General features: G+C 65.3%; 54 protein-coding genes and 1 tRNA gene (2 of these 55 only partly in view). 34 read left to right on the forward strand and 21 right to left on the reverse strand.

The features are described 5' to 3' along the window. A protein-coding gene (locus tag OSH07_RS04800) for a bifunctional 2-C-methyl-D-erythritol 4-phosphate cytidylyltransferase/2-C-methyl-D-erythritol 2,4-cyclodiphosphate synthase (RefSeq protein ID WP_266337484.1) crosses the window boundary here: on the reverse strand, window positions 1–393 show its 5' portion. It extends 819 nt beyond the left edge of the window; only the first 393 of its 1,212 coding nucleotides appear in the window; it begins with the start codon at window positions 391–393; the stop codon falls past the left edge of the window. A gap of 159 nt (window positions 394–552) precedes the next feature. Between OSH07_RS04800 and dusB the strand changes: the two genes are divergently transcribed. The 8 genes from dusB (at window position 553) to hflX (ending at window position 10,766) form a co-directional block, all read left to right on the forward strand. Beyond that, window positions 553–1,581 carry a tRNA dihydrouridine synthase DusB gene (gene dusB / locus OSH07_RS04805; protein ID WP_266337485.1) on the forward strand — a complete coding sequence of 343 codons (1,029 nt, stop codon included), beginning with the start codon at window positions 553–555 and terminating at the stop codon, window positions 1,579–1,581. 56 nt (window positions 1,582–1,637) lie between these two features. After that, window positions 1,638–2,714, forward strand: a complete 1,077-nt coding sequence (locus OSH07_RS04810) for a two-component system sensor histidine kinase NtrB (RefSeq protein ID WP_266338169.1) — start codon at window positions 1,638–1,640, stop codon at window positions 2,712–2,714. A gap of 1 nt (window position 2,715) precedes the next feature. Continuing rightward, complete coding sequence (gene ntrC, locus OSH07_RS04815; protein ID WP_266337486.1) at window positions 2,716–4,158, forward strand: nitrogen regulation protein NR(I); 1,443 nt, start codon at window positions 2,716–2,718, stop codon at window positions 4,156–4,158. 175 nt (window positions 4,159–4,333) lie between these two features. After that, a complete protein-coding gene (locus OSH07_RS04820) occupies window positions 4,334–6,577 on the forward strand; it encodes a sensor histidine kinase NtrY-like (protein WP_266337487.1) in 2,244 nt (747 codons plus the stop codon). A 14-nt stretch (window positions 6,578–6,591) separates the two neighbouring features. Then, window positions 6,592–7,956, forward strand: a complete 1,365-nt coding sequence (gene ntrX / locus OSH07_RS04825) for a nitrogen assimilation response regulator NtrX (RefSeq protein WP_266337488.1) — start codon at window positions 6,592–6,594, stop codon at window positions 7,954–7,956. 79 nt (window positions 7,957–8,035) lie between these two features. Beyond that, complete coding sequence (locus OSH07_RS04830; protein ID WP_266337489.1) at window positions 8,036–8,911, forward strand: D-amino-acid transaminase; 876 nt, start codon at window positions 8,036–8,038, stop codon at window positions 8,909–8,911. A gap of 148 nt (window positions 8,912–9,059) precedes the next feature. After that, the gene (gene hfq, locus OSH07_RS04835; RefSeq protein ID WP_018181607.1) at window positions 9,060–9,314 is read left to right on the forward strand and encodes an RNA chaperone Hfq; all 255 of its coding nucleotides are present in this window, start codon (window positions 9,060–9,062) and stop codon (window positions 9,312–9,314) included. Further along, complete coding sequence (gene hflX, locus OSH07_RS04840) at window positions 9,315–10,766, forward strand: GTPase HflX (protein ID WP_277614164.1); 1,452 nt, start codon at window positions 9,315–9,317, stop codon at window positions 10,764–10,766. It begins immediately after the preceding gene. A gap of 31 nt (window positions 10,767–10,797) precedes the next feature. Here hflX and mazG read toward each other — a convergent pair whose 3' ends face one another. Further along, window positions 10,798–11,637: a nucleoside triphosphate pyrophosphohydrolase gene (mazG, locus tag OSH07_RS04845; protein WP_266337490.1), complete on the reverse strand. Its 840-nt coding sequence runs from the start codon at window positions 11,635–11,637 to the stop codon at window positions 10,798–10,800. 294 nt (window positions 11,638–11,931) lie between these two features. Here mazG and OSH07_RS04850 point away from each other — a divergent pair, with 294 nt between their 5' ends. The 7 genes from OSH07_RS04850 (at window position 11,932) to OSH07_RS24425 (ending at window position 20,150) form a co-directional block, all read left to right on the forward strand. Beyond that, window positions 11,932–12,141 carry a cold-shock protein gene (locus OSH07_RS04850; RefSeq protein ID WP_266337491.1) on the forward strand — a complete coding sequence of 70 codons (210 nt, stop codon included), beginning with the start codon at window positions 11,932–11,934 and terminating at the stop codon, window positions 12,139–12,141. A 178-nt stretch (window positions 12,142–12,319) separates the two neighbouring features. Continuing rightward, entirely contained in the window at window positions 12,320–12,874 is a 555-nt protein-coding gene (locus tag OSH07_RS04855; protein ID WP_266337492.1) for a thermonuclease family protein, read from the forward strand. 257 nt (window positions 12,875–13,131) lie between these two features. After that, window positions 13,132–13,971, forward strand: a complete 840-nt coding sequence (locus tag OSH07_RS04860) for a response regulator transcription factor (protein WP_266337493.1) — start codon at window positions 13,132–13,134, stop codon at window positions 13,969–13,971. Between the two features lie 124 nt (window positions 13,972–14,095). Continuing rightward, window positions 14,096–16,366: a GumC family protein gene (locus OSH07_RS04865; RefSeq protein WP_266337494.1), complete on the forward strand. Its 2,271-nt coding sequence runs from the start codon at window positions 14,096–14,098 to the stop codon at window positions 16,364–16,366. A 66-nt stretch (window positions 16,367–16,432) separates the two neighbouring features. Further along, window positions 16,433–17,620, forward strand: coding sequence for a polysaccharide biosynthesis/export family protein (locus tag OSH07_RS04870; protein ID WP_266337495.1), 1,188 nt, complete (start codon window positions 16,433–16,435; stop codon window positions 17,618–17,620). Between the two features lie 80 nt (window positions 17,621–17,700). Continuing rightward, window positions 17,701–18,867, forward strand: a complete 1,167-nt coding sequence (locus OSH07_RS04875; RefSeq protein ID WP_266337496.1) for a glycosyltransferase — start codon at window positions 17,701–17,703, stop codon at window positions 18,865–18,867. 62 nt (window positions 18,868–18,929) lie between these two features. Next, on the forward strand, window positions 18,930–20,150 hold the full coding sequence (locus tag OSH07_RS24425) for a glycosyltransferase family 4 protein (protein WP_266337497.1): 1,221 nt from the start codon (window positions 18,930–18,932) through the stop codon (window positions 20,148–20,150). Window positions 20,151–20,176: 26 nt separating this feature from the next. Here the strand turns inward: OSH07_RS24425 and OSH07_RS04885 are convergent, their stop codons facing one another. The 7 genes from OSH07_RS04885 to OSH07_RS04915 all read right to left on the reverse strand — a co-directional run bounded on the left by OSH07_RS04885 (window position 20,177) and on the right by OSH07_RS04915 (window position 27,672). Then, entirely contained in the window at window positions 20,177–21,403 is a 1,227-nt protein-coding gene (locus OSH07_RS04885; RefSeq protein ID WP_266337498.1) for a glycosyltransferase, read from the reverse strand. Next, window positions 21,400–22,668 (reverse strand): hypothetical protein, encoded by a 1,269-nt coding sequence (locus OSH07_RS04890; RefSeq protein WP_266337499.1) that lies wholly within the window; start codon window positions 22,666–22,668, stop codon window positions 21,400–21,402. Before OSH07_RS04890 ends, OSH07_RS04885 begins: the two co-directional genes overlap by 4 nt. Before the next feature lie 37 nt (window positions 22,669–22,705). Beyond that, entirely contained in the window at window positions 22,706–23,614 is a 909-nt protein-coding gene (locus tag OSH07_RS04895; RefSeq protein ID WP_266337500.1) for a glycosyltransferase family 2 protein, read from the reverse strand. Beyond that, window positions 23,611–24,816, reverse strand: coding sequence for a glycosyltransferase family 4 protein (locus OSH07_RS04900; protein ID WP_266337501.1), 1,206 nt, complete (start codon window positions 24,814–24,816; stop codon window positions 23,611–23,613). The genes OSH07_RS04895 and OSH07_RS04900 overlap by 4 nt, the downstream gene beginning before the upstream one ends. Before the next feature lie 104 nt (window positions 24,817–24,920). Then, the gene (locus OSH07_RS04905; RefSeq protein ID WP_266337502.1) at window positions 24,921–25,574 is read right to left on the reverse strand and encodes a PIG-L deacetylase family protein; all 654 of its coding nucleotides are present in this window, start codon (window positions 25,572–25,574) and stop codon (window positions 24,921–24,923) included. Continuing rightward, the gene (locus tag OSH07_RS04910) at window positions 25,571–26,383 is read right to left on the reverse strand and encodes a glucose-1-phosphate cytidylyltransferase (RefSeq protein WP_266337503.1); all 813 of its coding nucleotides are present in this window, start codon (window positions 26,381–26,383) and stop codon (window positions 25,571–25,573) included. Before OSH07_RS04910 ends, OSH07_RS04905 begins: the two co-directional genes overlap by 4 nt. Continuing rightward, the gene (locus tag OSH07_RS04915; RefSeq protein WP_266337504.1) at window positions 26,380–27,672 is read right to left on the reverse strand and encodes a class I SAM-dependent methyltransferase; all 1,293 of its coding nucleotides are present in this window, start codon (window positions 27,670–27,672) and stop codon (window positions 26,380–26,382) included. The genes OSH07_RS04910 and OSH07_RS04915 overlap by 4 nt, the downstream gene beginning before the upstream one ends. 301 nt (window positions 27,673–27,973) lie before the next feature. On the opposite strand from OSH07_RS04915, the gene OSH07_RS04920 reads away from it, so the two are divergent. Beyond that, window positions 27,974–28,999, forward strand: coding sequence for a glycosyltransferase family 2 protein (locus OSH07_RS04920; RefSeq protein ID WP_266337505.1), 1,026 nt, complete (start codon window positions 27,974–27,976; stop codon window positions 28,997–28,999). Next, on the forward strand, window positions 28,999–29,535 hold the full coding sequence (gene rfbC, locus OSH07_RS04925) for a dTDP-4-dehydrorhamnose 3,5-epimerase (RefSeq protein ID WP_266337506.1): 537 nt from the start codon (window positions 28,999–29,001) through the stop codon (window positions 29,533–29,535). Before OSH07_RS04920 ends, rfbC begins: the two co-directional genes overlap by 1 nt. Before the next feature lie 13 nt (window positions 29,536–29,548). Here rfbC and OSH07_RS04930 read toward each other — a convergent pair whose 3' ends face one another. Both OSH07_RS04930 and OSH07_RS04935 read right to left on the reverse strand, forming a co-directional pair. After that, complete coding sequence (locus OSH07_RS04930) at window positions 29,549–30,880, reverse strand: DUF4910 domain-containing protein (RefSeq protein ID WP_266338171.1); 1,332 nt, start codon at window positions 30,878–30,880, stop codon at window positions 29,549–29,551. Then, the gene (locus OSH07_RS04935) at window positions 30,877–31,941 is read right to left on the reverse strand and encodes an NAD-dependent epimerase/dehydratase family protein (protein WP_266337507.1); all 1,065 of its coding nucleotides are present in this window, start codon (window positions 31,939–31,941) and stop codon (window positions 30,877–30,879) included. Before OSH07_RS04935 ends, OSH07_RS04930 begins: the two co-directional genes overlap by 4 nt. A gap of 285 nt (window positions 31,942–32,226) precedes the next feature. Here OSH07_RS04935 and OSH07_RS04940 point away from each other — a divergent pair, with 285 nt between their 5' ends. Next, a complete protein-coding gene (locus OSH07_RS04940) occupies window positions 32,227–33,684 on the forward strand; it encodes a lipopolysaccharide biosynthesis protein (protein WP_266337508.1) in 1,458 nt (485 codons plus the stop codon). A 185-nt stretch (window positions 33,685–33,869) separates the two neighbouring features. On the opposite strand, the gene OSH07_RS04945 is transcribed toward OSH07_RS04940, so the two are convergent. Then, window positions 33,870–34,820: a GDP-L-fucose synthase family protein gene (locus OSH07_RS04945; protein ID WP_266337509.1), complete on the reverse strand. Its 951-nt coding sequence runs from the start codon at window positions 34,818–34,820 to the stop codon at window positions 33,870–33,872. Further along, window positions 34,804–35,877, reverse strand: coding sequence for a GDP-mannose 4,6-dehydratase (gene gmd, locus OSH07_RS04950; protein ID WP_266337511.1), 1,074 nt, complete (start codon window positions 35,875–35,877; stop codon window positions 34,804–34,806). Before gmd ends, OSH07_RS04945 begins: the two co-directional genes overlap by 17 nt. 311 nt (window positions 35,878–36,188) lie before the next feature. Between gmd and OSH07_RS04955 the strand changes: the two genes are divergently transcribed. After that, window positions 36,189–37,412, forward strand: coding sequence for a glycosyltransferase family 4 protein (locus OSH07_RS04955; RefSeq protein WP_266338172.1), 1,224 nt, complete (start codon window positions 36,189–36,191; stop codon window positions 37,410–37,412). On the opposite strand, the gene OSH07_RS04960 is transcribed toward OSH07_RS04955, so the two are convergent. After that, entirely contained in the window at window positions 37,383–38,507 is a 1,125-nt protein-coding gene (locus OSH07_RS04960) for an MraY family glycosyltransferase (protein WP_266337512.1), read from the reverse strand. The two genes, OSH07_RS04955 and OSH07_RS04960, sit on opposite strands and share 30 nt — an antisense overlap. 293 nt (window positions 38,508–38,800) lie before the next feature. Between OSH07_RS04960 and OSH07_RS04965 the strand changes: the two genes are divergently transcribed. Next, entirely contained in the window at window positions 38,801–39,007 is a 207-nt protein-coding gene (locus tag OSH07_RS04965) for a tautomerase family protein (protein WP_266337513.1), read from the forward strand. Here the strand turns inward: OSH07_RS04965 and OSH07_RS04970 are convergent. The 3 genes from OSH07_RS04970 to OSH07_RS04980 all read right to left on the reverse strand — a co-directional run bounded on the left by OSH07_RS04970 (window position 39,004) and on the right by OSH07_RS04980 (window position 41,251). After that, window positions 39,004–39,288 (reverse strand): hypothetical protein, encoded by a 285-nt coding sequence (locus OSH07_RS04970; RefSeq protein ID WP_266337514.1) that lies wholly within the window; start codon window positions 39,286–39,288, stop codon window positions 39,004–39,006. The genes OSH07_RS04965 and OSH07_RS04970 overlap by 4 nt on opposite strands. A 159-nt stretch (window positions 39,289–39,447) precedes the next feature. After that, window positions 39,448–40,305 carry an ATP-binding protein gene (locus OSH07_RS04975; RefSeq protein WP_266337515.1) on the reverse strand — a complete coding sequence of 286 codons (858 nt, stop codon included), beginning with the start codon at window positions 40,303–40,305 and terminating at the stop codon, window positions 39,448–39,450. 13 nt (window positions 40,306–40,318) lie between these two features. Then, the gene (locus OSH07_RS04980; RefSeq protein WP_266337516.1) at window positions 40,319–41,251 is read right to left on the reverse strand and encodes a DMT family transporter; all 933 of its coding nucleotides are present in this window, start codon (window positions 41,249–41,251) and stop codon (window positions 40,319–40,321) included. 96 nt (window positions 41,252–41,347) lie between these two features. On the opposite strand from OSH07_RS04980, the gene OSH07_RS04985 reads away from it, so the two are divergent. Together OSH07_RS04985 and OSH07_RS04990 are read left to right on the forward strand one after the other, a co-directional pair. Continuing rightward, on the forward strand, window positions 41,348–42,121 hold the full coding sequence (locus OSH07_RS04985) for an AraC family transcriptional regulator (protein WP_266337517.1): 774 nt from the start codon (window positions 41,348–41,350) through the stop codon (window positions 42,119–42,121). Window positions 42,122–42,206: 85 nt separating this feature from the next. Beyond that, window positions 42,207–42,737: a dihydrofolate reductase family protein gene (locus OSH07_RS04990; protein WP_266337518.1), complete on the forward strand. Its 531-nt coding sequence runs from the start codon at window positions 42,207–42,209 to the stop codon at window positions 42,735–42,737. On the opposite strand, the gene OSH07_RS04995 is transcribed toward OSH07_RS04990, so the two are convergent. Together OSH07_RS04995 and OSH07_RS05000 are read right to left on the reverse strand one after the other, a co-directional pair. Beyond that, entirely contained in the window at window positions 42,722–43,585 is an 864-nt protein-coding gene (locus OSH07_RS04995; RefSeq protein ID WP_266337519.1) for an alpha/beta fold hydrolase, read from the reverse strand. The genes OSH07_RS04990 and OSH07_RS04995 overlap by 16 nt on opposite strands. Before the next feature lie 201 nt (window positions 43,586–43,786). Continuing rightward, window positions 43,787–44,545 (reverse strand): sulfotransferase domain-containing protein, encoded by a 759-nt coding sequence (locus OSH07_RS05000; protein ID WP_266337520.1) that lies wholly within the window; start codon window positions 44,543–44,545, stop codon window positions 43,787–43,789. 298 nt (window positions 44,546–44,843) lie between these two features. Here OSH07_RS05000 and OSH07_RS05005 point away from each other — a divergent pair, with 298 nt between their 5' ends. From OSH07_RS05005 to arsB, 3 genes are read left to right on the forward strand one after another with little or no spacing between them, the layout of a single operon-like run. Next, window positions 44,844–45,221 (forward strand): ArsR/SmtB family transcription factor, encoded by a 378-nt coding sequence (locus tag OSH07_RS05005; protein ID WP_266337521.1) that lies wholly within the window; start codon window positions 44,844–44,846, stop codon window positions 45,219–45,221. Window positions 45,222–45,230: 9 nt separating this feature from the next. Next, window positions 45,231–45,656, forward strand: coding sequence for an arsenate reductase (glutaredoxin) (gene arsC / locus OSH07_RS05010; RefSeq protein ID WP_266337522.1), 426 nt, complete (start codon window positions 45,231–45,233; stop codon window positions 45,654–45,656). Between the two features lie 9 nt (window positions 45,657–45,665). Beyond that, window positions 45,666–46,721, forward strand: a complete 1,056-nt coding sequence (gene arsB / locus OSH07_RS05015) for an ACR3 family arsenite efflux transporter (protein ID WP_266337523.1) — start codon at window positions 45,666–45,668, stop codon at window positions 46,719–46,721. A 345-nt stretch (window positions 46,722–47,066) separates the two neighbouring features. On the opposite strand, the gene OSH07_RS05025 is transcribed toward arsB, so the two are convergent. Beyond that, entirely contained in the window at window positions 47,067–47,489 is a 423-nt protein-coding gene (locus tag OSH07_RS05025) for a MarR family winged helix-turn-helix transcriptional regulator (RefSeq protein WP_266337524.1), read from the reverse strand. Between the two features lie 87 nt (window positions 47,490–47,576). Between OSH07_RS05025 and OSH07_RS05030 the strand changes: the two genes are divergently transcribed. The 4 genes from OSH07_RS05030 (at window position 47,577) to OSH07_RS05045 (ending at window position 49,964) form a co-directional block, all read left to right on the forward strand. Then, window positions 47,577–47,948 carry a VOC family protein gene (locus OSH07_RS05030; protein ID WP_266337525.1) on the forward strand — a complete coding sequence of 124 codons (372 nt, stop codon included), beginning with the start codon at window positions 47,577–47,579 and terminating at the stop codon, window positions 47,946–47,948. A 22-nt stretch (window positions 47,949–47,970) separates the two neighbouring features. Next, window positions 47,971–48,894 (forward strand): SDR family oxidoreductase, encoded by a 924-nt coding sequence (locus tag OSH07_RS05035; RefSeq protein WP_266337526.1) that lies wholly within the window; start codon window positions 47,971–47,973, stop codon window positions 48,892–48,894. Then, window positions 48,891–49,337 carry an EVE domain-containing protein gene (locus OSH07_RS05040; RefSeq protein WP_266337527.1) on the forward strand — a complete coding sequence of 149 codons (447 nt, stop codon included), beginning with the start codon at window positions 48,891–48,893 and terminating at the stop codon, window positions 49,335–49,337. The genes OSH07_RS05035 and OSH07_RS05040 overlap by 4 nt, the downstream gene beginning before the upstream one ends. A 111-nt stretch (window positions 49,338–49,448) precedes the next feature. Next, window positions 49,449–49,964 (forward strand): chloramphenicol phosphotransferase CPT family protein, encoded by a 516-nt coding sequence (locus tag OSH07_RS05045; protein ID WP_266337528.1) that lies wholly within the window; start codon window positions 49,449–49,451, stop codon window positions 49,962–49,964. 171 nt (window positions 49,965–50,135) lie between these two features. Here OSH07_RS05045 and OSH07_RS05050 read toward each other — a convergent pair. Continuing rightward, window positions 50,136–50,225, reverse strand: a tRNA-Ser gene (locus tag OSH07_RS05050). A gap of 310 nt (window positions 50,226–50,535) precedes the next feature. Here OSH07_RS05050 and OSH07_RS24505 point away from each other — a divergent pair. The 5 genes from OSH07_RS24505 to metG all read left to right on the forward strand — a co-directional run. Continuing rightward, complete coding sequence (locus tag OSH07_RS24505; protein ID WP_420909599.1) at window positions 50,536–51,900, forward strand: septal ring lytic transglycosylase RlpA family protein; 1,365 nt, start codon at window positions 50,536–50,538, stop codon at window positions 51,898–51,900. A gap of 97 nt (window positions 51,901–51,997) precedes the next feature. Next, entirely contained in the window at window positions 51,998–53,188 is a 1,191-nt protein-coding gene (locus OSH07_RS05060) for a D-alanyl-D-alanine carboxypeptidase family protein (protein WP_266337529.1), read from the forward strand. Window positions 53,189–53,199: 11 nt separating this feature from the next. Beyond that, a complete protein-coding gene (gene tmk / locus OSH07_RS05065) occupies window positions 53,200–53,853 on the forward strand; it encodes a dTMP kinase (RefSeq protein WP_266337530.1) in 654 nt (217 codons plus the stop codon). A 4-nt stretch (window positions 53,854–53,857) separates the two neighbouring features. Beyond that, entirely contained in the window at window positions 53,858–54,928 is a 1,071-nt protein-coding gene (locus OSH07_RS05070; RefSeq protein ID WP_266337531.1) for a DNA polymerase III subunit delta', read from the forward strand. Between the two features lie 70 nt (window positions 54,929–54,998). Continuing rightward, window positions 54,999–56,140 carry the 5' portion of a methionine--tRNA ligase gene (metG, locus tag OSH07_RS05075; protein ID WP_266337532.1) on the forward strand. The gene runs 421 nt beyond the window's last position, so only the first 1,142 of its 1,563 coding nucleotides appear in the window; it begins with the start codon at window positions 54,999–55,001; its stop codon lies beyond the right edge, outside the window.

Below are 56,140 nucleotides of genomic sequence, written 5' to 3' on the forward strand. Positions count from 1 at the left end.
AGCGGCGAGACCGTCGATGACGCGGTCGATCAGGGCAGGGGAGGCGAACGGACGAACGGCATCATGGATCAGGACATGCGTGATGCCGCGCTCCGCCAGCGCCTCGAGCCCGCGACGGACCGATTCCTGCCGCGTGGCACCACCGGTTACGAAGGGAAGCAGGCCCGGCTGGCCGCCGACGGCCGCCTCATAGAGCGCCGCATCGTCGGCATGGATGACGACGAGCACCTCGTCGATCCGAGGGTGCGACAAGAAGCGCGCCGTGGTTCGCCCCAGGATCGCCTGGCCGGCCAGCTTGCGATACTGCTTCGGCACCTCTCCGCCGGCGCGCACGCCCCGTCCCGCCGCGACGATCAAAGCCGCAAAGCGCGGAGAGGGGATGGTTTCGGTCATGGGCGAGGGATCCTCGGCTGGGGCCGGACCCCGACCGGTCCGGCTCGACATCGACCGCATGGATCGGAGATTCCACTTCGCAACGCAACAAGTCTCTTGCCGTCACTCGATCTGTGACTAATATGTAGGCATCCGAACCCGTGCCTATTCGATAGTCAATTGTCTGACCTTTCCAATCCGATCTCCCGCCTGGCAGAGCCTCTCGACATTGGCGGCGTCACCATCGCCAATCGCGTGCTGCTCGCGCCTATGTCCGGGGTTTCCGATCGGCCGTTTCGGCGCGTCGCGGCGTCGTTCGGCGCCGGCCTCGTCGTATCCGAGATGGTCGCCAGCGAGGAGCTCGCCAGCGGCAATGCGGAAACCGCCATGCGCGCCGAGGCGACGGGCAACGGTCTGCATGTTGTCCAGCTTGCGGGGCGCGAGGCGCACTGGATGGCGGAGGGCGCGCGCGCTGCCGCAGATGCCGGCGCCGACATCATCGATATCAACATGGGCTGCCCGGCGAAACGGGTCACCACCGGCTATTCCGGTTCGGCGCTGATGCGCGATCTCGACCATGCGCTGACGCTGGTCGAGGCGACGGTCGGCGCCAGCCCTGTCCCCGTAACGCTTAAAATGCGGCTCGGCTGGGATGACAAGACGATCAATGCGCCCGAGCTTGCGCGGCGCGCTGAGGCGGCCGGCGTGTCGATGGTCACCGTGCATGGCCGCACCCGCTGCCAATTCTACAAGGGCACCGCCGACTGGGCGGCGATCGCGGCCGTCAAGGCGGCGGTGTCGATCCCGCTGATCGCCAATGGCGATTGTCTGAGCCCGGAAAGCCTTGGCCCGATGCTCAGCCAATCCGGTGCTGACGGCGTCATGGTCGGCCGCGGCTCTTGTGGCCGTCCCTGGCTGCCCGGGCACCTCGCGAGCTTCGCCGCGACCGGCGTCATGCCCGAGGCGCCGCGCGGCGACGCGCTGATCGAGCTGGTGGTAAGCCATTTCGAGGAGATGATCGCCCTCTATGGGCCGATCCTCGGCGTGCGCAACGCCCGCAAGCATCTGAGTTGGACTTTTGAGGCGCTCGGCAGCGATGTCATCGAGCCGTCGGCCCGCCTCGCCATCCTGACGGAACACCAACCGGAGCGCGTCGTCGCGCTCCTGCGCCGGCACCTTGGCGAGGCCGAAATGAGGAGAGCCGCGTGAACAAGAACTTGGCGCCCATCGACACCAGCATCGCCAGCGGCAATGGCCCTGCATCCATGCTGCTGGACGCGCTGCCCCACCCCATCATCATGATCGACGGCGCCGGCCACGTCGCCGAGGCGAATAGCGCCGCGCAGGATTTCTTCCAGGCATCGATCGCCGTCCTGCGACGTCAGCCGCTGGAGCATTTCGTCCCTTTCGGCAGCCCGCTCCTCGCCCTGATCGAACAGGTCCGCACGCGCGGCGCCGCGGTCAACGAATATCGCGTCGATGTTGGAACGCCGCGTAACGGCGCCGACCGTATCGTCGACATCTATGCCTCGCCGGTTCCTGAGCGACCGAATGCCGTCGTCGTCCTGCTGCAGGAAAAGACGATGGCCGAGAAGATCGACCGGCAATTGACCCATCGCGGTGCCGCCCGCTCGGTCACGGGCCTGGCGGCCATGCTCGCCCACGAGATCAAGAATCCGCTTTCCGGAATTCGCGGCGCCGCGCAGCTGCTTGAATCCTCCGTCGACGACGACGACCGGGCGCTGACCCGCCTGATCTGCGACGAGACCGACCGGATCGTGAAGCTGGTCGATCGCATGGAGGTTTTCTCCGATGAGCGCCCCGTCGAGCGTGCCCCGGTCAACATCCATGTCGTGCTGGAGCATGTGAAGCGGCTGGCACAGTCCGGCTTTGCCCGCAACATCCGCATCATCGAAGAATATGACCCTTCGCTGCCGCCGGTCTACGCCAATCGCGACCAGCTGGTTCAGGTCTTCCTGAACCTCGTGAAGAACGCCGCAGAGGCGATCGGCAATGTCGACGATGGCGAGATCCTGCTCTCGACAGCCTTCAAGCCGGGCATCCGGCTTTCCGTGCCGGGCTCGACCAACCGGGTGACGCTGCCGCTGGAATTCACGGTGCGTGACAACGGGCCGGGTGTTCCTGCCGACATGCTGCCGCATCTGTTCGACCCCTTCGTCACCACCAAGACCAACGGCACGGGCCTTGGTCTGGCGCTTGTCGCCAAGATCATCGGTGACCATGGCGGCGTGATCGAATGTGACTCCCAGCAGAACCGCACCACCTTCCGGGTGCTGATGCCGGCTTTCCCGGGCGCCATGCCCGCAGACAAGGACGATTGATATGGCGAGCGGCACCATCCTCGTGGCCGATGACGATGCGGCCATCCGAACGGTTCTGAACCAGGCCCTGTCGCGGGCGGGCTACGAAGTACGGCTTACCTCGAATGCCGCGACCCTATGGCGCTGGGTCAGCCAGGGGGAGGGAGATCTGGTCATCACCGACGTGGTGATGCCGGACGAGAACGCCTTCGACCTGCTACCCCGCATGAAGCGCGCCCGACCGGAACTGCCGGTCATCGTCATGAGCGCGCAGAACACCTTCATGACGGCGATCCGCGCTTCGGAACGGGGCGCCTATGAATATCTGCCGAAGCCCTTCGACCTGAAGGAGTTGATTTCGATCGTCGGCCGGGCGCTGGCCGAGCCGAAGTTGCGCGGCAAGGACGCGCAACTGGACGACGGCAACGAGAACATCCCGCTCGTCGGCCGCTCGCCGGCCATGCAGGATATCTACCGCGTGCTGGCGCGCCTGATGCAGACGGACCTGACCGTGATGATCGCGGGCGAATCCGGTACGGGCAAGGAACTCGTCGCGCGCGCCCTGCACGATTACGGCAAGCGCCGCACCGGACCGTTCGTCGCCATCAACATGGCCGCCATCCCGCGGGACCTGATCGAAAGCGAACTCTTCGGCCACGAAAAGGGCGCGTTCACCGGCGCGCAGGCGCGCTCAGCCGGCCGCTTCGAGCAGGCCGAGGGTGGCACGCTCTTCCTCGACGAAATCGGTGACATGCCGATGGAGGCGCAGACCCGACTGCTCCGCGTCTTGCAGCAGGGCGAATACACGACGGTTGGCGGCCGCACGCCGATCAAGACCGACGTGCGCATCGTCGCCGCGACCAACAAGGACCTGCGCATCCTGATCAACCAGGGCCTGTTCCGCGAGGACCTGTTCTTCCGCCTGAACGTCGTGCCGATCCGCCTGCCGGCGCTGCGAGAGCGTTCGGAGGATATTCCTGACCTCGTCCGGCACTTCTTCGCCCTGGTGGAGAAGGAAGGCCTGCCGCACAAGCAGATCGAGACCGCCGCTGTCGAGCGCCTGAAGCGCTATCGCTGGCCGGGCAACGTCCGCGAGCTGGAAAACCTGATCCGCCGTCTGGCGGCGCTCTATCCGCAGGACACCATCACCGAGAACATCATCGACGCCGAGCTGGACCAGCCGGCCGCCGTGCTTGCCTCGAACGGGGCCGAGATGGAAGACACGTTGATGAGCTCGGTCGAGCGGCATCTCTCGACCTATTTCCACGGTTTCGGCGACGGATTGCCGCCACCCGGCCTTTATCACCGCATTTTGCGCGACGTCGAATACCCGCTGATCAGCACCGCGCTGGCGGCCACGCGCGGCAACCAGATCAAGGCGGCGGAGCTTCTCGGCGTTAATCGTAACACGCTGCGCAAGAAGATCCGTGATCTCGACGTCCAGGTGATCCGCAACTCGCGCTGACAACCCCGGGATGGCGGGCGGGCTGTTGCTCGCTCGCCACAATGCTGTTGCAATTCGGTCCCAGGGTCCGGTTCATGAAGGGCTCATACGACCGAAATAGAATCAGCCGGGCTTGTCGATTCGACGGGGGCGCGAGGTGATCGCAACCGCCGGACCAACGCGGCCAGCCGCTGAAATGAACGACGTTTCCGAGCGCCGTCGGCGTCGTTTCACGCTGCGCGCAGCGGGCTACATCACCGTCATTCTGGCGCTGACCTGCGCCTGCTTCAGCTTCTTCCTGTTGATGGGGCTGACGCCGATCCAGCCTTCCGAGCAGGTTGTCTTCTGGGCGCTGGCCGTCAACGGCCTGCTGACGGGCCTGCTGGTCATAGAACTCGTGCTGGAAGTGGCGCTGCTGATCCGCGCCCGGCGGCGCGGGCGCGCCGCGGCCAGGCTCCATATCCGTATTGTCGGCCTGTTCAGCATCGTTGCGGTCGTGCCGGCGATCCTCATCGCCGTCGTCGCCTCGATCACCCTCAATCGCGGTCTGGATCACTGGTTCTCCGAGCGCACGCGCGCCATCGTCGCCACTTCGCTGTCGATCGCGCAGGCCTATGCCGAAGAGCACGCCCGGACGCTGAAAGTCGATATTCTCGGGCTCAAGTCGGATTTCGAGCGCGCGCAGACGCTGCTGGAGCAGAATCCGGACAGATTCCAGGCATTCATGAACTCGATCGCGGCGTTGCGCGGCATTCCGGGCGTTTTCCTGGTCAAGCCGGACGGCTCGTTGATCGCGCAGGCGAATTTCCAGTTTTCGACCAACTACCTGCCGCCGCCTATCGACGCGCTGAACCGGGCCGCCAAGGCCGGTTCCGATCCCATCCTGATCGCGCCCGGCGCGACCAACGTCGTCGGCGCCATAGCGCGCCTCGACAACTACACCGACGTCTATCTCTACATCACCCGCGAGATCGACCCGAAGGTCATTCGTTACATCTCGGACACGACCGCGAGCGTGAACGAGTACAAGAGCCTTGAGGCCACCCGTTGGGGCATCCAGATCGCCTTCGGGCTCCTCTATCTTGGATTGGCGCTCGTGGTGCTGCTTTCGGCCGTCTGGCTCGGCATCGGCTTCGCCAATAGGCTCGTCGCGCCGATCCGGCGCCTGATCGATGCCGCCGACGAGATCGGACGCGGCAATCTCGAAGTGCATGTGCCGTTCCGTAGCGCTGACGGCGATCTCGGCGCGCTGGGCGCGACCTTCAATACGATGACGACCGAGCTGCGTAACCAGCGGTACGAGCTAGTCGCCGCCAGCGAGCAGATCGACAGCCGCCGTCGGTTCACCGAGGCGGTTCTGGCCGGCGTTAGCGCCGGCGTGGTCGGCATCGATGCGCAGGGCGTGGTCACGATTGCCAATCGCGGCGCCATGCGGCTTCTCGGACTGCACGACAGCGCGCCGATCGGACAATCGGTGAGCGAGGTGGCGCCGGAGCTGAAGAACGTGGTCCAGGCCTCGCTGAACGAGCCGCATCGCGCGGAGCATCGCGACCAGGTTTCCGTCGTGCGCGACGGCCGCGAGCGGACAGTGAACGTCCGCGTCACGACCGAGGAATCCGACACGGCCGAGCATGGCTACGTTATCACCCTCGACGACATCACCGACCTTGTTTCCGCGCAGCGTAGCGCCGCGTGGGCCGATATCGCCCGTCGCATCGCGCATGAGATCAAGAACCCGCTGACGCCGATCCAGCTTTCGGCCGAGCGCCTCAAGCGCCGCTTCGGCAAGCACATCGTCGAAGGGCGCGAAATCTTCGACCAGTGCACAGACACGATCGTTCGCCAGGTGGGCGATATCGGACGCATGGTGGACGAGTTCTCGTCTTTCGCGCGGATGCCGAAGCCGACCTTCGAAGAGCGCAATCTCGGCGAGGCGGCGCGCGAGGCGGTGTTCCTCATGGAAGTCGCCAATCCGAACATCGCCTTCGAGGTCGATCTTCCGGAGGAACCGCTGATCGGCCGCTTCGATCCGCGTCTGATCTCGCAGGCCTTCACCAACCTGGTGAAGAACGCCACCGAGGCGATCGAAGCACTGCCGCCGGAGCAGGCTGTCGGCGCCAAGATCACGGTCCGGGGCAGGATCGAAGGCGAATCGAACATCGTCGAATTCATCGATACGGGCATCGGCCTGCCGAATGAAAACCGGCATCGCCTGCTCGAGCCGTATATGACGACCCGCGAGAAGGGCACCGGCCTCGGCCTCGCGATCGTCAGCAAGATCATTGAGGAACATGGCGGGCAGCTCGATCTGCTCGATTCGCCCGCCGTCGCCACAGGGGGGCGCGGGGCCATGGTGCGGATCACGCTGCCAAGGCCCCATCATGACGGCGGCGATGGCAGCGCTGCCGCAGATCACCAGACCAATCCCGTAGACGCCTGACGAAGATAGAGATCATGCCGTCCGATATTCTGATCATCGATGATGAAGCTGACATCCGCGGGCTCGTTGCCGGTATCCTCGAGGACGAGGGACATGGCACCCGTACCGCAGGCGATACCGACACCGCGCTGGCCGAAATCGAAAAGCGCCGTCCGACCCTGATCTTCCTCGACATCTGGCTGACCGGCAGCCGGATCGACGGTCTGACCCTGCTCGACATCATCAAGGGCCAGCATCCCGACCTGCCGGTGGTGATGATTTCCGGCCATGGCAACATCGAGACTGCGGTCTCCGCCATCCGGCGCGGCGCCTATGACTACATCGAGAAGCCGTTCAAGGCCGACAGCCTGCTGATGATCGCCGAGCGGGCGCTGGAGGCATCCAAGCTTCGCCGCGAAGTCCGCGACCTCCGCGAGCGGGCCGGCGACGCCGGCCGGCTGATCGGATCCTCGATCGCCATGAGCCATCTGCGCCAGACGATCGAGCGCGTGGCGCCGACCAACAGCCGGATCATGATCTCGGGCCCGTCGGGCTCGGGCAAGGAACTGGTGGCGCGCGCCATCCACGCGTCGTCGCTGCGCATGGATGGTCCGTTCGTGGTGCTGAATGCGGCGGCGATCACGCCCGACCGCATGGAGCATGAGCTGTTCGGTACCGAGAACGGCACCGGGGCCGCCCGCAGCGTCGGCGCGCTCGAGGAAGCGCATGGGGGCACGCTGTATCTCGACGAGATCGCCGACATGCCGCGCGAGACGCAGGGCAAGATCCTGCGCGTGCTGATCGACCAGAGCTTCCAGCGCGTCAACGGCACGGCCAAGGTCAATGTCGACGTCCGCATCATTTCCTCGACCGCGCGGGACCTCGAGCACGAGATTTCGGAAGGCAGCTTCCGCGAGGATCTGTTCCACCGTCTCTCGGTCGTGCCGCTGCGGGTCCCGGCTCTCGCCGAGCGTCGCGACGACGTCCCGGAACTGGTCAATCACTTCATCGAGCAGATCTCCCGCTCGACGGGCCTGCCGATCCGAACCGTCGGCTCGGACGCTCTCGCCGTTCTGCAGGCGCATGACTGGCCTGGCAATATCCGCCAGCTTCGCAACAACATCGAGCGCCTGTTGATTCTGGCGCGTGGTGACGAGAGTCAGGCCATCTCCGCCGACATGCTGCCGCCGGAAGTCGGCGAGATGCTGCCCACCACGCCCAATCGCGGCGGCGAGCACCTGATGTCGCTGCCGCTGCGGGATGCGCGCGAGATCTTCGAGCGCGAATATCTGACGGCACAGGTGAACCGCTTCGGGGGCAACATCTCGCGCACGGCGGAGTTCGTGGGCATGGAGCGCTCGGCGCTGCATCGCAAGTTGAAATCGCTCGGCGTTGGTTGACGCGGCAGCCCTTGCGCTGTCCGATAGCGGCCCCGCTCGCGGGACCGATGCCTGATTCTAACCGCCCTGCAGGAATGCCATGTCGCGCTTCGCCTATGTGAACGGCCTCTATCTCCGTCATGCGGAGGCCGTCGTTCACGTCGAGGATCGCGGCTACCAGTTCGCGGATGGCGTCTATGAAGTCTGCGAAATCCGCAATGGCCGGCTGATAGACGAGGCGCTGCACATGGCGCGGCTGGAGCGCTCGCTCCGGGAGCTTCGCATCACGATGCCCATGAGCCTGCCCGCGCTCGGCGTGGTGATGCGAGAAGTGGTGCGCCGCAACCGGGTGCGCGAAGGCTTGGTCTATCTGCAGGTCACGCGCGGCGTGGCGCCGCGCAACCATCTGTTCCCAGCCGAGGGCACGCCGCCGTCGATCGTGGTCACCGCGAAATCCGCGCCGAGCCGCGCCGGCGACAGCAAGGCGGAGAAGGGCGTTTCTGTCATCAGCGTGCCCGACAATCGCTGGGAGCGGGTTGATATCAAGACCGTGTCGCTGTTGCCGAACGTGCTGGCCAAGCAGGCGGCGAAGGAGGCGGGTGCCTATGAGGCCTGGTTCGTCGATGCCGATGGCATGGTGACCGAGGGCTCTTCGACCAATGCGTGGATCGTGACGGCCGATGGCAAGCTGGTCACGCGTCCGGCCGAGAGCGGGATCCTGCGCGGAATTACCCGCACGGTCCTGTTCGAGGTGGCGAAAGCCGCCGGTTACCGGATCGAGGAGCGGCCGTTCAGCATCGCGGAAGCGCAGGCCGCGCGTGAGGCATTCTTCACGGCGGCAACGGCGGTCGTGATGCCGGTCGTAGAACTCGACGGCAAGCCGATCGCCAATGGCGCGCCCGGCACGATCGCGACGGAATTGCGCCGTCGTTTCCATGAGTTCGCGGCTGTGGCGCCGGCCCGTTCGCACGGTTGAAAACTTGCAACGGGATGCCCACTGCTACAGGGCTGGTTCGATTTCTTGGATGACGCGAAGCGATTATCCGGGCAAAGTGAAGGCAAGGCTGGATCGCATCCGGCCCTCGGGACGATAGTCCCCAACAACGGCAAGCGTGAGAGATAGAATGGCAGAACGCGCACAGAATCTTCAGGACACGTTTCTCAACCACGTCCGGAAGAGCAAGATTCCACTGACGATTTTTCTGGTGAACGGCGTCAAGCTGCAAGGCATCGTAACCTGGTTCGACAATTTCTGCGTGCTGTTGCGTCGGGATGGCCATTCCCAGCTCGTCTACAAGCACGCCATCTCCACCATCATGCCGGGCGCACCCGTCCAGCTCTTCGAGCCGGGCGAAGAGGGCGAACGGCCGGGAGCCTGATTGACCGACCATTCTGATCTGCCGGAAGGCGCCGAAGGGCCCGAGGCAAGCGATACTCATATCGAAACAAAGCGCATTCCCGAGCGCACCCTGGTTCTCGTGCCGGTTCGTCCGGCACGGACGCGGCGTCACGAAGGGGATCCCCGCAGCGCCCCGCGCAGCTCGGCTGCTCGCGTAGAAGAAGCCATCGGCCTCGCTCTGGCGATCGAACTCGACGTCGTCGAGGGCATTGCCGTGCCCCTGCCGATGTACAAGCCGGCGACCCTGTTCGGTTCGGGCAAGGTGATGGAAATCGCGCAGCGTGTGGCGGCCGATCATGTCGGCCTCGTCATCGTCGACCATGCGCTGACGCCGGTGCAGCAGCAGAACCTCGAAAAGGAATGGGGCACCAAGGTTATCGACCGCACGGGCCTTATCCTCGAGATCTTTGGCGAACGGGCGCAGACGCGGGAAGGCACGCTTCAGGTCGAGCTGGCGCATCTGAATTACCAGAAGAGCCGGCTGGTCCGCAGCTGGACCCACCTTGAGCGTCAGCGTGGCGGCTTCGGCTTCCTCGGCGGCCCCGGTGAAACTCAGATCGAGGCCGACCGGCGCGCCCTGCAGGAACGCATCACGCGGATCGAACACGAGCTGGAAACCGTGGTGCGGACCCGCCGTCTGCAGCGCGAGAACCGCCGCAAGATCCCGCATCCGATCGTGGCGCTCGTCGGCTACACCAATGCCGGCAAGTCGACCCTGTTCAACACGCTGACCCAGTCCGAGATTTTCGCCAAGGACCTGTTGTTCGCGACGCTCGACCCGACCCTGCGCCGGCTCAAGCTGCCGCATGGGACCGAGGCGATCCTGTCGGATACGGTGGGTTTCATTTCCGATCTGCCGACCCATCTCGTCGCCGCCTTCCGCGCGACGCTGGAAGAGGTGATCGAGGCGACGCTGATCCTGCATGTGCGCGATATCGCGCATGAAGACAGCGAGGCGCAGGCGCGTGACGTCATGTCCGTGCTGGAGCAGCTTGGCGTCGAGGTCGGCAAGACCGACCGCCTGATCGAAGTCTGGAACAAGATCGACCTGATGCCGCCGGATGCACGACCCGCAGGACGCATCCACACAGAGAAGGGCAAGCCGGCCATCGTGCCGATCTCCGCCCTGACCGGGGAGGGCGTGAGCACGCTGCTGGATCTCGTCGAGCAGCGGCTGAATGAAGACCGTCCGGTCTACTCGCTGTCCCTGAGCGGTAATGCGTTGGGAAGGCTTCATCGGCTCTACGATCTCGGCGAGGTGCTATCGCGCGAGGATCTGGAGGACGGCACCACCGTCGCGCGAATCCGTGTCGCCGAGAAGAACGAGCCGGCCTTTCATCGCGAGTTCCCTGGCGCCAAGCTGGTGCACGAGACCGAGAAGGCCAAGGCGGAGAAAGACCCGCAGCCCTGGGATCCGATCCGGAAGTCATGAGAGGCTGCGCCGCTCTGCCGGCGCGGCCTCTCTACCGCGTCTCGCGCGGACGCGACTTGGCCTCGACCCAGAGCGCCTCCATTTCATCGAGACTGGCTTCGGCGGGGCTGCGGCCCTTCGCGGCCAGGCTCGCCTCGATATGGCGGAAGCGGTGGCGGAATTTCTCGTTGGTGCCGCGAAGCGCCGCATCGGGGTCGACCTCGGCGTGGCGGGCAAGGTTGGCGACAGCGAACAGCAGGTCGCCGATCTCATCCTGAACCCGATCCTTGGAGACCGTCGCACGGTCGAGTTCCTGCTCGATCTCGGCGACCTCTTCCTTGATCTTGTCGAGCACGGCGCGCGGGTCGTTCCAGTCAAACCCGACCGTGCCGGCCTTCTGCTGGATCTTGACGGCACGGGCCAACGTCGTCATGCCGACCGGCACGTCGTCGAGCAGGCTGACCGGCTCGGTGTCGGATTGTCCTGCCTGATGCCGTTTCTCGGCCCGTAGGCGCTTCTCCTCCGCCTTTATCTTCTCCCAGAAGCCCTTGGCGGCCCCGGCGCTGCGCGCATCCTCGCTGCCGAACACATGCGGGTGCCTCCGGATCATCTTCGAGGTGATGGCCATGACGACGTCGCCGAAGGCGAAAGCGCCGACTTCCTCGGCCATGCGGGCATGGTAGACGACCTGCAGCAGCAGATCGCCGAGCTCTTCCTCGAGATCGACAAGATCGTTGCGCTCGATCGCGTCGGCAACCTCGTAGGCTTCCTCGATCGTGTAGGGGGCGATCGACTGAAAATCCTGCACCTTGTCCCAGGAGCATCCCGTCACCGGATCGCGCAGCGCCTCCATGATCTCGATCAGGCGGGCAATGTCACGGGATGGTTGCATGTGAGGGTCCTTGCTCGGGCCACGAGGCGCCGCGAAGCCAGTCCGAAGGCCAAGCTGCAGGCGATCGGAAAAGCTTCAAATTTGTTTCAAAATCACCGCCGGCGGGAGGGCGGTGCATGATCGCATCACGGGTTTGTCGTTTTGTTCGTTTCAGCCTATATGGACTGTATTCGAAAGTTTAGCTCTGCCTTGATATAGCCCACACGGCTCGTCCCAAGACATCGCTGGAACTCGGATCGGCCGCTGCGGCGTCCGCGCGGCCACGGCCACGGCAATGCACAAAGGACAAGAGAAATGGCAACTGGAACCGTCAAGTTTTTCAATACCGAGAAGGGCTATGGCTTCATTCAGCAGGATGGCGGCGGCCCCGACGTCTTCGTACACATCAGCGCCGTCGAGCGTTCTGGCATGCGCGCTCTGGTCGAAGGCCAGAAGCTGAGCTTCGACGTCGAGCCGGATCGTCGTAGCGGCAAGTCGGCCGCCGCGAATCTTCGCAGCGCCTGAGCCAATTCGCTTTGGTTCAAGACGGGTCCGGCGTCATCGCGCCGGACCCGTTTCTTTTTGGGGCGAGCATTCTGACCGGCCAGTCGGAGCGAGATCTCGTCTTGCCCACGCCAGGTAGCGGACAGCGAAGCCCTTCAAGCCAATCGCCGATTGATTCAGCCTCCAGCGGACGCTGTACATGAGACGCGCCCGGAACCGCCGCAGCAAATCGCCGCCCCTGGTCTTCCTGGTCCTGCTGGTGCTGGGCCTCCTTCTGATCGGCTATATCGACCAGACATTGCGCGAGATCCACGCGGCGGATGGCTCGGTCGTCTTGGTTCGCGATGGCGATTCGCTCGCCATCGACCGTGCCGAACTACGCCTCTACGGCATTGACGCGCCGGAGTTGCGCCAGACCTGCGCCGACGCGAAAGACGAGCCCTGGCGCTGCGGCGAGGCCGCCAAGTCAGCCTTGAGCCAGATCGTGTCGCGGGGCGGCCTGCGCTGCTCGCCGCGCGTCCGTGACCGCTTTGGCCGCGAGGTGGCCACCTGTCGCGTCAACGGCCTAGACGACGTCGGCGCCGCTATGCTCCGCGCCGGCTTCGCCGTTGTCTTCGGCACCGCGCCGGATGGCGACTATCAGTCTGCCGAAACGGCAGCCAGGGTCGCCAAGCGCGGCATCTGGCAGGGCGGCTTCATGCCGCCGGCCGAATGGCGGCACCAGCACCCGAGGCCCGACGGCGGCCACGACTGAGCCGGAAAGCGCTTCCTCCCGCATCGACGGAAATCGCCGTTCAAGCAGACCACAGAGACCGTCTGGATGGCACTTGGCCCTTTCAGATTGGCCACCCGACGCCCAGGGGCACTGCCGAGATTTGGCACAACCATACAACCAATGATTCAAGAGAATGCGTTCTTAGGGTTGCATTCGTCTTGTGGTGGTTGTATAGGGTTGCATATACCGCAATGCCGATAAGCCATTTTCATCTGGTCATCCAAATGGAGCCGGGCATGAGGAATAGCGAACCCGTTCAATTGCCGGGGCTGGAAGCATCGCCGTCGGCTCCTCCTTCATCCAGATTGACGATCGCCCTGATCGACCGCAGGGCGCTGGAGCGAGAATGTCTGGCGCGAGGCCTGCTTTCCGGTCAACCCAGCCTCGATATCCTTGACTTCAGCACGGTTGAGGAGTGGATCCGCAAGGGCTCGGATCATGACGGCGTCTCTGCGGTCCTTGTGAGCCTTGGCGGGCAGGGCGTCGATGAGCCGTCGGTGGGAGCCGCGCTTGCGGCCTTGGAGCGCGAGCGGGCCGGGATACCGGTCATCGTGCTCGCCGACCGTGAGGAAGCGAGCCAGGTTCTGATGGCGCTCGATCGCGGCGCCCGGGGATATATCCCGTCCAGCATCGGCCTCCGCGTCGTGATGGAGGTGGTCAATCTGGTCCGGGCAGGAGGCACCTACGTTCCGGCGAGCAGCCTGATTGCCTCGCGCGAGATCATCCTGGCACCGGAGGACTGCGCGCAGGATGACCCGCTCGACGATCTGCTGACCCCGCGCCAGGCGGCTGTCGCCGCGGCGTTGCGACAGGGCAAGGCCAACAAGATCATCGCCTATGAGCTCAAGCTCAGCGAAAGCACGGTCAAGGTTCACATCCGGGCCATCATGCGAAAGCTGCAGGCCCACAACCGAACCGAAGTCGCCTTCAAGCTTAACAGCCTTTCGACGGCCGGACGGGCCACGGCGCGCCTATTCAATCTTCCCGCCAATCGCGAGGGCGGCGGTGCGAACATCCGTCTGCGATCGCTTCTGGATCCCAATCCGGAGCCGTCGCCGGCAAGCGCCTACGGCTAGCCATTCTGTTTCGACATTCGCCCGGCCGCATTCCGAGAACCGCGCCCGCCCATCGAGCGTCAGTCAGGCAGTCTCCACGCCTTCGAGCCGCCTCGGGTGCATCTGCGGATAGTCTTCAGAGGTCATGATGATCGTCCAGAGCACGCCTTCCATGGGGCGGGAACACCTGGCGCTGCGCGATATCGGCGCCCTGCTGCGGCGGCGGGCCGTCTGGCTCGCCCTGCTTGCAACCACCGGCCTCGGCCTTGGCGCAGCGCTATATGCCAGACAGCCCAGGCTATATCGCGCCGAGGCCGTCCTCGCCCTCGACGTGCGCCGCATTCAGGGCATGCCGATCGACCAGGTCGTCACACCATTGCCGCCTGAGAACCCCGTGCTGCGCACCGAACTGGACCGCATCGGCTCCCGCATCATGGCGCGCCGCGTGCTGGCGAAGCTCGCAGAGGAGGGCGTCGATCCGTTCCCTCTCTCTGCGACGGGGCCCGCCGCGAAGCGATTGGACGCGGCCGAGACGCAGGGTTCTGAGACCGGGGGCGTTCCAACCGCACGGCCACGCTCGCAATCTTCCGGTATAAGCGCGGCGGACAAGATGGGCGCAGCGCTAGAAGATCGACTTCGCTCCGGTCTCAAGGTGGTCAATGACGGCCATTCTTACACGATCTACATCGCCTACACCGCCGAGGATCCCGCCGTCGCCGCGCGGGTCGCCAACAGCTATTCGCAGGCCTATCTCGACTATCAGGACGATGTGCAGATGGAGGCGACGCGGCGCGTCAGCGACTGGCTGTCCGATCGTCTCAAGGTGCTCGCAGCGCGCCTGGAGCGTTCGGAGCAGGTCGCAGAACGATTTCGCGCCTCGTCCGGATTGCAGGAGATCGACGGCGTCACCCTCGCGGCGCAGCAACTGAGCGCGCTCAACGCGGAACTGATCGCGGCGCGCGCCGCCCATGCCACGGCCGAGGCGCGCGAAAAGACGGCAGCGCGCCTTGCCGCCGACAGCAACGGTCTCGACAGCTTCAGTGAAGTCCTTGGCTCGCCGATCATTCAGCAGCTGCGCGCCAGCCAGGCCCAGTTCGAGCGCCGCCTGCGTGTGCTGAAGGATACGGGCATCGCACAGAGTCCCGAGATTCCCGCCCTCCAGGCCGAACTGGAGGCGGTGCGCCGGCAGATCGACCAGGAGGTCGACCACATCCTCGCCAGCCTTCGCAACGAGATCGATGCCGCAGCCCGGCGTGTCGCCTCGCTGGAGGAGGAACTTCGCATTGCCCAGGCGAATTACGGTGCTTTGGATCTGGCGCGGGTGAAGCTGGACGCGCTGACTCGCGAGGCAAATGCCGACCGGGCCGTTTATGAGAGCCTGCTCGGTCGCTCGAAGCAGATCGTCGACCAGAACGGGCTGGTGGATCCCGGCGTGCGCCTTATCTCCGAGGCGACGGCGCCGAGCCGGCCGTTCGGTCTCCGTCTCGGCCCCGCCCTGGCGCTGGGCCTGCTCGGTGGCGCTGCCGGCGGGCTCGGCCTGGCATTCATCCTCGAACGACTCGACGATCGCGTGCGCTCGCGACGGGCGATCGAGGCCGCGACGGGCGTCGCGGTCCTGGGCTCGCTGCCTATCCTGCCCTGGCGCGTCCGCCGCAGAACGGCGGGGATCTGGGCACAGCCGCCGGGGCATGCCTTCGCCGAGGCGATCGCCAGCCTGCAATGGATGCTGCGCCTTGCGCCGGCGACCCGCCGCTCGGCCACCTTCGTCGTCACCTCGGCCGTGCCGGGAGAGGGCAAGACCACGGTGGCGCTGGCGCTGGCCCGTTCCGTGGCGCTGGCCGGGAGATCCGTCGTTCTCGTCGATGCGGATCCCTACCGGCAGGGACTGAGCCGGATGGCTTTGCCGCGGCGGCACCGATCCGATCCCATGAATGGACTCGACGCGTATTTCCGGGGGAGCGCGGGGATCGATGACATTCTCACCCGCGACCCGGCGACGCCGCTGCAGGTCGTGCTCGGTCTCGGGCCTGGCGCCGACACGAAGGAGCAGCTTGAAGGCGCGGGAATGAAGCGGCTTGTCGAGCAGTTGCGTGAGCGCTTCGACGTGGTGATCCTCGACGCCCCGCCCGCGCTCACCACCCCCGACGCGGCTCGGATCGGCAGTGTCGTCGATGCCGTCCTCTTTCTCGTCCGTTGGGAGAGCACGCCTCAGGAAGCCGTGCTCGCCGCGCTTCAGAAGCTGGCCCTTTGCGGTGTCCCCGTACCGGCGCTCATCCTCAACCAGGTGGCGCGCCGTGCACATCAAAGCTATGACGCATCGCGGGCAGCGATCCGCGAGAGGCGCCTGACGAAATCGAGCCTTGGCCGCTTCGCCGACATGGCGGATCGGCCCGGCGCGCAGATCCGGGAGGCCTAGATGCGCAGCATACTCCAGATCCTGCGGCGCGGCGGACTGCCTGCCTGGATCGCCGGGATGCTCTTCGTGGCCGATGGCGCGCTGGCGCAGGAGCCCTACAGGCTGGGCGCCGGCGACGTGCTGCAGATCACCGTCTTCGGCCAGCAGGAGCTGAGCGGCCGCTTTGCCATCGGTCCGGATGGCGCCATCCGCTATCCCCGGCTCGGGCGGATCGAGATGACGGAGTTGACGCCGGAAGAGGCGTCACAGCGCCTCACCGATGGGCTAGCCGGACGAATTCCCGCCGACCAGACGGTGACGATCGATGTCGTCAGCCATGCTCCCGTCTTCGTCACGGGCGATATCCAGGCACCCGGCCGCTTCGAATACAGACCCGGGATGATCGTGCTGGAGCTGGTTGCGCTGGGCGGCGGACTGCGCCGGCCAGCCAGCCCTGTGACTGGGGCGGCGCTGCAATTGCTGGCGCTTCGGCAGGATCTGGCCGACGAGAGGCTCACCCGCTGGTCGCAACGGGTCGAGCGAGGGCGCCTCGAGGCCGAGGTGAAGGCCGCGGACTTCGATGACAGAGGACTGGTCGTCTCCGGTGCGCCGCGCGACATGGTGGAGGCAGAATCCACGCTGTTCCGTGTGCGCAAGGATGCGATCGCTGCGCAGGAGGAGGCTTCCGAGGCGCAGCGGCGCACCCTCGACGAAGAGATCAACACCCTGCAACAAAGCCTCAAGCTGCATGACCGCGACCTGGTCCTGATCGCGCAGGATGTTGGCGCCACCCAGCAGCTCGCCGACCAGGGGCTCACGGCCTATTCGCGTCTGCGCGACAGCCAGCGCCAGCAATCCGCCCTGAAGCGCGACAGGCTCGAGGTGATCGGCCTGCTCGCCCGCGCCCGGCAGAACCGGCTGGAGGTCGATCAGCGGGCCGCGGCGCTGACGGAGACGCGGGCCGCGGAGAGCGCGGCGGCGTTGCGCGCCGTCGAGCTGGCCGCCGCCCGGACGGAGCAACGTATCGCCTCGCTCACCGCCAGCGTCGCGGCCGCCAATGACGATCTGGAAACGGGTAGCGTGCGGCGGGTCCCAGACGCGACCTATGCCGTCGTCCGCACGACCCGCAACGGAACGACGCAGATCCGCGTCGGCGAGCAGGATCGCCTGCAGCCGGGCGACATCCTGACCGTGGATCGGCATCTGGACGAGCTGGAAACGGCGCCACGCGCCTCCAGTCGGCCGGCGCTACCGGAATATGTTCCGACACATTGAAGGGGAGAGAGCCGATGTTCAGCAGTTCCATCGCGCGACCAGAACCCCAGCTGACTTCGCCGATCCGGGTCATCCAGGTGATGGCGCATCTGTCGCGAAAATCGGGTGGCGTGTTCGAGGCCGTCGCTGGGCTGGCGCCGGCGCTGCATGCCCGGCCCGGGGTAGAGGTCGGCGTCTACGGGCTCGATCATCCTGCCCTCGATCGCGATCGGCTGAGTGAGCGGGACGTTCCGGCCCGCGCCTTTGCCGTGAGCGGCCCGGCCGCCTTCGGCTATGCGCCGGAACTCGGCCGGGCATTGCGCGCAAGCCCGCCCGACCTGATGCATGTGCACGGGCTCTGGATGTATCCCTCGGTCGCCGGCATGTCTTGGTCGGGACGTCGCATGCCCTATGTCGTAACCCCACACGGCATGCTGGATCCCTGGGCGCTCGCGCATCGGCGATGGAAGAAGCAACTTGCCGGACTGGCCTTCGAGCGGCGGCACCTCCGCGGCGCGGCCTGCCTGCATGCGCTCTGCGCCTCGGAACGCGTAGCGATCCGCGCCGCCGGTCTCGTCAATCCGGTCTGTGTCATCCCGAACGGCGTCGACCTCGCGCGGGAAGATCGGGGAAGCGAGCCGCCGCCCTGGCGCCGCCAAGTGCCGGAGCAGGCCCGAATCCTCCTCTTCCTCGGTCGGCTGGCGCCACAGAAGGGCATTCCGGACCTGCTGCGCGGCCTCGTCTCGGCGAGGGCCGAGGTGAGTTCGGGAGCATCGCAGCGAGAATGGCATCTCGTCATCGCCGGCTGGGGCGAAGACGGCTATCGCGACGAGTTGCAGCGCCTCGTCGGCGAACTGGAACTGAGAGATGCGGTTCATTTCGTCGGGCCGCAATTTGGCGACGCCAAGGCACGGAGTTTCGCTGTCGCTGAAGCCTTCGTGCTGCCTTCGGTCAGCGAGGGCTTGCCGATCGCCGTGCTCGAAGCCTGGGCGGCGAGGCTGCCGGTGGTGATGACGTCGCGATGCAATCTGGAGTCGGGCTTTGAACATGGGGCGGCGTTGCGGATCGAGCCGGAGCCAGGGAACATCGCGGTCGGGCTTCGACAACTATTCGCTCTCTCTGATGATGAGCGCCGGGCGATCGGCGCGCGGGGCGCGGAACTCGTCGCGCAGCGCTTTTCCTGGTCCGGAGCGGCGCGGGACATGGAGGCCGTCTATCGCTGGGTGCTTGGCCGGGGCGAGCGGCCAGACACCGTCGATCTCTCATGAGCCGCCTCGAAGCCGGGCCTTGCCTCTCTCGCGGCCAGCCGCTGCCTGCCCTGGAACCGCGCGTGACGGTTGTCCAGGATGGCTCGCGGCTCCACTATGGTTTGCCGCTGGCGCTGGCGCATAGCGGCATTCTCGATACGGTGCATACGGACTGGTTCGTGTGGCCACGCTCCGCCGAGGCCGTGTTCGCCCGGCTGATGCATCGGTTTGGCGGCGTGACCGGCCGCCGGCTGGCGGCCCGGCGCTGCGCCGGGCTCGACGACAGCCGGGTTGTCGCCGCCGGATGGCCGTCGCTCTGGGAGCGACTTCGAGAGAGTCGGGCAGAACTGCCCGAGGCGATCTTTGCACGTCGTTCGCAAGCGATCACCCGCCAGGTGCTCGCGGATGGCTGGCGAAACGCCAATGTCCTGGCCGGCTTCGTCCGCAATGTCGATCCCGCGCTGGCAGAGGCCGCGCGGCGCGATGAACTCGCCGTCGTGCTCGACCAGATGATCGCACCGATCGCGGTCGAGCTCCGCGAGGAAGAGCACCAGGCCGAGCGCTGGCCGGAATGGTGGTGGCCGCAGCGCCGTGACGGCGCCGACATCATGCGGGATGTCGAGATCCGCAGCTGGGCGGCAGCGAGCCACATCACCTGTGCGTCCGACTATGTGAGCAATGGGCTGATCGCGGAAGGCATCGATCGCGACCGGATTTCGGTCATTCCCTATCCGGTCGATGCGGCGGCGCTGCGCTATCACGACCGGCGCGCTCGGCGCGGCCCCATCGTCGTCGGCTTCGTCGGCGCCGTCTCCCTGCGCAAGGGCGCGCCGGCATTTCTCGAAATCGCAAGAGCGTTCGACCCGGAGGTGGTGAGCTTCGTCATGGTCGGCCCCGCTACGGTCGACCCGGCCCTGATCGAGCGCCGGCGCGGACTAGTCGAGATCGTCGGCGCCGTGCCGCGGGCCGAGGTGCGCGACTGGCTCAACCGCTTTGACCTTTTCCTGTTTCCTTCCGCCTGCGAAGGCTCCGCCGGCGCGGTGCTGGAGGCGATGGCGACTGGCCTTGCCGTCGTCACCACGCCGAACAGCGGCACGCCCGTGCGCGACGGCTTGGAGGGCTTTGTGCTCGGCTGTGATGACATCGACGGCATGATCCGTCGGGTCGAGGAACTGGTCCGGGACGATGACCTGCGGTTCCGTATGGGGCAGGCGGCCCGCCGCCGAGTCGAAAGTCTCACGGTCGAGCGCTATGGCAAGGCCTGGCATGACCTGCTGCGGCGCATCCTCGCCAAGACGGTATAGAATCCGCATGGCAGGAGATGCACGACTCAGCCGTCCGTGCGCTCGCGACGGCAGAGCAGCGCGCCGGCGAGCCAGCGTCCATTGCGGTCCGGCACATGGGGCGAGGCAAGGGCAAGATCCACCAGCGCCCGTAGCTCGCGGCCAAAGCGGTCCGGCGACCAGTCCGCGATCAGGACCTGCCCGGCCTGCGCCATCGCGTGCCGATCGCAGCCGTCAAATGCGATCTTGCACATCTGCTCACCCAGTTCGATCGCGTCGAACGGATTGAAACGATAGCCGTTGAAGCCGGGGCGGACGAGGTCTTCGCTGCAACCGCATCGATCCGAGACCAGCACTGGCAGACCGGCCGCCATCGCCTCGTTGACGACCAGCCCCCATTGCTCCGAAGTGCTCGCGAGGATGAAGGCTCCAGCGAGGCCATAGTAGCGGTGGAGTTCCGCATATTGGCGAAATCCCGGCAAATGGACGCTCGTGCCAAGACCTTCGGCTTCGATCGTCGAGCGCAGGCTCGGCGCCAGCGGACCGCCGCCGAGCAGGACGAGATCCCAGGCCGCTGGCCCCGCTCCAGCGCGATAGTGCCGATAGGCTGCGAGCAGGTTGAACAGGTTTTTCTTGGCGACGAAGCGGCAGGAGGCAAGGAAAAAGGGGCGGTTCAGGCCAAGCTCCGCCCTCACGGCTACCGCATCAGCACGTACGTTGGCGGCGCCGCGAGCAAAGTAGTCATTGTCGACAACGTCGAAGCCCTCCCGAATTCGCCTGTCGTCCATGCCGAGCGCCGTGAGATAGCGCCGATGAGGCACGCCGGCGACAAGCCCGGCGCTGAAGAGCCGTATCACCCGCCGCTTGATCGCCTCGCGCCAGGGTTTTCGGATCTCGTCGATCTCGGCGCTGTCGGACATCAGGATGGCGGGGACGCCGGTTCGCGCGCACCAGAGCAGCGCAGCCAGCGCCGCCGGATGCGACCAGCCGGCTATCGCGACGGCATCCGGAGCCGCGCGTTCCAGCGTCGCGGCGATCTTGCCGACGAGCGAGGGGATGCCCTCGCGCTCGATGTCCGGGGAGACGACGACGCGCGGAAAGGGACCGCTCTCTGCGACATCATCCCATTCATAGGTCCGATCGGTGCCGCTGAATTCGACGCCGATGACAGACATATGGCGCGAGGCCGCGCTTAGCCGGCTCATATGGTAGGGGCCGAAGCGATGGAACAGGATAGCGACGCGGGGAAAGCCGGCCGGGCTGGCATCGGTCATGACGGCACCATCGCGACGGGGGCTTGGGCTCCGAAATCGGCAGGCTGCCGGACGCGGGCGAAGGCAAGTGCGGGCAGCAGGAACAGAGCTATGTGCAGGAAGGCCGAAGGCGGCCATTGCGTGTGATGGGTGATCGACAGCATCGCCGGCGCCAGCATCAGCGGATAGACGACCTGCCAGACCGTGCTGCCGGCCATGGCGGCGTCGTAGATGCGCCTCATTGCAAATCCGATCAGGAAAAACTTGAGCGCGCCAAGATAGGCAAAGGAGGCGAAGGCGTCGGAGAGGCCTGTTTCGGTCGAGCCGACGGGCGGCTCGTAGTCGCGGCCGAGTTGGCCGTCCAGGCTGACGGTCAGCCGTTCCTTGATCTCCACTCCGACCAGTTGCGCCGGTACATAGTTGAACACCAGCGTATTCCAGTGAAACAGGCCGAGATCATAGGCATGCGTGTCGCGGACCTGTCCGATACGGAGAACGGCGTTGCGCACCTCCGGTCCACCCTGTTCCAGCACCTCGGCGAAGTTCTCGACAAGGTCGATCTTCAGAAGGTCGGACCATCCGGCCTCGTCCCGCTCGGTGGTGATGGCGCGATAGTCTCCGGCGCTGTGCAGGGCGAGGGCGCCAAACAGCACGAAGCCTGCCGTCAACAGCCGGGGTGGCGTGCGCCGCTTCTGGAACCACCAGGCCAGCACGACGAGGAAGAAGAACTCGACCGCTTCGCTGCGCCGGCCGAGGATCAGGATTCGCTCGGCGTAGAACAGCGTGTCGAATCCGATGATGGCGAGCGCCGCGAGGCTCATCCGGCGCGCGCCGCAGACAAGGGCGATCGCGAAGCCGTAATTGAGCAGCTTGGCGAAGAACAGATAGACGACCGGCATGCCGGTGAAAATCGAGTATTTGATTTCGGGCGGCAGGTGGGAAACCTTGACGTAGAAATAGCCGCCGATGACGGAGAAAACTGCCGCGGCGACCAAAAGTCGTCGCTCCTCGAATTGCCATGGCGGCCGCGCCGCTCGCGGCAGGGTGACGCGCCAGCCGAAGCCGCAGGCACTCACGCAGAGGATGGTAAAAAGGATCGTGCGGACCATGGCGCCGACGGGCAGGAACGGGTCGTCGACCAGGGCTGGAAACTGCGGCGCGATGAAGCCGAGAAAGGTCGCCCCGGCCAGGAACGGGTATTGATAGACGCCCTCTGGACGACGCAGCCCGGATACGACCAGCGCGACCGATATGGCGACCAGGATCCAGATCAGTGGCATGCCCATGGGCTCGCCTCCCGGACCAGAAAGCGTCTGCCGGCGTTCACAGCGGAAGTCCCCGTTCGCGGCGCCGGATCTCGATCATCTTGGTGACGATCATGGTCTCGTAGGTCATGAGCAGGCCGCAATAGACGAAGCCGGCCCGGCCATCGAGGAAGCCGCCGCGCAGGACATACATGTACAGGAAGCGCAGCAGCGGCCGGCACGGCAGCCGGAAGGAGAGCGTCTTCAGCGCTCTTCGCCGCGCGGCACCGCTTCCGATCAAGGCGGCCAGCCAATCGACGCGCTCCGTCTCGAGGCTTCGGAGCGACTCGCGCGCTTCGTGCCATGAGTAGCGATTGTGCTTGTCGAGCCAGGCGTTCAAACCCTTGTTGAAGGTGTAGTGCAACAAGTGGCCGTCGAGCTTTCCTTCCGGTCCGTCCGCGACGGTTCGAAGATTGATCTCGCGCTCGAAGCGGACGCGGTGCGGCTCGACCAGGCGAACGAACCAGGTCGGATAAAGGCCGCTCCACCGCAGCCAGCGGCCCATGAACATGGTCCGGGAACGGACGTGAAAGGCGACCTCGGTACGGTTCGGCGCGCGCGCGACGGCGAGGATCTCGTCGCGGAGCGCGGGCGGCGTGATCTCGTCGGCGTCGGGCAGATAGACAAGGGGGTGCTTGTAGGCGATTTCCCGCAAGCCATGGCTTCGCTGCGCCGGCTCGCTGTCGAAATGGCGCTGATAGACACGCGCGCCGAACGATTTCGCGATCTCGACGGTCCGGTCCTGGCTGAACGAGTCGAGCACGACGATGTCGTCGCTCCAGCCGACCGAGGCGAGGCAAGCGGCGAGGTTGACCTCCTCATTCAGCGTCAGGATGAGCACCGAGACGTTGTCGTTCGCCGGTCCAGCCGCGCCTGCAGGCTGGACAGGGGACGCCGTTGCTGGGTCTATGGATGTCTGCCGGTTCATGCCGCGCGCTCCCGGATCCCTCGCAGCCAGTTCTTGATCGGCGTCGGCAGATGCGAGCGCAGCCCGCCGCGCAGGCCACGCGGCATCCGCCATTTATCGAGCGCGAGCGGCGCCGCGATGCTGGGCGGCTCGCGGTCGAGGCAAGCGAGCAGCGCTTCATAGTCACGCGCCATTCGATCGATGCTGAAGCGCGCCCGCATCGCGCTCGGCCCGTCGCGCGACATGACTTGCCAGAGCACGGGATCCCCGCGGAGCCGCCGGATCGCCTCTGCTGCCGCCGCGATGTCTCCGACCGGGAAGAGCAGGCCAGTGACGCCATCTTCGACGACCGTGTCGGTCACGCCGCCAATGCGCGAGGCGACGGGCACGCAGCCTGCTGCCATGGCTTCGGCAAGCGTGATCATGAAGCCTTCGAACCGGGACGGGGCGATGAGAACGTCGTGGCTCGCCATCAGCGCCGGCACATCCGTGGGCGAGACCCGGCCCAGAAAGCGGATGCGTTGGCCGAGCGATGTCGAAGCGCGGCGAAGTCGTTCGAGATCCGGGCCGTCGCCGGCGACGGTGAGGCTGACGTCGTCTGGCAGGCGGGCGAGGATTTCCGGCAGCCACAGCACGCCCTTGGCCTGATCCTCGACCCGGCCAAGCGAAAGCAGATTCAGCGGCTGGCTCGCGGCGCGACGTCGCGCCGGCGCAGGCGGCGGAAGTTCGACGGCGTTGTGGATCCTGTGGATGGCGCTGGGGCGAAAGCCATGCCTCTCCATGAGATCATCGCGGATCCGGTCGGAGACGCAGACCGTTGCATGGACATGGTCGCGGATGGCTACGGCCGCAGAATAGGTGGCCGGCGTGATGTTGTGCACGATCATGAGGCGCAATATCGAGCGCGGCAGGTAGCGCGCGAGATTGGTCTGCACGCGATCTGCATGGACATTGACCACGACGCCGTCGAAGCCTTCGCGTACCAGGTGCGAAATCATCGCCTCGGCCTGAACCGGCTCGTCGTCATTCAGCGAGCCGGCTGCGTGCCCCGTCGACCATTCCGACCGCCAGTCGGGATCTTGCAGGACTGCGTGCGCATCCGGTCCGATCCCGAGCCATTCGACGGCAATGCCGGATCCCGAGGCGGCAAGGCCGTCTCGCAGGTGTCGGAAGACGGTGAAGGTGCCGCCAAGATGCGGATAGCCGAAAAAGGCGAGCTTCATCGGTTCCTCCTCGCTGGGTTCTGAACTCCCAAGGGAAATCTGCCGCCGCCGGGCGGCGGGATCGATTGCTGCGTTCGGGCAGGTGCGGCACCCATCCGGTCAGTTCATGCGAGGCAGGCCTTGCGCAGCACGAACGCCTCCGCATAACGGCCGGGGGATCGGCACTCCATGCCGCGCAGGCGCGCCAGGCCGCGAAACGTCTCGGCGTCGAACCAGTCCTTCGGACGCTGCGTGGCGAAATGCGACAGCAGCAACTCGATCTTTCGCGCCAGGATATCCTCGCCGAACGGCGCGTAGAGATTGGGACGGCCGAGATCGCCATCCCATTTCGGGATCTCGTATTCGAGGATCGTGTGGTCGCGAAACGTGTTCCAGGTCAAACGCGAGACGGCGCGGTGGTCCTGGTGCGCGTCGTCGCGGCGATGTGTCAGGATCACGTCCGGAACGGGGCCGGCCTTGAGGTCCTCCATCCAGCGTTTCAGCGTTGCTTCCTGCTGGGGAAAGAAGCCGTCCTCGAACCGGGCGAGTTTCACGTCCTTCAGGCAGGCCTCGGCCAGCAGGGCACGAGCGGATTGTTCCGCCTCGGCAGCCCTAGCGCCGGCAGCGCTGAGCACGCACCACAGCACCTCGAGCCGAACGCCACATTTGAGCCATTGCATCAGCAGCCCGCCGGCGCCGATCTCGATATCGTCGGCATGGGCGCCGAGGCAAAGCACGGAGAGCGTTTCCCCGGGACGCGCAAACGGCAGCGGCTTCATGATCTGGCCAGCGTCACGGGCGAGGGGCCCGCATGGGCGCCGGCGAGCCGCCAGGGCATAGTGCCGGCCTCGACCAGATCCTCCAGCACCTGCCGGTCCTTGAGCGTATCCATCGCGCGCCAGAACCCTTCATGCTTGTAGGCCATCAGCGCATTCGCCTCGATCAGCCGGGCGAAGGGCTCCTGGACCAGTTCCTCGCCCGACCGGATGAAGTCGAAGATCTCCGGCCGGAACAGGAAGAAGCCGCCATTGATCCAGAGATCCGAGCGATCCGCGGTGCGGAAGCCCTTCATCGTTCCATCCGGCGTGATATCCGCGAAGTGGAAGCTGAGATGCGGGCGAACGGCCAGGAAGCAGGCAAGCTTGCCGCTGGAGCGGAACGTTCGGATCATCTCGTCGAGATCGACGTCGCTGAGCCCGTCGCTATAGTTGGCGAGGAAGATCTCCTCGTCGCGGACATGCTCTCGTACCGCCAGCAGCCGTTCGCCGATATTGCGCCAGATGCCGGTGTCGATCAGCGCGATGCGCCAGTCCTGTTCCGGCTCGCCCAAAAGCTCGACCTTCGTGCCATAGGCGGAGACGACGCAATCGGCATAGGCCTGTGGACGGTAGTTCAGGAAGAAGTCCTTGATGACATTGGCCTTGTAGCCGGTGCAGAGGATGAAATCGCTGTGTCCATATTGGCTGTAGTAGTCCATCAGGTGCCAGAGGATCGGCTGGTTGCCGATCGGGATCATCGGCTTCGGGATGCTCTCCGGATATTCGCGGATCCGTGTGCCCAACCCGCCGCAGAACAGGACGACCTTCATGGCATGCACTCCTCTGCATGGATGATGCGCGGCGTCGGGATCGGCACGATGAAGCGGCCGCCCCAACTGGCGATGTGCCGCATCTGGGCCCTGATCTCCGTCTGTAGGTTCCAGGGCAGGAGCAGCAGATAGTCAGGCCGGGCGATGTCGATCGCTGCAACAGGCAGGATCGGTATGTGCATGCCCGGTGTGAAGCGGCCGTGTTTGTGCGGGTTGCGGTCGACGGTGAAATCCAGGAAGTCCGGCCCGATGCCGCAATAGTTGAGCAGCGTGTTGCCCTTGCCGGGGGCGCCATAGCCACAGATGGTTTTGCCGGCGTTGCGCAGCTCGATCAGCAGGGCGAGCAGGTCGCGCTTGGTCCGCTTCACGCGCCCGGCGAAGGCGCTATAGGTAGCCATGTCGTCAAGCCCCGCCTGATGTTCGTCGGCGAGGAGACACGCGACCGAGGGCTCCTGCGGCCAGCGCGACTCTGCCCGGGCGAGATAGACCCGCAGCGAACCGCCATGCGTCGGCAGTGTCTCGACGTCGATGATCTTCAGGTCGTGGCGCGCGGCCAGATTCCGAATGGCGAGAAACGAAAAATACGAGAAGTGCTCGTGATAGATCGTGTCGAACTGCACCTCCGCCATCAGGCGCTGGAGATGCGGAAACTCGAGCGTTACGACGCCCTCCGGCTTCAGGAGGATACGCAGGCCGGCGACGAAATCGTGCAGGTCCGGCACCTGTGCCAGGACGTTGTTGCCGATGATCAGGTCGGCCGCCCGGCCCTCGTTCACCAGCCGATGGGCGAGGGCGGAACCGAAGAACTCGATTCGGGTTTCGATCCCCCTGCGAATGGCTGCCTCGGCGACGTTCGCGGCCGGTTCGATCCCAAGTACGGGAACGCCCAGCGGCTTGAAGTGCTGGAGCAGGTAGCCGTCATTGCTGGCGACTTCGATGACCGAACTCTGCGCGTCGAGCCCCAGGCGCCGGGTGATCGCCGCGCAATAGCGCTCGGCATGGGCGACCCAGCTCTGCGAATAGGAAGAGAAATAGGCGTAGTCGCTGAAGATCTCCGTCGGCCGGACATATTCCGGAACCTGGACCAGAAAGCACTTCGCACAGACGAGGGGACGAAGCGGGAAATAGGGCTCCATGCCATCGCACTCGTCTGCGGACAAAAAGCTCTCGCAAAGCGGCGACATGCCGAGGTCGACGAAGACGTCCCGAAGATCGGAGCCGCAGAGGCGGCAGCGATGACCACGCGCCTCAAGCTCATGCGTGGCGGATACATCGAATCGCGCCGTCATCGTTCTGATCTCCCCTGGATGCGCTTGCGCTCACACCCGCCTTGAACTGAATCGCAGCAGGAAGAGCGTGACCGGAGAGCTCGGAGAACAGAAGATGAACGGAAGTGACAGGCGCCCCTGTCCTTTCGGATGAGGCCCGGCGGGACAAAAGCGAACCTATCGTTCAATCGGGCAGGGCGCTTGGGTGCTTCTACCCTGAAGTCGGACGGCCTCCGCCGTTTGCGCTGGTTTCGTTCTTCTGCCGCGTGCGGATCAATGGTTCGGGAACGTTCGGTTCTATCGGACAGGTGAACGGCCGCACATGACCAGCATCGATGTCGCCATCCCCAACTACCAATATGGCCGCTTCCTGCGCGATTGCGTGGAGAGCGTTCTTGGGCAGGGCGCTCCCCAGCTGCGCGTGCTCATCATCGACAATGCATCCACGGACAACAGCGCAGAAGTGGCGCAGCAACTGGCGTCCGAAGATGAGCGCGTCCGTTTCGTGCGTCACCGCTCCAATCTCGGTCATCAGGCCTCCTTCAACGAGGCGATCGACTGGGCGGAGGCCGAAAGCTTCCTTCTCCTTTGCGCGGATGACATGCTCGCTCCGGGGGCGCTGATGCGCTGCCTGCCGGTTCTTGAGCAAAACCCGGAGGTTCATCTCGCCTTCGGCCGTTCTGCTGCCCTGCGGCCGGCGGGATCGCCTCGCCCTGAAGATCCTGCGCCCGGCCGCTGGTCCCTGTTTCCGGCCCGCAAGCTGCTCGAGCGCTTCTGCCGCACCGGAGCGTGCTGCATCTGCAGTTGCGCCGCTGTCGTGCGAACCGCGAGCATGAAGCGCGTCGGCCACTACCGCCCCACGCTGCAGCATACGGATGATTTCGAATTCTGGATGCGGGTAGCTGCGCTGGAAGGCTCCATTGCCGAAACGCGGTCGACATTGGCGCTATTGCGGGTTCACGGCAACGCCCGGTCTGCGACAATCCGAGCCGACCGCAGCCGCGACATCCTCAATTGCCAGGCTGCATTCGCATCCTTCTTCGCCAATGAAGGCGCAGATCTGCCGGATAGCGCGCGGTTGCGACGCTGGGCGGCGAGGGCGCTGGTTGGCCGGTCCTATTGGTCTGGGCTCAGCCATGCCTGCCGTGGCGAACACGCCAACGCCATCCGTCTTCTGCGATACGCAGTGCGTCGATCGTGGGAAACGGCGTTATTGCCTCCGTTCGATCACCTGTTGCGCATGGAGCAACCGGTTGGCCGTATCGCCGCTGTGCTCGACGAAGCCTGGGGTGGCCCGCGGCCCGAGTCGGAACCGGAAGATCGAATCCGGCAGATGGGAAAGCTCTGATGCGCTTCCTGCCGACGCTGCTTGGCGATGCATACCGGATCGAATCCGACCCGATCGAGGACGAAAGGGGGCGGTTCGAACGAAGCTTCTGCGTCCGGGAATTCGAGGCAGCGGGACTTCATGCGAGCTTTGCCCAGCACAGCCAGTCGTGGTCGGCATCAAAGGGGACGTTGCGCGGCATGCACTTCCAGAATGCGCCGCATGGAGAGATCAAGCTGGTGCGATGCCTGCGCGGCCGGATCTGGGACGTCATCGTCGATCTCCGCGAGACGTCGTCGACCTTTGGACGCTGGCAGGCATTTGAGCTTTCGTCCGACAACCGCGATCAGCTCTATGTGCCGGAAGGGTTTGCTCATGGCTTCCAGACGCTCTGCGACGATGTCGAGGTCGGCTACATGATCTCCACGCCCTACGAGCCGAAAGCCGCTAGCGGCTGTCGGCACGACGATCCGGCATTCGGCATTTCTTGGCCGTTGCCGGTCGCGGCGATCTCGGCCAGGGACAAAGGCTGGCCGGACTATCGTTTCCCAGTCTGATCGCTATCGGGATCTACGGTTCCAGCAGGCCATGCGCTTGCAGGCGACGCGCGACCGACAGCAGTTCAGCGAACGGCATGTCCGCGCGCTCGGCAATATCGAGCAGGGTGTGATTTCCGTCCGCTAGGTTGAGGGTCCACAACATCGCCATGTTGGCGGATTGCATTGCCGGGGCGCCATCGCCGCCGACATAGAGCCCATGCCGGCCGAGTTGCCTTTCACCCTTCAGCAGGGTTCCGACCGGCGTGAAATTGTTCTCGATCACGCAGAGGATGGCCTGGATCATCGAATAGGACGAGGCGAGATGCTCCGGCTGCACGAAATCCAGATTGTCGGCCGAGGTGTGATATTCGGGGAAGGTCCCGAACAGGCTGCGCTGAAACAACCCTACCGGCAGGTTGAAGCCGGGCGAGCAAAACTGGCGCTCGTCATAGCCGTAGGGGCTGAAATCAAGGATTGCCGATCCGGGCGAGGCATGACGGAGGACGTGGCCGGCGGCCCGATCGACGAAGGCGCTGCCGCGCCGGCTTTTCTTGTAGGTCGGCCCGCCGCCATCGCCGACGCATGAGACGACGAGACCGTGCCGGATGCGCTTGGTGTTCGCTTCGTTGCGAGCAAGCCAGGCGAGCGCCCCGATCGTGCCCGGTGCAAAGATGAATCGGTAGCTGTAGCGCGTCCGTTGGCCGGCCAGATGCCTCGCCAGCAAGGTCAGCAGGGCCAGGCCGGAGCAATTGTCGTTGGCGAGCGAGGGATGGCAGATATGGGACGAAAGCAGCACCTCCTCGTCGCTCGCACCGACATGCAGGTATTCGCCATAGGAGAGGCTGCCGTCTTCCAGGCTTGAATCGATCACCGCCTCATAGTCCCCATCCGGTAGCGCCATGAGCTGACGATGCGCCATGCAGAACCCCCAGCTCTCGGCATAGGCCGACTTGCGATAGGGGATTCGGTCCGGCTGGTCGGGGAGGGTGAATATGTGGTCGCGCAGTTCTCTCAGCGGCATGCGCGCATGGATCGGCGCGCTGTGATTCAGGACGTGAAGATTGCATGCCCTGAAGTCGAGCACTTTATCGCCGGACGCGTTGCGGATGAAGGCGTCGCGGACGGTCCATTCGCGAGGGATGGTCCAGTCATAGACCTCCGTGCCGGACGGCACCTCTCGAATGACGAGGTCGATCTCCTGCTTTAGCCGGCGCAGCGTCTCTCGGACGCCTTCGCCAGCTACGGATCGGCAGAAGGGGAAGATGTCCTTCACCAGCTGGTAGATCTTGTCGCCAATGTCGGCTTCGCGCGACGGGGCGCACGGGGCGCTGCCGGCCCCGCCTTCGACGACGGCCGACTTCATGTCACCTGCACCAGCATAGATGGTCGCGCAGGCTCGCGGCGACGCAGGCTGGCGTCGAGCTGTCCTGTCGCCATCAGCTTCCCGATCTGACCGATGCGCTGATAACGTGGCCCGAGGAAGGCTTCCGTGGTGAGCGCGGCGGCACGATAGGCGGCATAGAGCTGTTCGATGCCCTTGGGCGCGTCCCATCGCGGCCGGTATCCTGGCAGCAGCCTGCCGATCTTCTCGAAGGAGACGCGATAGGATCGGGGATCGGGTCCTGCCTCCGGCGCCACGTTCCACTCGCAGCCGGGTACGATCTCGGCGACGATCCGCGCGATGTCGCGGATGCGATAGTTTTCTTCGGTCTGCCCCACATTGAAGGCCTGATTGTGGACGACGTCCTCCGGCGCGGCGAGCCCGGCGAGGAAGGCGCGGCCGATGTCCTCGACATGCACTATGGGCCGCCAGGGGGTGCCGTCCGATTGCAGGTGGATCTCGCCCCGTGTCGCGGCGCCGGCCACGAGATTGTTGAGTACGATGTCGAGCCGGAGGCGCGGCGAGAGGCCATAGGCGGTCGCGGGGCGGAAATAGACGGGGCAGAACGTCTCGTCGGCCAGTCGCGCGATGTCCCGCTCCGCCATGACCTTGGATTTTCCATAGGCGGTGACGGGGCGAAGTTCCGATGTTTCGCTGACCATGTCATCCCCGGCCTGTCCGTAGTTGCTGCAGGATGAGGCGAACAGGAAACGCCGGACACCCGCCGATTTCGCGAGCTCCGCCAGCCGCACGCTGGCGCGGTGGTTGACGTCATAGGTGACGTCCGGATCGAGCTCGCCGAGCGGATCGTTGGACAGGGCCGCGAGGTGGATCACGGCGTCGAAGCCGACCAGCGCCTCGCGCTGGATATCGCGGACATCTCCTTGCGTCGCGACGATGTCGGCGAGCGGGCCACCGGCCGGGAAGGTGCACTCGGCGTAAAGGTCGCTGTCGCAGCCGACCACGGTATGGCCAGCGCGAAGCAGCATGGGAGTCATGACCGAGCCGATATAGCCGCGATGGCCTGTGACCAGAACCTTCATGCCGTGCCCTCCCTGATGCCTGGCCGCGCCTGCGTTGGCGGGCGGTTCGCCGCCGTTCCAATGGCCCGATCAGGCTAGGACGTTGGGCCGGAGGCGCCTTCCTGTCCTTCCGTGCAGGGAGACTAAGGCGTTTGGCCAGGAGCGCTGTGACCGGGGCGATCGCGGCCGGTCTCAGGGTGTAGGGTCGTCGGCCATTCTCGCACCCTTGGGCAAGGGGAGGGCAGCGCAGCGCTCCGCTAGGCTGAGCTCTTGAAGAGGGGCCAGTCCGGCCAAGGAGAAGCGCGCATGCGGGACCTGCGGCAGAAAACGATACGCAGCGGCCTTGCCAAGGCGTTGGGGCAGGGCGTCGGCGCGCTGATGCGGCTGGTCTTCATGGTGGTGCTGGCGCGACTGCTCGATCCCGGCGAGTTCGGTCTCGTGGCGATGGCAACAGCGATCACCGGCCTGCTCGGCATGTTCGCTTCGGCGGGCCTCTCCTCTGCAACGGTTCAGGCCCGCTCGATCACGCGACGCCAGGTCTCGACGCTGTTCTGGGTCAACCTGTTGATCGGCGTCGTCTTCGCCATCTTCTGCTGTCTTCTCGCTCCGGTCCTCGTGCACTTCTATGGCGAGCCGAAGCTCTTCTGGCTGACCATCCTGCTCGCGCCCGGATTTATCTTCAGCGCCGCTGGCGTCCAGCATCTGGCGATCCTGCAGCGCGAGATGCGCTATGCGACGCTCACCATCGTCGAATCCGCGGCGCAACTGCTCGGCCTGATCGCCGGCGTCACGCTCGCGCTCGCCGGGTTCCGGTATTGGGCGCTGGTCGGGGCGGCGATCGTCACGCAGCTCGTCACCGCGTCGGGCCTCTGGGCGGCGACCGGCTGGCTGCCGGGGAGACCCGGCCGCCTGGCCAATATCCTTCCGCTGCTCCGCGTGGGCGGGACGATCACCCTCAACACGCTCGTCACCTATGTCGGCTACAATCTCGAGAAGATCCTGCTCGGCCGCTTCTGGGGCGCCGACGCGCTTGGTAACTACAGTCGCGCCTATCAGCTGATCTCCGTGCCGATCGACAATCTCAATAGCGCCTTTGGCGGCGTCGCCTTCTCGGCTCTGGCGCGGCTGCAGGACGATCCTGTCCGTCTCCGCCACTATTTCGTCCACGGCTACTCGCTGGTCGTTTCCATCACGGTGCCGCTCACCCTCTTCCTGGGCTTCTTCTCCGACCAGATCTTCCTGCTCCTGTTCGGACCGAAATGGCTGGAGGCCGCGGCGATCTTCCGCCTGATGACGCCGACCGTCCTGATCTTCAGCCTGATCAACCCCTTTGGCTGGCTGCTGTTCGCCACCTGCCGGCAGGGACGCAGCCTGCGCACCGCGCTGGTCATCGCGCCGATCGTCATCACCGCCTGCATCATCGGCCTGCCCTATGGACCGCGCGGCGTAGCTGCGGCCTATTCCATCGCGATGGCGCTTTGGTTCGTACCGCACCTTGTCTGGTGCGTCAGGGGCACGCCGGTCGGTGTCCGCGACCTGCTGCCCTCGATCGCGCGACCGATCCTCGCAAGCCTCGTCGCCGGTACGCTCGGGATCCTGGTCGATCGCTATACGATGGCCGACAAGTCCCCCTTGCTCGAACTGCTGGTAAGCGGCAGTTTCATGCTCGCCGTCTACGGGGTGATGATCCTGTTTGTTCTGGGACAGGGTGGTTTCTATCGCGCACTGTTCCGCGACCTGCGCAAGATTACCGTCCCACTCTGAATATGGCGCTCTCACCGGTGCGGTGAGTGATTACGGCTCTTCTTGTTGCGAGAGCGGAGGATCTGCAACAGGATATTGGGCATCAGCTGCCAGGGCGGCGTCTGGCTCCGCTCTGATATCGGCGCAAAAGCAGAGCCCGCCGAGTGAAGTCTCGGCAGGCTCGCCAGGGCGTTAGCGCAGAAGCTTTATCCGCCCAGCCAGGCGCGGTAGCTCGCCTCGATGCCGGGGATCAGACCGATCGACGGCCGCCAGCCAAACGAAGCCATCCGGCTGCTGTCCATCAGTTTGCGCGGCGTCCCGTCCGGCTTGGTCAGGTCGGTTTCGATCGCCCCGGCGTAGCCGACAATGTCTGCGATCAGGGACGCGAGATCGCGGATCGAAATCTCTTCTCCGGAACCGACATTGATGAGCTCCGGGTCCTCATAGCGGCGCAGCAGCAGCATGCAGGCATCCGCGAGATCATCGACATGCAGGAACTCGCGCGTTGGCAGGCCCGTGCCCCAGATCGTCACGCTCGGCGCGCCATCGATCTTCGCCAGATGGAACCTGCGGATCAGCGCGGCGAGCACATGCGAACTCTCGGGATGATAATTGTCGTTCGGGCCATAGAGGTTCGGCGGCACGACAGTGATGAAGCGGCAGCCATGCTCGCGGTGATAGCTCTCGGCCAGCTTCAGGCCGGCGATCTTGGCGATCGCATAGGGCTCGTTGGTCGGCTCGAGCGGACCGGAAAGCAGCACCGTCTCGCGCATCGGCTGGGTGGCCTCGCGCGGATACATGCAGCTGGATCCGAGATAGAGCAGCTTCTCGACGCCGGCGCGCCTTGCGCCCTCGATGATATTGGTGGCGATGGCGAGGTTGTCGTAGATGAATCCGGCCGGGTGGGTCGCATTGGCGATGATGCCGCCGACCCGTGCCGCCGCGACGACGATCGCGTCGGGCCCATTCGCGTCGATCCAGGCCTCCGTCGCCGATTGGCGCCGCAGGTCCAGTTCGTCGCTGGCGACGGTGAGCACGTCACAGGGCTCGCGCCGGAGCCGACGCACCAGCGCCGAGCCTACCATGCCGCGATGCCCCGCGACCCAGATCCGTTTGCCGGTGAGGTCGAATCGATCGGTGTCAGGCATGACGGTCATTTCGCCCGACCTCCCTCTGGACGGTGCGCAGATCCGATTGCACCATATCGGCGATCAGGTCCTGGAAGGATGCCTTGTGCGTCCAGCCGAGTTGCTGGCGGGCCTTACTGGGGTCCCCCAGCAGTAGGTCGACCTCGGTCGGCCGGAAATAGCGCGGGTCTATCTCGATCAGCGTTGCGCCGCTGCGTGCGTCGCGCCCCTTTTCGGCGACGCCCTTGCCGCACCAGTCGATATCGCGGCCGATCTCGCCGAAGGCGCGCTCGACGAACTCCCGCACGGTATGCGTTTCGCCCGTCGCCAATACGAAATCATCCGCCTTCGGCTGCTGCACGATCCGCCACATGCCTTCGACATAGTCACGGGCGTGGCCCCAGTCGCGCCGGGCGTCGAGATTGCCGAGATGGATTGTCCGCTGCAGGCCATGCGCGATCGCCGCGACGCCGCGCGTGATCTTACGGGTCACGAAGGTTTCGCCGCGCAGCGGGCTCTCATGATTGAACAGGATGCCGTTGGAGGCGTGGATGCCATAGGCCTCGCGGTAGTTGACCGTGATCCAGTAGGCATAGAGCTTGGCAGCGGCATAGGGGCTGCGCGGCGCGAAGGGGGTCGTCTCGCGCTGGGGCGCTTCCAGGCTGCCGCCGAACAGCTCCGACGTCGAAGCCTGATAGAAGCGGCAATGCGCGGCAATCCCGGCAATCCGCATTGCCTCGAGCAGGCGCAGGGCGCCAAGCGCATCCGCGTTGGCCGTGTATTCCGGCGTCTCGAAAGAAACCTGCACATGGCTTTGCGCCCCGAGATTGTAGATCTCGTCGGGCTGGATCTCGTGGATGAGCCGGCAGAGATTGGTGGCGTCCGTCAGTTCGCCATAGTGCAGGTGGAAGCGGAGCGGTTCGGCGCCATGCGGATCCTGGTAGAGATGGTCGATCCGCTGCGTGTTGAAGGACGAGGAGCGGCGCTTGATGCCATGCACCTCATAGCCCTTGTCGAGCAGGAGTTCGGCCAGATACGCCCCGTCCTGGCCGGTCACGCCGACGATCAGTGCCTTCTTCGCACCCATATTGCCGCTCCGTCCGTTTCCGTTTCAGCGACTATACGAAGTGAGCCGGTCGCGGCCGCCCTACCAATCCGGGCTGCGTGAACCATCCACCATCCGCCGAACGGGCGAGGACAGGGCGAGCTGCAGGCCCCCCCCTGACCCTCCGAGCGACATGCCTCGATCCGATGGGGATCCGGCGGCGCGATCCGCCGTCTTGATGCTCGCGATGCCGCGCGAAACGCTGGAGACGCCAATAGCGGAGGCGTCGATCCCGAATGCGCGTCATATTCGTCAATCGCTATTTCCATCCCGATGAATCGGCCACCAGCCGCATGGTCTCCAGCCTCGCGTTCGGATTGGCGCAGGCCGGCATCGAGGTTTCGGTCGTCACGGGCCGATACCACCATGACGGCCCGGCGACGGACCTGATGCCGCGCGAGACTGTCGATGGCGTCGAGGTGCACCGGATCGCCACCTCGCATTTCGGCCGACAGCGCCTGGCGGGCCGGGCTTCGGACTATGCGAGCTTCCATGCGGGCGCGGCGACATGGTGCCTGACGCATCTTCGCCATGGGGACATCGTCATCGCCTGCACGGATCCGCCGCTGCTGTCGGTGTCGCTTGCGATGGCCTGCGCGCTGCGGCGGGCGCCACTGGTGAACTGGCTGCACGACATCTTTCCGGAAGTCGCCATCGAACTCGGGATGATCGGCCGGCGAGGGTTGCCGGGCCGGGTCATGTTGGCCGTGCGAGACTGGTCGCTCCGTCGAGCCGTCCTGAACGTCGTGCCCACCGTCGCCATGGCGCGCGGGCTTCGGGGGCGGGGCATCGAGGAGAACATGATCGCCATCGTGCCCTACTGGTCCGAGGAGGACGAGATCCGGCCTGTCGCACCGGCGGGCAATCCCCTCCGGACGGAGTGGGGCCTTCGGGATTGCTTCGTCGTTGGATACTCAGGCAATTTCGGGCGCGCGCATGAATTCGCCACGTTGCTGGACGCGGCCGAACGGCTGCGGGACGCGCCGGACATCCGCTTTCTCTTGATCGGCGGCGGCTTCGGCCGCCAGCGCGTCGAGGACGAGATCCGGCGCCGCAAGCTGGACAATATCCTGTTGCGTCCACTGCAACCAAGGGAAAGACTGGCGGAGAGCCTTTCCGCCGCCGACGTTCATCTGGTGTCGCTGCTTCCGGCGCTGGAGCCCTATGTCGTTCCGAGCAAGCTCTACGGCATTCTGGCCGCGGGTAGGCCGGCCCTGTTCATCGGAGCTGGGGATGGCGAGGTGGCGACTCTGCTGCGGTCCCGGGATCTGGGCCATGCGGTCGCGATCGGCGACAGTGCCGATCTCGCTTCCCGCATAGCCGAACTCGGTCGTCACAGGCCGCTCTGCGAAGCCATGGGCCATCGCGCGCGCGATGTGTTCGAACGTGATCACCTGCGTTCCCGGGGCATCGCGGATTGGCTGGCGTTGCTGCAGGCGCCGGAGGCGCCGACGGTTCGGGCGCCGGCGGGATTTCGGCGCGGCGGGCTACTCTGCCGGCTCGGACGAAATCGCTAGGGCCGTCTGCGGCACGCGCCGCCGCTGACGGTATCCGCAGGACCACGCGAATGCCGTGTGGGCCAGCACGGGTATGGTAAGGCCGCCCAGCAGCAAGACGGCCGACATCTGTGTGACGATGCCGGCGATGCCGACGGTGCCGAGAAGCGCGGCGATCGCGATCAGCAGCGCTGTCGCCTGCGAGGGCGTTGCTCCGGCGTCCAGCAGCAGATGATGCAGATGCCGACGATCCGCCGCCATCGGACTGCGCCCTGCGAGCGGGCGTCGAACCATCAGGCTCAGCGTGTCGATGAGCGGAATGGCGACCAGCCAGAGCAACGCGGGAAACATCGCCGCGCCGGTCCGATCCGCGATCGGCTCCGCCGACAGCTCCATGACCATCGCCGCCACCGCGCATCCCAGCATCATGCTGCCGGCATCGCCCATGAAGGCGAGGGCGCGCGGCAAGCCGGGGCGGCGGAGATTGAAGACCAGGAATCCCAGCACGACGGAGAGCAGCAGCAGGCTATCGTCAACGAGCCGGGCGTGACCGGAAAGCGTGCCCGCCAGGGCAAGGCCAGCAAGCGCCACCGCCGCAATGCCGCCCGCCAGCCCATCGAGTCCATCGATCATGTTGAAGGCATTGATGATGCCGACAACGAAGAAAAGCGTGACAGGTACCGCCAGCCATCCGCCCGCCGGCATGAGTCCGGGCAGGTCCAGCATGCCGCCATGGGGGGCAGGCGCCGCCACTGCCAGCAATATGCCGGCCACCGCCAGCTGAAGCGCGAGCTTCACCGTCGCTCCCAACTCCCACCGGTCGTCCGCGATGCCGATCGCGACCAGTACACCCAACACCCCGATCAGCGGCCAGGAGCTGGAGCCCAGTGTCGAGGCTTGCGGGACGACTGAAGGAAAGCGCTCGCGCACCGCCGTCGCCGCGAGCAGGGCGACGAACATGGCGATCCCCCCACATACGGGGACGCGTCCCTGATGCCGCTTGCGGGCGGTCGGCGCATCGACCAGTCCGAACCACGGAGCGAGCCGGCAAAACAGGGCGACCAGCGTCGCGGAAAGCAGGAAGGCAAACGCAAACGGAATGCTGCCGATCGACATGGGCGTGGACCCTCATCGTGCTGCGCGTATCTGGGGCGCGGGATGAAGCCGGAGGGCCGGAGGCCTCGGCTCGAGCACGATAGGGCGCGGGTAGCCGAACCTTCGATTCAGCCATCTCGACGGCATCGACCGCCATAGGACGTAGGCGGTGCCTGACGCTACCGCATTCGATCAGGTCTTTGTCGTCGCGTACTGGCGCCGGACGCGGAAGGATTGCAGACTGCGTGCAGCCGGACGTGGCGCATCCAACGACGCCGCGCCGCCTGGCAATGTCGCCGCCAAGGGAGGGTGGAATGCCGTTCGTCAATATCCGCATCGTCAAGGAAGTCATCGCCAGCGATCCCGCCGGCAAGAAGGCCGCGATCGCCGCCAAGGTGACCGAGGCCATCAAGGAGGCCACGGGCCTCGGCGACAGCGACGTCTGGGTCGTCTTCGAGGAGGTGCAGGCGCGGGACTGGTATCTCGGCCCGACGAATGTCGAGACGCTGCGCGGGCGCTAGCGCGCTTTAGGCTTCTTTGCCGCCGATGGATCGACCTTTGATCCGTCGGCCTTGCGTTTTCCGTCCGCTTTTTCGCGCGCAATGCGCTCGCGCCGCTCGGCCCGCCGGGCGGCGATTTCCTCGGGGCTGCTGACCTTCACCGGCGGCAGCCCGGCCGCCGCCTCGATCATGGCGAGATCGACACCCTCGGCGAGCAGGGCAGCCTTGAATTCGTCGGAACGGCTCAGGACCGGCTCCCTGGGATTGGGCCGCGAACCATCGAGAACGCGGGCCTTTGGCAACGCTGCGGCCAGATTCCGGCGCGAACCGGCGCCGAAAGCTGGTCCGCAGCTGTAGGCGGCGGCCTATATCCGGTCAAGAGACTGGCGGGAGAAACCCGTTGATCCCAAAGGCGGTTGGGTGCCTCGATGCCGGCCAGACTGGGACGGGCGCCGCGTCGATCACGCACCGATCGGATCGGGAAGACTCTGGATGAATTGCCAGGCGGCCCGGCCCGAACGGCTGCCGCGCTGCATCGCCCAATGGAGCGCATCGCGTTTCAGATCCTCGGCGGCGAAGGGCAGGCCGTAGTGGTCGGCATAGGCCAGCACCATTTCGAGGTAGCCCTCCTGATCCTGGTTATGGAAGCCGAGGCGCAGGCCGAAGCGATCCGACAACGAGACCTTCTCCTCGACCGCCTCGCCGGGATGGATGGCCGTCGCCTGCTCGTTCTCGATCATGTCGCGAGCCAGTAGATGTCGCCGGTTCGATGTCGCGTAGAAGAGGACGTTTTCCGGCCGCCCGGCCAGGCTGCCGTCGAGCACCGCTTTCAGCGACTTGTAGGCGGCGTCTCCGGCATCGAAAGAGAGGTCGTCGCAAAGCACGATGAACCGACGGCTCGGTGCGCTTTCCAGTAGTGTCAGCAGGTCGGGCAGGCTGGCGAGATCCTCGCGCTGGATCTCGACCAGCGCGAGGGCATTCCGATCCGCTATCTCGCCGCAGACTGTGGCATGCACCGCCTTGACCAGCGAAGATTTTCCCGTGCCGCGCGCGCCCCACAACAGTGCATTGTTGGCGCGTCGTCCGCGCATAAAGCGGCGCGTATTGTCGAGGAGCGCCTCGCGCTGCGGCTCGATGCCCTTGAGCAATTCGAGATCGACCCGGGTGATCCGGCGTATGGGTTTCAGCCGGCCGTCCTTGCCGAGCCAGAGATAGCCTTCGACGAAGGTCTCGAGGCCGGACGCGGCGACGGGCGGCGCCAGCCGCTCCAGCGCTTCGGCGATCCGGCGCAGGAGGTCGAGATGTTGCTGATCGGTCATGCCGATCTCCTCTTCAGTGAACGGTCTTGGGAAGGGTTGCCGGCGCGATACGGAGCGGCCGGCGGAAGATCTCGGCGCAGGCGACCCCGGCCAGGGCGGCGCCGCCGCCGATGATGTGGTGGAGGCGCACCGGTTCGCCGAGCATCAGGATCGCGCCGAGCGCCGTCATCACCGGCAACAGGTTCATGAACGCGGCACAGCGGCTCGGCCCCAGGATCTGCACGCCGCGGATCCAGAGGAAAGGCAGCACGACGGAAGCGAGGCCTCCCGCATAGGCGATCAGCGGCAAGGTCTCGCGGTTCAGCGCCCGCAGCGGCGCCGGGGTCGCCAGGAACGCCGGGAACATGATGACCAGCGCGCAGAGGGCCTGCATGTAGGTCGATTGCCAGCCGGTGACTGGCAGGTTCCAGCGCTTCAGCAGGACGCCGTAGAGCGCGTAGACGAGCGCGGCGGCGAACATCAGCGGATCGCCGAGATGGACGCCGTCGCGAAGCAGCGCGGCCGGCGAGCCGCCGCTCACCAGATAGATCAGCCCCAACAGCGACAGCAGGCCGCCACCGACCATGCCGATCGTTGGCGTGTCCTTCAGTAGGACGGCGCTGAGGGCGACGGTCAGAAGCGGCGTCAGCGCCGTGAACACGGCCATGTTGGTCGCCGTCGTCGTTTCGGCGGCGAGATAGGACAGGCTCTGGAACAGGCACATCGCCAGAAAGCCAAGGATCGCGAACTGGCCGAGATGCGGCCAGATGGCGGCCTTGTTTCGCCAGGCGGGAAGCGCGACGAAGCCGTTCATCAGGAGCACGGCGAATAGAAGGCGATAGAAGGTGATCGCCTCCGGCCCGATCGTGTGGGCCGACATTCGCGAGACGATGACATTGCCCGACCAGAGCGCGACGGCCGACAACGGATAGAGAAACGCTGTTCTGCTGTAGGGGGAGCTTTTCATGCGGTGAACCGGGTGCGGTGGAATTGTCTGGCCACGCTAACGGTTCACCGATGGTTCGTATCGCGCTATGCTGACATGAACTGTCGAGTTTGGGACATGCCGCACGACCTCACCGCCCGCCATCTGGACTATCACGATACCGACCGCGCCATGGCCGCGATGGAGGTCAACTATCCGGACGGCACCTCGACCGGTCTGCACGCCCATCCGCGCGGCCAGTTGCTGCATGCGATTGCCGGCGTGATGATCGTGCGCTCGCCGAGCGGATCGTGGGTGGTGCCGCCAAGCCGGGCTCTCTGGCTGGAGCGCGGCCTGGAGCACGAGGTCCGCATGATCGGCGAGGTCAAGATCCGCACCGTCTTCATCGATGATGGCGTTGTGCCGAACCTTCCCGAGCGCACCTGCGTCGTCGAGGTGTCGCCTTTGCTGCGCGAACTGATCGTGGCGGCGGCGAGGATCCCGCTCGACTACCCGGCCGGCGGCCGTGACGAACGCCTGCTGCAACTGCTCGTCGACGAATTGCGGGTGTCGCGCGTGCTGCCGCTGCATTTGCCGCTGCCGCGCGACCTGAGGCTGGCGCGGGTTTGCCGGACGATGATGGATGATCCGGCCGATACGGCAACGGCCGACGAATGGGCGCGCCGGCTGGGGGTGAGCGCGAAGACGATCCACCGCCTGTTCACCCGCGAAACCGGCATGAGCTTCGCGCAATGGCGACAGCAGGCGCGCCTGCTGCAGGCCTTGAGCCTGATCGCCCAGGGCAGGCGAATGATCGATGTCGCGCTCGATTGCGGCTATGCCAGCCAGAGCGCCTTCGCCGCCATGTTCCGCCGGCATTTCGGCATCGCACCTTCGGCCTTCTACCGCTGACCGGCAAGGCGGCGCGGTTGGCGGCTCTATGCTTCTGCCGGTGGCTGGTTCAGGCTATCCTCGCCCGAGGACGGAGGGTTGCAGCATGGCGAAGTTCGTCTTTGGAATGAACCAGTCGCTCGACGGCTATGTCGACCACATGGCGTTTGCGCCCGGCCCGACGCTGTTCCGTCATTTCATCGAGCAGGCGCAGGGCCAGGTGGGCAGCATCTACGGTCGCCGGCTCTACGAGGTCATGCGCTACTGGGACGAGGCCCATCCCGAATGGGACGCGGCGGAACGCGATTTCGCCGCCGCGTGGCGGGCCCAGCCAAAATGGGTCGTGTCGCGCTCGCTACGATCCGTTGGCCCCAACGCAACCCTGGTCGCCGAAAACGTCGAGGCGACGCTGCACCGCTTGAAGATTGAGCTCGACGGGGAAATACAGGTCGGCGGGCCGGATCTCGCCCACAGCCTGGGCCAGATTGGTCTGATCGACGCTTATCGCCTCTACCTCCACCCCGTCGTGGTCGGCGGCGGCAAGCCGCTGTTCGCCGGCCCCCGGCCGCGGCTCCGCCTCGTGGCGAACGAGGCGGTCGGCGACGGCGTGATCCGGCTGACCTACGTGCCAGCCTGAACTCCCTTGTCAGGAAAGCTCTGGGCCCGCCGGGCGACGCCGTCGATCGCCCTCGCGACCGCCCGGTAGAGCTCCGGCGGTAGGTCATGCCCCATGCCATCGATGGGCATGTAGGCCGCGTTCGGGATCGAGGCCGCCGTATCCGCGCCGCAGGCGAGCGGGATCAACGGATCCTCGACGCCATGGATGACGAGCGTTGGCGCCGTGATCGTCGCCAGTCGCTCGCGCCGATCGCCCGCGACCGCCATGGCCGCAATTTGCCGCGCCGCGCCGTTGGGCGCATAGCCCCGCCGGACTTCTTCCGTCAGCAGTCCGCGCTGGGCCGCCTCGTCGAAAGGATAGCCGCGACCTGCGATATGGCGCGCAAAGGCGATGCGCTGCGCGAAAAATCCCTCCGGATCGGCCGCCGGATCGGGCGACGGGCGCATCATCATCGCCAAGGTCTCGGGCGTTGCCTGCGGAAGCGCCGGGTTGCCGGTACTCGACATGATCGAAGTGAGGGAGAGCACCCGGGCAGGTTGCTCGCTCGCCATGACCTGCGCGATCATGCCACCCATGGATCGTCCCACGACGTGCGCCCGCTCGATGCCGAGGCTGTCCAGCAGGGCGATGGCGTCGGCCGCCATGTCGTCGAGCGTATAGGGCACATCCGGTCGTTGCCCGGCCATCAGTTCCGCCGCCAGCCTGCCGAAGTCCGGAGGCGCATAGGCATCGAAATGGGTCGAGCCGCCCGTGTCGCGATTGTCGAAACGGATGACGCGATAGCCGAGGCACGTCAGTTCCGAGCAGAACGGTTCCATCCAGCGGATCCGTTGCGTTCCGAGGCCCGCGACCAGCAGGATCGGCACGTCAGCGGCTTCGCCGAAGCTGTCCCAGGCGAGTTCGATTCCATTGGCGGTTGCGGTGTTCATCTGGCTCTTTCCCGATCCTGTCGGCGGCGCGTTCGGCGTCTGTGTTTGCCGCGTTATACCCGGGTATAATTATTTGATCAATATTACCCGGGTTAATTCTTAGGCTTTGGAAACGAGGAAGGATGGGAGGCGGGCAGGCTAAATCGACCAGTCCAGCGGACGACCAACGAGACGGTCGACCCGATCCGTGAGGCCTTCGAACAACGAGTCCATCAACGCTGCGCTCTCCGGGGCGAAGCGGTCATAGGCCGGCGCGACATTGACGAAGGGGATGTCGTCGCCGAACCCGGCCGAGTCGATCTCCAGAAAGTCGCCGATCGAGCCCAGAATCCGCCTCGGATTCTGCTGGAGTTCGGCGAGGCTCATTACCAGGAAGCGTTCGCGCGGATAGAGGTCGAGGTAGCGCTTCAGCTGTCCGTCATAAAGGGACGAGCGCATATACATGAAATTCCAGAAATATTGCCGGCAGGTGGCGTGGAAGTCCCGGGAAGCGAAGCGCTCCGCCTCCAGTTCCAGCGCCTCGTGAAAGCTCTCCACCAACTCCTGCGAGCGGCCGTCGGCGTGCGGCGCCCGGCGCATGTGTTGGTAGAGCGAGTGCGCGCGGGCTTGCGGTTGCCGCAGTATGAGGAGGAACTTCGCGTCCGGGAACAAATTGGCGAGAAGAGGGGCTGTCTCCGGATTCGAGAAATAGACATGCGAGGCATCGACGCGATATTTCCGGTCGGAGGCAAAGAGCCCGAAATAAGTGACGGGATTGCTCACCACCTGGAAGTGGCTGCAGAAGAAGCTGGGCTCCTTGATCTCGCTGACCTTGATGTCGGGGTGCCGTTCCAGAAGGTGATAGAGCGAGGTCGTGCCGCACTTGCCGGCGCCAAGGATAAAGAGGTTTGGCGTCATCGTGATCGACCTCGATGTCTGGGTCGACCGGTATGGCTCTGGCTAGGCACACGGACTGACCGATAGCGGTGCCACCTTGGTATGCGCGAATACCGCCGTCCCGCAAGTCTTGCATCCGACGCAATTGGAGGAGTGGCCTGACGGCTTCCGGCGGTCGAGATGTACCGGCGACCCAGCCACCTGCCTAGTTGTCCGTGGCTTCTACACAGCGCGCTCGCCCTGGCAGCCGAGGGGGCTGGCAATCCGGTCGGGTTTGCGAGATTAATATATCAACGATTCTTGAGATATTGAGATTACTATGAACGAGCAGCGAGCCCTCGACGCCTTTGCAGCGCTCTCACAGGAGACGCGGTTGCGGATTGTACGTCTCCTCGTGTCAGCCGGGCCCGAAGGGCTGTCGGCGGGCGCCATCGGCGAGGCGATGGACGGAGCATCCTCATCGCGCATGTCCTTCCACCTCGGCCATCTCGAGCAAGCCGGCCTCGCCGTATCCCGGCGCGAAGGGCGCTCGATCATCTACAGCGCCGCCTATCCCGCGCTTTCGGCCCTCGTCGAATTCCTCATGCGCGATTGCTGCCAGGGTCATCCCGACGTCTGCAATCCGGCGGTCGCCGCGTTATCGGCCTGCTGCCAGCCCGGTCAGGGCGCTCCCCGTTCCCCAAACCGCTCCCTGTGAGGCAAGTCGATGGACGTCATCATCTACCACAATCCGGACTGCGGCACCTCGCGCAACACCCTGGCGATGATCCGCAACGCGGGCGTCGAGCCGCATGTCATCGAATATCTGCAGACGCCGCCATCCCGCGCGCTCCTGATTCAGCTTGTCGCGCGGATGGGGATCCCCGTCCGCGCGCTGCTGCGCGAGAAGGGCACCCCTTATGCGGAGCTCGGCCTGGCCGATCCGGCGCTCACCGACGAGCAGCTTGTCGACGCGATGATGGCGCATCCGATCCTGATCAACCGGCCGATCGTCGTCAGCCCGAAAGGCGTCAGGCTCTGCCGTCCGTCGGAAGCCGTCCTCGACCTGCTGCCGCCCCAGCAAGGCGAGTTCATCAAGGAAGACGGCGAGCGCGTCATCGACGCCGAGAGTCGCCGCGTAGCGACGGCATGAGGGCGGCGCATGTCCACGTTTGAACGCTATCTCACGATCTGGGTCGCTCTCTGCATCTTGGCCGGTATCGCTCTCGGCCACGTCATGCCGGGCTTCTTTCATGCCATCGGCGCGATCGAGATCGCCAACGTCAATCTTCCCGTCGCGGCGCTCATCTGGCTGATGATCATACCGATGCTGCTTCGGATCGACTTCGCGGCGCTCGGCGAAGTCGGCCGCCACTGGCGTGGCATCGGCGTGACCCTGTTCGTCAACTGGGCGGTCAAGCCGTTCTCCATGGCGCTGCTTGGGTGGCTGTTCATCGGCTGGCTGTTCCGGCCTCTTCTGCCGGCGGACCAGATCGACAGCTATATTGCCGGCCTCATCATCCTGGCGGCGGCGCCCTGTACGGCGATGGTCTTCGTCTGGTCGAACCTGACGCGGGGAGAGCCGCATTTCACCCTGAGCCAGGTTGCGCTCAACGACGCCATCATGGTGCTGGCCTTCGCGCCGATCGTCGGCCTGCTGCTCGGCCTCTCGGCCATCACCGTGCCCTGGGGAACGCTCGTTCTCTCGGTGGCGCTCTATATCGTGATGCCGGTCATCCTCGCCCAGCTCGTTCGCCGCCGCCTGCTGGCGTCCGGTGGCCAGGCCGCGCTCGACCGGCTTCTGGCGCGGCTGGGACCTGCCTCGCTCATCGCCCTGCTGGCGACTCTGGTGTTGCTTTTCGGCTTCCAGGGCGAGCAGATCATCGCGCAGCCGATGGTGATCGCGCTGCTCGCCGTGCCGATCCTGATCCAGGTCTATTTCAACGCCGGGCTCGCCTATCTGCTGAACCGCGTCGCCGGCGAACGCCATTGCGTGGCCGGGCCGTCAGCGCTGATCGGGGCTTCCAACTTCTTCGAGCTCGCCGTGGCGGCCGCGATAAGCCTGTTCGGCTTCCGGTCCGGCGCGGCGCTCGCGACCGTCGTCGGGGTGCTGATCGAAGTGCCGGTCATGCTCTCCGTCGTCTGGATCGTGAACCGCTCCCGCAACTGGTACGAGCGCGGCCGCAGGGTGGCGAGCGTCGTGGCGACGAATTCCTGATACTGCCGAACCTTCCCTACGTCGACGCGGACTGCTTCGACGTGCCGGACATCGACCGCCTGAGCCCGGCGTCTCCAACCCTCGCGCCACGATTCTGACGCTCGAGGCCGAGCGGCTGCCCCGACATTTCGGAACGGAAGCCCGCATCTTCGACCTGCATGGCCTTCCCCTGCCGGATGGGGTGGGCGGCTGATCATCCCAAGGCGGGCGACCTCCGCGACCTGGCGCTCTGGTCGGGGGCAGGTCTGAACCAGCCCGGAGCGGCATGGCGCCCCCCGCGGCCGGGTTCAAGGATGTCGCCAAGGCGGCGTCCGTCCTCCTGCTCACCAATCGCGAAAGCCGCCGTTATCGGAGGGCATTTGCCAGCCGCATCAGCATGGTTGCGACAAGCTCAGGATCGAGCGGCGCCGCGGCATCGACGAGGCGCCTCTCGGCATCGGCAACGATTGCTGAGGCCGCCTCCAGAGCCTGATCCCCCGTAGGCGTCAACTCGGTCTTCTGAACGCGGCCGTGCTCCGGATGGGGCGTGCGCCTGATGAAACCCGACTTCTCGAGCGTGACGAGAATAGCCTGCATCGTCTGCGGCGTGACGAAGGCCTGGCGCGCAAGCGCGGCGTTGGATGCTCCAGGTTCGACCTTCAAGTAGGCGAGCACCGCGTATTGCGGCGTGGTCAGGCCGATCTGTCGCAGCTCCGCATCCATGCGCGTCCGGAGCGCCTGCTGGGCCTGCTTCAGCGCGAAGCCGATCGTCGCATAGGGGTCGTCCATCAGCAAACTCGCATTGACATATCAGGGCCCTTATACAATATAAGCTCACTGATATTATCAAATCCGGCAATCAAAGGAAGCCCCGTCATGCCGCATCTGATCGGACCCGATTTCATTGGCATTCAAGTCGAAGACATTGAAGTCGCGCGCACCTTCTACACCGGTGTTGTCGGGCTCCAGCCTGCGCGAACGAGCCCGCCGGGAGCGGTCGTGTTCGACACCAAGCCGGTTCCTTTCGCCGTCCGCACACCGGTTGTGAACCTGCCGGCGACCGACAAGCTGGGTTGGGGCATTGCCATCTGGTTCGGCTGCGACGATGCCGACGCGCTCCACGACCACCTCGTCAATCAAGGCGTCGAAATCGAGTTCGCCCCGAAAGACGGGCCGTTCGGCCGCTACTTCGCGTTCCGCGATCCCTTCGGCTACTCCATCACGGCCCATACGGTCGTGAAGTCCTGAATTGACGACCGAGGAAAACGACATGAAAAATGCCGATGCGCCCCGGCTGTTCATCACCGGCTCGACGGGCGAGCTAGGCCGCCTCGTTGTCAGCGAGCTTCTCAAGAGAGTTCCGGCGAGCAGCATCGTTGCGGGCGTTCGGTCCGTCGACCATGACGTTGCCAGGCAGATTGCCGCAGAGGGGATCGAACTCCGTATCGCTGATTATTCGCGGCCCGACACCCTCCTGACGGCGTTCACGGGCATCGACAGGCTGTTGCTGATATCGTCGAGCGCGGATCACGACCGCGTCGGCCAGCACCGGAATGTCATTGAGGCCGCGAAGGCCTCGGACGTCCGCTTGTTCGCCTATACGAGCCTGCTTCACGCCGACACGTCGGTGCTCGGGCTCGGCGAAGATCACCGACGGACCGAGGCGCTCCTGAAGGCGTCCGGCCTTCCGGTCGTGCTGCTGCGGCACGGGTGGTACATGGAGAACCACATGGCATCGGTGTCCCCGGCGCTTCAGTACGGGGCAGTGATCGGCAGTGCGGGCGAAGGTCGGTTCTCGACCGCCACCCGCGCCGACTTTGCCGAGGCGGCGGCCGTCGTACTCTCGACCGAGGATCAGGCGGGTCGCATCTACGAGCTGGCGGGCGATCAGAGCTACAGCCTTGCCGATCTTGCCGACGCGATCGCAACGTCGGCCGGCAAGCCCATCGCCTATAAGGATATGCCCGGCGCTGCCTTCAAGAATGCACTTGTCGGCATGGGTCTCCCCGAGAGCACGGCCAAACTCATCGCGGACTCCGATGTCGCGGCTTCCAAGGGGGCGTTGGAGGACAATGATCGTCAACTCAGCGCACTGATCGACCGGCCGACGGCGAGTTATCGACAGGTGGTTGAACAGACGGTCCGTGGCCTCGCGCAGCCTCACCCAACCGGCTCCGAAAGGATTTGCTCATGACGTTCTGGATGGGTGTCGCATCGGCGCAGCACGCGCGCGGAGGCCGTGACGGCGGCTTTGCCCAACTTGGGCATGGCAAGCACATCGCCGTGAAGTCTCTCAAGAAAGGCGACTGGATCGTCTATTACTCTCCGCGCGAAGGCATGGGTGAAGGCGTACCGGTGCAGGCATTCACGACAATCGGTCGTGTCACCTCGGACGAGCCGTACCGCTTCGAACAAGCGATGGACTTCAATCCATATCGCGTCGATGTGGACTACCTGAAAAACGCCAGGGCGGCCCCGATCAAACCGCTTCTCGGCGCTTTGCGGCTCACACGCGATCACGGTGCCAATTGGGGCATTGTGATGCGCGGCCCGAAGCGGGCGCTTCACGAAGAAGACATGCTTCGAATCGTCGAGGCGATGAACGTTCTGGCGGAATTCGAGGCTTGCCGAGCCTGACGTCGCCCATATAGCCCTCCTGAATTGAGGCATGAGCGAGCGGTTGCAATAGGATGGTTTTGCGGACCGACTGATTTTGGACGAGAATGGCGCCAAAATAGAAGGACACCCATGTCATCCAGTCAAATTATCATTTTGAACGGCACTTCCAGCGCTGGAAAGTCTACTCTGGCAAAAGCCTTGCGCGCATCGATCACAGATCCGTTCTGCTATTACGCTTCGGATCAACTCGCTGATGCCGGGTTCAGAGCTAACAAGCATTTTGTGCATTCTGACGAGCGCGCGAGATTCTTTGATGGCTTCCACCGGTCGATTGCTGCGTTCGCAGAAGCAGGCAATAACCTACTTGTGGAGCACATTGTCGAGGAAGCCGCCTGGTGGACCCAGTTGCAAGCTATCCTCGCCCCCTATGATGTTTTCTGGGTAGGTGTTCATGCGCCATTGGCCGAAATAGAGAGGCGCGAGAAAGAGCGAGGCAACCGTCAAATCGGCGAAGCACGCTACCACCTTAAGACACATCACTATTGCAGATATGACCTCGAGGTGGACACCACATTGCCACTGGAGACAGTAATAACCAATATTTTGGACGGTTGGAGATGCCGCCCGGCATTGCGCGAGCGATAGCTGCTATCGGAGTTTCGATATCCGATCTTCAACGGCTGAAACGAGGTCGGAAGCTGACGCCTGATATTCAAGATTTATCGGGCTGTAGCGTAGAATCGGCGGGCTTGCATGCCGACTGGTGGCGTGCAGTGATCGGCGGCAATATCGCGCTAAAGAGGGCAATCGACGGGATGGCGGACGGGGTGGGATTCGAACCCACGGAGGGCTTGCACCCTCGGCGGTTTTCAAGACCGCTGCCTTAAACCACTCGGCCACCCGTCCGGGCCGGGGATCAATGCGGAACCCGGCCGCCGATTGCAAGCGGAACCTGCCATCGAGATGTGGATGATGCCCGGCGCGCCGCGGCCTGGAGAGAATTGCTTAACCTTCTTGCGCGCGCCGCTGCCGCACCCCGCAATTGACGCAATTTGGCCACGGTTGATTAACCAGCCGGAAAGGCGAAACCGGCTGAATGCGCTCGTATGTCTTGACTGGAATCTCGTGCCCACGCGCGCCGGTCTGGACCCGAAAGGCGTCGGCAACGGTCGGTCCAATCGACAAGGACCACAGTTGCTGCTATCGGATAGGTGAGATGGGGATTTCCAAGAAATACATTCTGGGTCTTTTGGGCCCGGATGCACCGCAGGGCAGGGTGATGCTGAAGGCTGCGACCGCCGTCGCCGCTGCCGCTCTCCTGGCTTCCTGCGCCACGGCCCCCTCCAAGCCGACCAAGCGCAGCAAGGAATACTTCTCCGAGAAGGAATATGGCGTCAAAGCCAGCCCGCGCGTGGTCGAATACGGCCAGCCCGTGCCGCAGGGCGGCGGGCGTTACATGGTCGGCAAGGCCTATACGGTGAAGGGCCGCGTCTACAAGCCGTTCGAGAACAAGCGCTACACCGCCGTCGGCTACGCCTCCTGGTACGGCTCCGCCTTCCATGGGCGCTATACCGCGAATGGCGAGGTCTATGACATGGACGGCTTCTCCGCCGCTCATCCGACCATGCCGCTGCCGAGCTACGCGCGCGTCACCAATCTGCGCAACGGCCGCTCGATCACCGTTCGCGTCAACGATCGCGGCCCCTATGCCAGCGACCGCGTGATGGACCTGTCGTCCCGCACGGCCGAAGTGCTCGACATGAAGCATCACGGCACCGCCAAGGTGAAGGTCGAATATATCGGCCCGGCCCGCATGGAAGGCCACGACCAGGCCATGCTGCTGGCGTCCTATCGCGGCCCAGGCAGCAGCGTTTCCGGCGACACCATGCTGGCGATGGCGCCCAAGCCGGCGCTGCGCGCGCCGAGCGCCGATCCGACCATCGTCATGGCGGCGCTGGCTCCGGTCCCGCGCACCCGTCCCGATTACTATGGCGGCACGGCCTTCGATCCGGCTGTCGCCTATTACGAGGCCCAGCCCGCGCCCCGCGTCGTCGCGGACGCCGCGCCGGCTCCGGTCCCGGCCGGCAGCAATTACGGCGAGCGCAGCCTCGGCACCTATACGGTCAGCAGCCCGGTCGGCTATTCGGATGCCGAGCCGGTTCCGGCGTCGTGGTCGTCGGATGATTATGCGCCGCCGGTCCCGCGTTCGGCCCGTTCTTCCTATGCGGCCGATGCAACCGTCTCGCCGGCGCAGTTGGCGGCTGCCGAGATGGCGTCCGGCGCACGAAGCCAGGACAAGCTTCAGGCAGCGCTCGACGCGGCCGTGCAGCGCGCCGCTGCGGATCGCGGCGCCGATGCGCCGGTGATCCAGCTCGGCGTCTTCTCGAACACGTCCAACGCCGAGGCCTTGGCCGGTCGTTTCGCCGATCTCGGCCGCGTCACGGCGGCCAGCATCTCGGTCGGTGGCAAGACGATGCAATCGGTTCGCCTCGTCGTCGCCGATCGCACCTTGAATGGCGAGGAAGCCGTCCGCTCGGTACGGTCGGCGGGTCTTCCCGGCGCCTACCTGGTCACCCGCTGACCAGGTTCGGCATTGATCGCGAGGCGTCGGGCCTGTTAACCAGAAGAGGGCGGCCGCCGGCCGCCTTCCTTGTGGTTTTGGCGCCCGGCGTTTCGTGATGTCTCTTCACCGGCCCTCGCTGCGCTTTCTCCTCGTGCCGGCCATTCTGATGGCCCTGGTCGCGGTTCTTTTGCCGCGTACTGCGTTTGCCGCCCCGTATGAGGGCAAGGCGACGAGCGCGCTGCTTGTGGACGTCGATTCCGGCACCATCCTCTACAGCAAGGAGCCGGACGCGCCGTTCCAGCCGGCCGCCATGGCGAAGATGATGACGATGGCCGTGGTGTTTGACGCCATCCACGCCGGCAAGATCCATCTCGAGGACAGCTTTCCCGTCAGCGAATACGCCTGGCGGACCGGTGGCGCGCCATCGGCCAGCGCCACCATGTTCGCCAAGCTGAATTCGTCAATCGCGGTCTCCGACCTGCTGCGCGGCGCGATCGTGCAGGCGGGCAATGACGCCTGCATCATCCTGGCGGAGGGGATCGCCGGCTCGGAAGGCAGTTTCGTCGACATGATGAACCGCAAGGCCAAGGAAATCGGCCTGACCGGTTCGCAATTCACCAATGTCTCCGGGCTGCCGGATCCCGAACAGAAGGTGACGGCGCGGGATCTCTACAAGATCGCCGACTACCTGATCCGCACCTATCCGGGCCTCTACAAGATCTATTCCGAGCCCGATTTCACCTGGAACAAGATCTACCAGCGCAACCGCAATCCGCTGCTCGCTGCCGGCCTCGGCGCAGATGGCCTGTCGACCGGCTTCACCAAGGAATCGGGCTATGGCCTGACGGCGTCGGCGGTTCGCGACGGCCATCGCATGATCGTCGTCGTCAGCGGGCTGGCCTCCGACAAGGAGCGGGCAGAGGAAGCGCGCAAGCTGCTCGACTGGGGCAATACCGCCTTCGAGAGGCTGCGCTTCTTCGACCGCGGCGAAGCGGTCGGCGATGCGCGGGTCTATGGCGGCGCCACGGGCTCCGTCGGGCTCGCCACGCGCGAGCCGCTCGACATTCTGTTGATGCGTGGCAACCGCGACCGCATTCGCGCCCGGATCGTCTATACGGGCCCCTTGCTTGCGCCCGTCCAGCAGGGCACAGAGGTCGGCGTTGTCCGGGTCTGGGTCGGCGACGCCCAGATCCTCGAGAAGCCCCTGTACACGACCGCCGCGGTCGCCAAGGGGTCGATGGATCAGCGCGCCCTCGATGCCGTCCAGCAACTGCTGATCGGGTGGCTGCCACAATGGAAGTTATGACGCGGGAAGTTATGACGCGCTTGCCGGGTCGGTTCATCACATTCGAGGGCGGGGAGGGGTCGGGAAAATCCACCCAGATCCGTCGCCTGGCCGAGCGCCTGCGCGATACGGGGCATTCGGTCGTGCTGACGCGCGAGCCGGGCGGCACCGAGCTCGCCGAGCAGATCCGTGCCTTCATCCTGTCCGGCGCGGCCGAGCCGCTCGGACCCGAGGCCGAGACGATGCTGTTCGCCGCGGCGCGGGCCGATCATGTCGACCGGCTGATCCGTCCCGCACTCGAACGCGGCGACTGGGTGCTGTGCGACCGCTTCATCGATTCGACCCGCGCCTATCAGGGCTCCGACGGCGTCGATGCGGGATTGCTCGACAGCCTCGAGAAGATCGCCATCGGTGGCCTGCGGCCCGACCTGACGCTGGTGCTCGACCTGCCGGTCGAGATCGGCCTCGAGCGCGCGGCGCGGCGGCGGAGCGGCGAGGAAGGCCCGCCGGACCGCTTCGAGAAGGAGACGGTGGAGCGGCACGAGCGCCGGCGCGCGTTGTTCCTGGCGATTGCCGCCGTCGAGCCGGATCGCTGCCTCGTCATCGACGCCAACCAGACCCAGGACGCCGTCGCCGAGGCCATCTGGCAGGGCGTTCGGCAGCGAATCCAAGAAAGCGTGAGCTAGTCGCATGGCTGTGCCGGACATGACGCGCCCCGATGCCATCGAGGGCTGGCCCCTGCCGGAAGAGCAGACGGAGTGGCATGGCGATCCCGCCATCGAGCGGCTGATGGTCGAGGCCTATCGCGGCGGGCGCATGCACCATGCCTGGATGATCGGCGGGCCGCGCGGCATCGGCAAGGCGACGCTCGCCTATCGTTTCGCCCGCTTCGCGCTGACCTATCCCGACCCCGCGCGGGCGCCGGATGCTGCCACGCTCGCCGTGCCGGCCGGTTCGCCAGCCGCCGCCAAAATCGCCGCGCGTTCGCATCCCAACATCCTGACCCTGTCGCGCCCCTGGGACGAGCAGGGCAAGCGCTTCAAGGCCAGCCTGACGATCGACGAGATTCGGCGCACGATCCCGTTCTTCGGCTCGACGGCGGGCGAGGCGGGCTGGCGGATCGCCATCGTCGACTCGGCCGACGACATGAACCCCAACGCCGCCAACGCGCTGCTGAAGATCCTGGAGGAGCCGCCGAAGCGCTCGCTCTTCCTGGTGATCTCGCATGCGCCGGGCCGGCTGCTGCCGACCATCCGCTCGCGCTGCCGTCGGCTCGACCTGCCGCTCCTGACGGTGCCGGCGATCGAGACGGCGCTGCAGGCGCATTCCGACGCCGAGGCCGACATCAGGCGTTTCGCCGCCGAGGCCGGGCAGGGGAGCCTGCGCCGCGCCATCGGCTTCCTGGACGAGGACGCGGCGGCGATCGGGCGCGCCTTCTCGCGGGTCGTGGCGCGCTTTCCGCAGCTGGACGGGCAGGCGGCCCATGCCCTTGGCGACCTGGTCGCCCAGCGCGGCGCCGACGAGGCTTTCGCAAATTTCGTCGATCTCGTCTTCGCCTGGCTGAACCGCCGCGCCCGCGCGCTGCCGGAGCCTGACGGCTCTCCGATACCCGAAAGCGTTGCGGCGACGCCGCTTGCGACTTGGGCGGAGGTGTGGGAAAAGCTGCGACAGTCTTCGGCCGAGGTCGAGGCGCTCAATCTCGACCGCAAACAGTTTGTGCTCACGACCATGAACATCCTCGCTCGCGCGACCCGAATGTGAAGCTGTCGAACGGCCGGCCCCAAGCTGGCGCACAGACTATTGGTTGCGTTGAAAGAAAAGCGAGACAGCGGTGACAGCGCCGAAATTCTACATCACGACAGCGATTTCCTATCCGAACGGTGTTCCGCATATCGGCCATGCCTACGAGATGCTGGCGACCGATACGCTCGCCCGTTTCAAGCGGCTGGACGGCTACGACGTCTTCTTCCTGACCGGGACGGACGAGCACGGCATCAAGATGGTGCAGACGGCGGCGCGCGACGGCATCACGGCCCGCGAGTTGGCCGATCGCAACGTGCCGCGCTTCCAGGCCATGGCCGAGGCGCTGAACTGCTCGAATGACGATTTCATCCGGACCACCGAGCCGCGCCATTACCGCGCCTCGGAAGAGATCTGGCGTCGGATGGAAGCCAATGGCGACATCTACAAGGATGCCTATGCCGGCTGGTATTCGGTTCGCGACGAGGCCTACTACGCCGAGTCGGAGACCGAGGTTCGGGCCGATGGGCTTCGCTACGGTCCGCAGGGAACCGTCGTCGACTGGGTCGAGGAGGAGAGCTATTTCTTCCGCCTCTCCGCCTACGAGGATCGGCTGCTCGCGCATTACGAGGCCAATCGCGATTTCATCGGCCCCGACGAGCGCCGCAACGAAGTGGTCAGCTTCGTCAAGGGCGGGCTGAAGGATCTTTCGATCTCGCGCACGACCTTCGACTGGGGCATCCCGGTTCCCGGCGACCCGAAGCACGTGATGTATGTCTGGGTCGACGCCCTGACCAACTACATCACGGCGGTCGGCTTTCCGGACGACAAGAGCGAGTCCTTCGAGCGCTACTGGCCGGCCGACGTGCATGTCATCGGCAAGGACATCGTGCGCTTCCATTCGGTCTATTGGCCGGCGTTCCTGTTCTCGGCCGGCCTGCAGCCGCCCAAGCGCGTCTTCGCGCACGGGTTCCTGTTCAACCGCGGCGAGAAGATGTCGAAGTCGCTCGGCAACGTCATCGATCCGTTCGCGCTGATCGAGCACTACGGCGTCGATCCGGTCCGCTTCTTCTTCCTGCGCGAGGTTCCCTTCGGCCAGGACGGCAACTACAGCCACGAGGCGATCATCAACCGGATCAACGCGGATCTCGCGAACGATCTCGGCAACCTCGCGCAGCGCTCGCTGTCGATGATCGGCAAGAACCTTGGCGGCGTCGTTCCGCAGCCGGGTTC

This window comes from Kaistia nematophila (assembly GCF_026343855.1).
Classification (GTDB): Bacteria; Pseudomonadota; Alphaproteobacteria; order Rhizobiales; family Kaistiaceae; genus Kaistia; species Kaistia nematophila.

Bases quoted from the DNA above. Each gene is read 5' to 3' on its own strand.
- OSH07_RS04810 (WP_266338169.1), top strand. From the start codon at position 1,638: ATGCTGCTGGACGCGCTGCCCCACCCCATCATCATGATCGACGGCGCC.
- ntrC (WP_266337486.1), top strand. From the start codon at position 2,716: ATGGCGAGCGGCACCATCCTCGTGGCCGATGACGATGCGGCCATCCGA.
- OSH07_RS04820 (WP_266337487.1), top strand. From the start codon at position 4,334: ATGAACGACGTTTCCGAGCGCCGTCGGCGTCGTTTCACGCTGCGCGCA.
- ntrX (WP_266337488.1), top strand. From the start codon at position 6,592: ATGCCGTCCGATATTCTGATCATCGATGATGAAGCTGACATCCGCGGG.
- OSH07_RS04830 (WP_266337489.1), top strand. From the start codon at position 8,036: ATGTCGCGCTTCGCCTATGTGAACGGCCTCTATCTCCGTCATGCGGAG.
- hfq (WP_018181607.1), top strand. From the start codon at position 9,060: ATGGCAGAACGCGCACAGAATCTTCAGGACACGTTTCTCAACCACGTC.
- mazG (WP_266337490.1), bottom strand. From the start codon at position 11,637: ATGCAACCATCCCGTGACATTGCCCGCCTGATCGAGATCATGGAGGCG.
- OSH07_RS04850 (WP_266337491.1), top strand. From the start codon at position 11,932: ATGGCAACTGGAACCGTCAAGTTTTTCAATACCGAGAAGGGCTATGGC.
- OSH07_RS04855 (WP_266337492.1), top strand. From the start codon at position 12,320: ATGAGACGCGCCCGGAACCGCCGCAGCAAATCGCCGCCCCTGGTCTTC.
- OSH07_RS04860 (WP_266337493.1), top strand. From the start codon at position 13,132: ATGAGGAATAGCGAACCCGTTCAATTGCCGGGGCTGGAAGCATCGCCG.
- OSH07_RS04865 (WP_266337494.1), top strand. From the start codon at position 14,096: ATGATGATCGTCCAGAGCACGCCTTCCATGGGGCGGGAACACCTGGCG.
- OSH07_RS04875 (WP_266337496.1), top strand. From the start codon at position 17,701: ATGGCGCATCTGTCGCGAAAATCGGGTGGCGTGTTCGAGGCCGTCGCT.
- OSH07_RS04885 (WP_266337498.1), bottom strand. From the start codon at position 21,403: ATGACCGATGCCAGCCCGGCCGGCTTTCCCCGCGTCGCTATCCTGTTC.
- OSH07_RS04890 (WP_266337499.1), bottom strand. From the start codon at position 22,668: ATGGGCATGCCACTGATCTGGATCCTGGTCGCCATATCGGTCGCGCTG.
- OSH07_RS04895 (WP_266337500.1), bottom strand. From the start codon at position 23,614: ATGAACCGGCAGACATCCATAGACCCAGCAACGGCGTCCCCTGTCCAG.
- OSH07_RS04900 (WP_266337501.1), bottom strand. From the start codon at position 24,816: ATGAAGCTCGCCTTTTTCGGCTATCCGCATCTTGGCGGCACCTTCACC.
- OSH07_RS04905 (WP_266337502.1), bottom strand. From the start codon at position 25,574: ATGAAGCCGCTGCCGTTTGCGCGTCCCGGGGAAACGCTCTCCGTGCTT.
- OSH07_RS04910 (WP_266337503.1), bottom strand. From the start codon at position 26,383: ATGAAGGTCGTCCTGTTCTGCGGCGGGTTGGGCACACGGATCCGCGAA.
- OSH07_RS04915 (WP_266337504.1), bottom strand. From the start codon at position 27,672: ATGACGGCGCGATTCGATGTATCCGCCACGCATGAGCTTGAGGCGCGT.
- OSH07_RS04920 (WP_266337505.1), top strand. From the start codon at position 27,974: ATGACCAGCATCGATGTCGCCATCCCCAACTACCAATATGGCCGCTTC.
- rfbC (WP_266337506.1), top strand. From the start codon at position 28,999: ATGCGCTTCCTGCCGACGCTGCTTGGCGATGCATACCGGATCGAATCC.
- OSH07_RS04930 (WP_266338171.1), bottom strand. From the start codon at position 30,880: ATGAAGTCGGCCGTCGTCGAAGGCGGGGCCGGCAGCGCCCCGTGCGCC.
- OSH07_RS04935 (WP_266337507.1), bottom strand. From the start codon at position 31,941: ATGAAGGTTCTGGTCACAGGCCATCGCGGCTATATCGGCTCGGTCATG.
- OSH07_RS04940 (WP_266337508.1), top strand. From the start codon at position 32,227: ATGCGGGACCTGCGGCAGAAAACGATACGCAGCGGCCTTGCCAAGGCG.
- OSH07_RS04945 (WP_266337509.1), bottom strand. From the start codon at position 34,820: ATGACCGTCATGCCTGACACCGATCGATTCGACCTCACCGGCAAACGG.
- gmd (WP_266337511.1), bottom strand. From the start codon at position 35,877: ATGGGTGCGAAGAAGGCACTGATCGTCGGCGTGACCGGCCAGGACGGG.
- OSH07_RS04955 (WP_266338172.1), top strand. From the start codon at position 36,189: ATGGTCTCCAGCCTCGCGTTCGGATTGGCGCAGGCCGGCATCGAGGTT.
- OSH07_RS04960 (WP_266337512.1), bottom strand. From the start codon at position 38,507: ATGTCGATCGGCAGCATTCCGTTTGCGTTTGCCTTCCTGCTTTCCGCG.
- OSH07_RS04965 (WP_266337513.1), top strand. From the start codon at position 38,801: ATGCCGTTCGTCAATATCCGCATCGTCAAGGAAGTCATCGCCAGCGAT.
- OSH07_RS04975 (WP_266337515.1), bottom strand. From the start codon at position 40,305: ATGACCGATCAGCAACATCTCGACCTCCTGCGCCGGATCGCCGAAGCG.
- OSH07_RS04980 (WP_266337516.1), bottom strand. From the start codon at position 41,251: ATGAAAAGCTCCCCCTACAGCAGAACAGCGTTTCTCTATCCGTTGTCG.
- OSH07_RS04985 (WP_266337517.1), top strand. From the start codon at position 41,348: ATGCCGCACGACCTCACCGCCCGCCATCTGGACTATCACGATACCGAC.
- OSH07_RS04990 (WP_266337518.1), top strand. From the start codon at position 42,207: ATGGCGAAGTTCGTCTTTGGAATGAACCAGTCGCTCGACGGCTATGTC.
- OSH07_RS05000 (WP_266337520.1), bottom strand. From the start codon at position 44,545: ATGACGCCAAACCTCTTTATCCTTGGCGCCGGCAAGTGCGGCACGACC.
- OSH07_RS05005 (WP_266337521.1), top strand. From the start codon at position 44,844: ATGAACGAGCAGCGAGCCCTCGACGCCTTTGCAGCGCTCTCACAGGAG.
- arsC (WP_266337522.1), top strand. From the start codon at position 45,231: ATGGACGTCATCATCTACCACAATCCGGACTGCGGCACCTCGCGCAAC.
- arsB (WP_266337523.1), top strand. From the start codon at position 45,666: ATGTCCACGTTTGAACGCTATCTCACGATCTGGGTCGCTCTCTGCATC.
- OSH07_RS05025 (WP_266337524.1), bottom strand. From the start codon at position 47,489: ATGGACGACCCCTATGCGACGATCGGCTTCGCGCTGAAGCAGGCCCAG.
- OSH07_RS05030 (WP_266337525.1), top strand. From the start codon at position 47,577: ATGCCGCATCTGATCGGACCCGATTTCATTGGCATTCAAGTCGAAGAC.
- OSH07_RS05035 (WP_266337526.1), top strand. From the start codon at position 47,971: ATGAAAAATGCCGATGCGCCCCGGCTGTTCATCACCGGCTCGACGGGC.
- OSH07_RS05040 (WP_266337527.1), top strand. From the start codon at position 48,891: ATGACGTTCTGGATGGGTGTCGCATCGGCGCAGCACGCGCGCGGAGGC.
- OSH07_RS05045 (WP_266337528.1), top strand. From the start codon at position 49,449: ATGTCATCCAGTCAAATTATCATTTTGAACGGCACTTCCAGCGCTGGA.
- OSH07_RS24505 (WP_420909599.1), top strand. From the start codon at position 50,536: ATGGGGATTTCCAAGAAATACATTCTGGGTCTTTTGGGCCCGGATGCA.
- OSH07_RS05060 (WP_266337529.1), top strand. From the start codon at position 51,998: ATGTCTCTTCACCGGCCCTCGCTGCGCTTTCTCCTCGTGCCGGCCATT.
- tmk (WP_266337530.1), top strand. From the start codon at position 53,200: ATGACGCGCTTGCCGGGTCGGTTCATCACATTCGAGGGCGGGGAGGGG.
- OSH07_RS05070 (WP_266337531.1), top strand. From the start codon at position 53,858: ATGGCTGTGCCGGACATGACGCGCCCCGATGCCATCGAGGGCTGGCCC.